Source organism: Bradyrhizobium semiaridum (assembly GCF_020329505.1).
GTDB classification, from domain to species: Bacteria; Pseudomonadota; Alphaproteobacteria; order Rhizobiales; family Xanthobacteraceae; genus Bradyrhizobium; species Bradyrhizobium semiaridum.
The window spans coordinates 1-56,001 of the sequence record NZ_JAGKJJ010000028.1 but is presented as its reverse complement, the minus strand read 5'-3'; the positions used below and the strand labels follow the sequence as shown (position 1 = coordinate 56,001).

Sequence of the window (56,001 nt, the reverse complement as noted above, 5' to 3'; positions counted from 1 at the left end):
TGCACGATGGTCACCGGCGTATTGTCCTTGCCGCTGGTGGCGTCGATCCGCGTCTCGAAGCCGGGCTGGCCGTCGATCCGGATCGGCTCCGACATCGTGATGCGCCCATCGCGCACGCCGGGGATCGTGGTGGCGATCTGCTGGGCGAAACGGCCGCGATCGTCGGGGCTGGCCGGGGCCGAGGCGATGATGCCGAGCAGCATGAACGGCTTGGTTTCGAGGCCGCTCTTCTCGTCGCCGTCGGCCACCAGCAGCGCTGCGCCCGGCGCCAGCATGCGGACGTTCTTGAAATCGCTGAGCTGCGTGACCTTGAACGGCATCATGCCGAGCTGCTCGTCGACCGGGACCTCGGTGCGGATCACGGCGCTGGCGAACATCTGCCGGATAGCGTCATCGGTGTAGATCCTGGAGGCGTTCTCGGGCACCTGCACGGCGACATAGCCGGAGAAGGTTGGACCAGGCAGGATCATGGAGTAGCGCCGGACATTGGTGGTGCCGTCGCGCGCGCTCTCCACGGTGTAATAGGCAAGGCCGGCCGCCGTCTCGAGGCTCTCGGGCTTGATGCCGCCGGTGCCGCCGGGATTGGCCTTGAAGGCGTTCACGACCTCGTTGTAGGCGTCCGCCGGCAGATCGGCGATCAGCACCTTCACGCCCTGGTCCTCGGTCTCGAAGCCGATGAAGGTCTTGGCGCGGTTCAGCCCGACCAGCGGCTTCATGCCGACATGGGCGCCGGGCGGAAACACCGCGTCGGCCGCAAAGGCAGAACAGGTCGCAGCAATCAGCAAGGCAACCGCAGCGAGAACTCGAATTGGCGTCATGGAGGAATCTACCGGGTTTGCTTGGAGGCCCTGCTCGACGGGTCAGGGCGGGGCCGGGCGGGTCTCATCAGTCGGCCCGCTTTTAGCGGTTTTGATGGCCCTGCAACAGGGTCGACGGACCTCTGTTCCTGCCACCGCCTGGATTCGCCGGCATTTCGCGCAGATAGCGCCGCCCTTCCGGGTGTTTCCCGGTATTTCCGGAAGCGGCGCCGTTGGCGCGCGCGGCGCGTGCCAGCGGCCGAACAGCGCGCCTGCCGGCCGATCCGTCACGAAGATTGTAAGTGTTCACTCAACAGCGGGAGCCTTGCCGCGATACCGGACGGCGGCCGGTCCGGCCTCGCGTCATTGCTATTTGTTAACATGTTTAGGGATTGAGCCGGCGCCGGGGGCTGCGCTGACACAATCTTTCAAACGTCAGTCTTTTCAGGCTTCAACGTGTCGTCCAGTCCTTGCGGGCACGACCCTCTCTCCTATATCAGGCTCACCGTCGCAATATCGCGAGTATGTGAACGTCTGGGGGTTCGGTACGGAGCGCCGTCAGGGCCCAACCAACCTGCCGTAGCAAAGAGGATATGAAAACCATGGGTAAGGTCATTGGGATCGACCTCGGCACCACGAATTCGTGCGTCGCCGTTATGGATGGCAAGAACGCCAGGGTGATCGAGAATGCCGAGGGCATGCGGACGACGCCGTCGATCGTTGCCTTCACCGATGATGGCGAGCGCCTCGTCGGCCAGCCGGCGAAGCGCCAGGCGGTGACCAATCCCGAGCGAACGTTCTTCGCGGTGAAGCGCCTGATCGGCCGCCGCTACGACGACCCGATGGTCGAGAAGGACAAGAAGCTCGTTCCCTACAAGATCGTCAAGGCATCGAACGGCGACGCCTGGGTCGAAGCCGACGGCAAGACCTATTCGCCCTCGCAGGTCTCGGCCTTCATCCTGCAGAAGATGAAGGAGACCGCTGAGGCGCATCTCGGCCAGAAGGTCGATCAGGCCGTCATCACGGTTCCCGCCTATTTCAACGACGCACAGCGTCAGGCCACCAAGGACGCCGGCAAGATCGCCGGCCTCGAAGTGCTGCGCATCATCAACGAGCCGACCGCGGCCGCGCTCGCCTATGGTCTCGACAAGACCAAGAGCGGCACGATCGCGGTGTACGACCTCGGCGGCGGCACCTTCGATATCTCGATCCTCGAGATCGGCGATGGCGTGTTCGAGGTGAAGTCGACCAACGGCGACACCTTCCTCGGCGGTGAAGACTTCGACATGCGCCTGGTCGGTTATCTTGCCGACGAGTTCCAGAAGGAGCAGGGCATCAACCTGCGCAACGACAAGCTGGCGTTGCAGCGCCTGAAGGAAGCCGCGGAGAAGGCCAAGATCGAGCTGTCGTCGACCACGCAGACCGAGATCAACCTGCCGTTCATCACGGCCGATCAGACCGGTCCGAAGCATCTGACGATGAAGCTGACCCGCGCCAAGTTCGAGGCGCTGGTGGCTGACCTCGTCGAGAAGACCATCGAGCCGTGCCGCAAGGCGCTGAAGGATGCCGGCCTGACCGCCGGCGAGATCGGCGAAGTGGTGCTGGTCGGCGGCATGACCCGCATGCCGAAGATCCAGGAAGTCGTGAAGCAGTTCTTCGGCAAGGAGCCGCACAAGGGCGTCAACCCCGACGAGGTGGTTGCGATCGGTGCTGCGATCCAGGCCGGCGTGCTGCAGGGCGACGTCAAGGACGTGCTGCTGCTCGACGTGACCCCGCTGTCGCTGGGCATCGAGACGCTGGGCGGCGTGTTCACCCGGATCATCGACCGCAACACCACGATCCCGACCAAGAAGAGCCAGGTGTTCTCGACCGCCGAAGACAATCAGGGCGCGGTCACCATCCGCGTCTTCCAAGGCGAGCGTGAAATGGCGGCCGACAACAAGATGCTCGGCCAGTTCGACCTGATGGGCATTCCGCCGGCGCCGCGCGGCATGCCGCAGATCGAGGTGACCTTCGACATCGACGCCAACGGCATCGTCAACGTCTCGGCCAAGGACAAGGCGACCGGCAAGGAGCAGCAGATCCGGATCCAGGCATCCGGCGGCCTGTCCGAGGCCGACATCGAGAAGATGGTCAAGGACGCCGAGGCCAATGCGGCCGAGGACAAGAAGCGCCGCGAGGCCGTCGACGCGAAGAACCATGCCGACGGCCTGGTCCATTCGACCGAGAAGGCTCTCGCCGAGCACGGCTCGAAGATCGCCGACACCGAGCGCCGAGCGATCGAAGACGCCGTCAGCGACCTCAAGGAGGCGCTGAAGGGCGACGACGCCGAGGCGATCAAGGCCAAGACCAACACGCTGGCGCAGGCTTCGATGAAGCTCGGCGAGGCCATGTACAAGCAGCAGGCCGAGGCCGACGCGGCCAAGGACGCTGCCAAGGATGACGTCGTCGACGCGGAGTTCACTGAGGTCGACGACGACAAGAACAACAAGAAGTCTGCCTGAACGCGGATTGGATCATGGCCCTCACACCAAAGAGCACGCCCGGCGTCTCGATGGAGTGGGGGCCATTTTTCGTTAAGGCGATCGCACCATCTTTTAGACAGGCGCAATTTTCCGCGATCGCGACGAACTTCGGACGGAATTGAAGGATGTCCACCAAGCGCTGCTACTACGAGACCCTCGAAGTCGACCGAAATGCGGACGAGACCAAGCTGAAGGCGGCTTTCCGCAAGCTCGCGATGAAGTGGCATCCGGACAGGAATCCGGGCGACGCCAGCAGCGAGATCCGCTTCAAGGAAATCAACGAAGCCTATGAGGTTCTGAAGGATGGCGAGAAGCGCGCCGCCTATGACCGCTTCGGCCATGCCGCCTTCGAGCAGGGCATGGGCGGCGGCGGGCCCGGCTTCGGTGCCGGCTTCGCCTCGTCCTTCTCCGACATCTTCGAAGACCTGTTCGGCATGGCCGGGCAGCGCCGCAGCGGTGGCCGAGAGCGCGGCGCTGATCTGCGCTACAACATGGAGATCACGCTCGAAGAAGCCTTCCAGGGCAAGACCGCGCAGATCGAGATCCCGGTGTCGGTCACCTGCGAAGCCTGCTCGGGCACCGGCGCCAAGGCCGGCACCAAGCCGAAGACCTGCTCGCATTGCGGCGGCGCCGGCCGCATCCGCCAAGCCCAAGGCTTCTTCACGCTGGAGCGCACCTGCCCCGGCTGCCAGGGCCGCGGCCAGATGATCGAGGATGCCTGCACCTCCTGCGCCGGCTCCGGCCGGGTAACGCGCGACCGCACGCTGTCGGTCAACATCCCCCCCGGCGTCGAGGATGGCACCCGGATCCGTCTCGCCGGCGAAGGCGAGGCCGGTGTCCGCGGCGGTCCGCCCGGCGACCTCTACATCTTCCTGTCGCTGACCACGCACCAGCTGTTCCAGCGCGACGGCGCCGACCTGCATTGCCGCGTGCCGATCTCGATGGTCACGGCCGCGCTCGGCGGCGAATTCGAAGTCCCGACCATCGACAACGGCCACACCAAGGTGAAGGTGCCGGCCGGCACCCAGTCGGGTCGGCGATTCCGCATCGCATCAAAGGGTATGCCGGTGCTCCGCTCGCGCCAGACCGGCGACATGTATGTCCAGGTCATGGTCGAAACGCCGCAGAATCTGACCAAGAAGCAGCAGGAACTGCTGCGGGAGTTCGAAAAGCTGTCGTCCGGCGCAACCCAGCCGGAGGCCGCGGGTTTCTTCTCTAAGGTCAAGGACTTCTTCGGTAACCGCGCCGCCCAGTAATTGTCGTCATGCTTGACCATAGCGGTTTCGACCTATACGTCTTTGTGACTGTTTTCTGACAACCGCTCGGTTGTGCGGTCCCGCCTGGTAGCGACATGCCCTTGCAATCGTCCGTGCGTGCGTCGAAGAAGCCTCTCCGTCTCGACGACGAGGTTCGCTTTCTCCGTTCATGGATCGAAAAGCCGCTGCATATGGGCGCGGTGATGCCGTCCGGCCGGCTGCTTGCGCGCACCATGGCGCAATATGTTGACGTCGACGGCGAAGGGCCGGTCATCGAACTTGGGCCGGGGACCGGGGCGATCACCAACGCGCTGATCGAGCACGGTGTCGATCAGAAGCGGCTCGTCCTGGTTGAATACAATCCCGGCTTCTGCGCGCTGCTGCGCGAGCGCTATCCGCAGGCCAAGGTGGTCCAGGGCGACGCCTACAGGCTGCGCGACACGTTGTGGGAGGTGCTGAAGTCTCCTGCATCGGCCGTGGTCTCCGGCCTGCCTCTCGTCACCAAGCCGATGCTGACGCGTCTGAAGTTGATCCGCGAGGCCTTCCTGGCGCTCGCCCCCGGCGCGCCCTTCGTCCAGTTCACCTATTCGGTGGTGCCGCCGATCCCGAAGTCGTTGCCCGGCGTGTCCACAGAGGCCTCGGAGCGGATCTGGATGAACCTTCCGCCGGCCCGAGTCTGGGTGTATCGCAAGGGCTGAAACGCGCCTTGCGCCGTCGCGCTGGGCGAGTCCCAACCGCGATGTTTTGAATGTCCGCCCTGAAAATCCTCGTCATCCCGGGATCGCTTCGATCCGGCTCGCTCAATGCGAAGCTGGCAGCCGTGCTGGCCGAGGCGCTCGCTCAGCTTGGCGCCGACGTCACCCGGATCTCGCTCGGCGATTTTCCGCTCCCGATCTATGACGGCGACCTGCAGGCCAGATCGGGTGTGCCGCAGCATGCCGTCAATCTGAAGCGGATGATCGGCGTTCATCACGGCGTGCTGATCGTAACGCCCGAATACAATTCCTCGGTCCCGGCGCTGGTGAAGAACACCATCGACTGGATCAGCCGCGTGCAGGATCCGCACGAGGTCAGAGGCCAGGTGTTCCACGACCGCGTGTTCGCGATCGCCGCGGCCTCCGGCAACCGGCTTGGCGGCACCCGAGCGCTGGCGGCGCTGCGGCTGATCCTCACGGCCTGCCGCGCGAGCGTGATCCCGAACCAGCTCGCGCTGTCATTCGCCGAGCAGGCCTATGACGATATGGATCGTCTGAAGCACCAGGCCGACATCGATGCGATGCGGGCGCTGGTGCGGCAGCTGATCGACCATTCCCAACGCATGATGTGAGGTGAGGATGCAGCCTGCCAGGATCGCGCCAAGAGACCGGTTGATTGTGGCGCTCGACCTGCCTTCCGTGGCCGCCGCGGAGACGATGATAGAGACGATCGGCGACAGCGTGAGCTTCTACAAGATCGGCTACCAGCTCGGCTATGCCGGCGGCCTGCCGCTGGCGAAGCAGCTCGCAAGCCGCGGCAAGAAGGTTTTCCTCGATCTCAAGCTGCACGACATCGGCAACACGGTGGCGCGCGGCGTCGAAAGCGTCGCGTCGCTCGGCGCGACCTTCCTCACCGTGCATGCCTATCCGCAGACCATGAAGGCCGCGGTCGAGGCACGCGCCGGCACCTCGCTGAAGATCCTCGCGGTCACCGTGCTGACCTCCTATGACGACAGTGACCTTCACGCCGCAGGCTATCGCCTCAACGTCTCCGATCTCGTCGAAGCCCGCGCCAGGCAGGCGCAGGCGCTCGGCATCGACGGCATCGTCAGCTCGCCCGAAGAGGCGGCGGCGTTGCGCAAGATCGTCGGCGATCAGATCCATCTGGTCACGCCGGGCATCCGTCCCGCAGGATCGGCGACCGGCGACCAGAAGCGCATCATGACGCCGGCGCGTGCGATCGCGGCCGGCGCCGACTATCTGGTGGTTGGACGTCCCGTCGTGGAAGCTGATGATCCAAAGGCCGCCGCAGAGGCCATTCACGCCGAGATCGCTCAAGCACTCGCTGGATAAGCAACAAAGGAGAACAGAAATGGCGAAGGGATACTGGATCGGACGCGTGGACGTGCACAACGAAGAAGGCTACAAGCCCTACATGGCGGCCAACCCGGCGATCTTCCAGAAATTCGGCGGCAAGTTCGTCGTGCGCGGTGGCAAGTTCACCGCTGTCGAGGGCCAGAGCCGCTCGCGCAATGTCGTGATCGAATTCCCCGACTACGAGACCGCGCTCGCCTGCTACAACTCGCCGGAATACCAGGCCAACATCAAAGTGCGGCAGCCGCATTCGATCGCCGATCTGATCATCATCGAGGGTTTCGCGGGAGCCTAGCGCATGATCCGGAACAGTGCGAAGCGGCTTTCCGGACAGATCATGCGCAAATAAAAGGCTAAAGCGCCGGAACGCCCCGTTTGGTTGCCGGAACAGCCATGGCTCGCTATACCGCATGGAGAGGTGAGCCATGGCTGACATGCGTCTGATTGTTGCGGGAGCCGGCGGCCGGATGGGCCGCACGCTGACGCGGGTGATTTCGGAAACGCCGGGAGCGGAGCTGGTCGGCGCGCTGGAGGCGCCGGGTTCGCAGCTGCTCGGCAAGGACGCTGGTGTCCTCGCCGGCCTGCCGGCCAACGGCGTCGTGCTGTCGGCCGATCTGTGGTCGATGTCGGCCAAGGCCGATGGCATCCTGGATTTCACCGTGCCGGCCGCCACCATCGCCAACGTCGCGATCGCGGCCGAGCGCGGCCTCGTCCACGTCATCGGCACCACCGGGATGTCGCCCTCGGACGACGCCGTGATCCGCAGCGTCACCGATCGCGCCATCGTGGTGAAGTCGGGTAATATGAGCCTCGGCGTCAATCTGCTTGCCGCGCTGGTCAAGCGCGTCGCGCAGTCGCTCGACCAGAGCTTTGACATCGAGATTCTCGAGCTGCATCACAAGTCCAAGATCGACGCGCCGTCCGGCACCGCGCTGATGCTCGGCGAGGCTGCCGCCGCCGGCCGCCAGATCGCGCTGGCGCAGCATTCGGCGCGCGGCCGCGACGGTCTCACCGGCGCGCGCCGTCCCGGCGATATCGGCTTTGCCTCGCTGCGCGGCGGCACCGCGGCGGGCGACCACAGCGTGCTGTTCGCCGGCCCGTATGAGCGCCTGACGCTGTCCCACCACGCCGAGGATCGCACGCTGTTCGCGCAGGGCGCGCTGAAGGCGGCGCTGTGGGCGCACGGCAAGAAGCCCGGCATGTACTCGATGGCCGACGTGCTCGGCCTGGGCGGCTGATCAAATCAAGCTAAGCGAAACGGAATCCTGAAATGAGTGATCGTCTTCTTGTGCTCGTTCGTCACGGTCAGAGCGAATGGAATCTGAAGAACCTGTTCACCGGGTGGAAAGACCCTGATCTCACCGAGCAAGGCATTGCCGAGGCGAAGGACGCCGGCCGCAAGCTGAAGGCGCAGGATCTGTCGTTCGATGTCGCCTTCACCTCGGACCTCACGCGCGCCCAGCATACGCTGAAACTGATGCTCGCCGAAATCGGCCAGACCGGCTTGCCGACGACGAAGAACCTTGCGCTCAACGAACGCGATTACGGCGATCTCTCCGGCCTCAACAAGGACGACGCCCGCAAGAAATGGGGCGAGGAGCAGGTGCTGATCTGGCGCCGCTCCTACGACGTGCCGCCGCCCGGCGGCGAAAGCCTGAAGGACACGCTGGCGCGCACGCTGCCTTACTATGTGCAGGAGATCCTGCCCGGCGTGCTGCGCGGCCAGCGCACCCTCATTGCTGCCCATGGCAATTCATTGCGCGCGCTGATCATGGTGCTGGAGAAGCTGACGCCGGAGCAGATCCTCAAGCGCGAACTCGCCACCGGCGCCCCGGTGGTCTACCGGCTCAACGCGGATTCGACGGTGGCATCGAAGGTGGATCTGGCAGCGTAAGCGCAACGCTGTCTACCCGTCATCCTGAGGTGCGAGCTCTTGCGAGCCTCGAAGGATGCACGGCCACCTGCCGGGCCGTCGACCCTTCGAGGGCCGCTGAAGAAGCGGCCACCTCAGGGTGACGGTGAGAGAACTGTAGCGCCGTAGGATGGGTAGAGCGAAAGCGAAACCCATCATGCCTGACGCGGACACCGAGTTGATGGGTTTCGCTTCACTCTACCCATCCTACGATTTGACCTAATGCAACCCCACCTGTCCGGCTTCCCAGCCCAGCATCGCCTGCTTGCGGGTGACGCCCCAGTGGTAGCCGGTCAGCGCGCCGCTCTTGCCGAGGGCACGATGGCAGGGCACCACGAACGACACCGGGTTGCGGCCGATCGCGGCGCCGACGGCGCGCGAGGCCTTCGGATTATCGATCTTGCAGGCGATGTCGGAATAGCTGACCGCGCGGCCCATCGGAATCTTGAGCAGTGTCTCCCAAACCCGGACCTCGAAGTCGGTGCCGATCAGCACCACGCGCAGTGGCTGGTCGGCGCGCCATAGCCGCGTATCGAAGATGCGCTGTGCCAGTCCGGCTGTGCCGTCGGTGTCCTCGACATAGGTTGCGTTCGGCCAGCGCCGCTTCATGTCGGCGAATGCGGCCTGTTCGTCGCCGTGGTCGGCGAAGGCGAGGCCCGCAAGCCCGCGGCCGCTGGCGATCACGATCGCGGTGCCGAACGGCGAGGGGTGGAAGCCATAGCGCAGCACCATGCCGGCGCCGCCGTTCTTCCACTCGCCCGGCGACATCGCCTCATGGGTGACGAACAGATCATGCAGTCGTCCCGGGCCCGACAGGCCGGAGTCGAGCGCCGCGTCGAGCACGCTGGCGGAATCGCGCAATAGGCCCTTGGCGTGATCCAGCGTCAGCGCCTGCATGAAGGCCTTCGGCGTCAGCCCGGCCCAGCGGCGGAACAGATGGTGCAGCTCATCGGGCGTGACGGCGGCGGCATCGGCCATCGCCTCGATGGTCGGCTGCGTGCGCCAGTGCTCGGAGATGAAGGCGATCGCGCGCCGCACCGAGTCATAGTCGCGCAACGCGGCGTTCTGGGGTCCCGGCTTGGCCAGGCGCTGGTCATGTATCGCGAGTGTCATCATAGGGTTTGATTTAGGAGCCATGGTGCGCTGGAACCACCCGATTTCTGACAAGCTCGCTCAAGCGATGGGGTTATAGGTCGGGCCCCGCTTGGCGGTGTTGAGCGCAACCGTCAAGGCTTTGGAAAAGCTCGCCTTTTCATCCGGGCTGAGGAAGCTGCCGACGCTGACCCGGCGGCCCCTTGAGACCAGATAAAGCCGCTCGATGCCGAACTCCTCGTGCGAGATCTGCTCGAACCGCACCCAGAGCGGATTGAGCACCCATTCCGCGACGTGGCCGCGATGGCTGACCCGGCGCACCCGCAGTTCGGACGCCGTCACGGTGATCTCCTCGCTCGCCCTGGCGGTGCGGAAATTGACCTTGAAGGCCCAGTAGATCACCAGCACGTCGAGGCCGAAGAAGCCGAAGATCGGCCAGGCGCCGAGCCACCAGAACACCGCGCCGGCGATGAAGCTGACGACGGTGATGAACGACATCAGCACGATGAAGCCGGTGCGGTTGAGCGAGCGGTGCGGCGTCAGCAACGCCGAGAACAGCGTCGGCTCGGCCTCTGGGGCGGTCGCCTCAAGATCTTTCCCGGGAAAGTCGTTGCCTGCGGTCATGACGTGTCAGTATATCCCGTTCATGGCCAAAATCATCCGCGCTCAGCGCGCCAAATCCCAACGCGCCAAAACATCCAGCGTTCGGTCCGCGCCGAAGACGGCATCGGCGAAAACGGCAAAGTCGCTGCCCAAACTGGCGGCAAAAAAAGCGGCCAAGAAAGCGGCCAAGAAGGCGGTCAAAATCAAGCCCTGGACGGCGGAGGAGGTCTACGAGGCCTTCAGCCGGTTCCGCAAAGCCAATCCGGAGCCCAAGGGCGAGCTCGAACATCTCAATCCCTATACGCTCTTGGTCGCGGTGGTACTGTCGGCGCAGGCGACCGACGCCGGCGTCAACAAGGCGACGCGGGCGCTGTTTGCGGTCGCCGATACGCCGGAGAAGATGATCGCGCTCGGCGAAGAGACCGTGCGCGATTACATCAAGACGATCGGGCTCTATCGCAACAAGGCCAAGAACGTCATCGCGCTGTCGGAGAAGCTGATCGCCGAGTTCGGCGGTGAGGTGCCGCGCACGCGTGCCGAGATCGAGTCGCTGCCCGGCGCCGGCCGCAAGACTGCGAATGTCGTGCTCAACATGGCGTTCGGCGAGCGCACGATGGCGGTCGATACCCATGTGTTTCGCGTCGGCAATCGAACCGGGCTTGCGCCCGGCAGGACGCCGCTCGAGGTCGAGCTGGGGCTGGAGAAGGTGATCCCATCGGAGTTCATGCTGCATGCCCACCATTGGTTGATCCTGCATGGCCGCTATACCTGTCTGGCGCGCGGTCCGCGTTGCGAGGTATGCCTGATCAATGATCTATGCCGGTGGCCGGAGAAGACTGTCTAAGGCATGATCGTCGTCATGTGCCGGTAGCCTCGCCCGGCATTCCGAGTGTGGTCGAGGGAGTTTGTTGTGACAGAGCAGGTTCAAAGCAGTCCGCCAGCCGCCAGCCCGGCGGCTCCTGCTCCAGCGGCAGCGCCGGCTCAGCCGCAACCCGAGGCAAGCGGCTTCTGGGGCCGTTTCGCGATCCCGCTTTTCGCAGTTCTCGCAGCGCTCGTGTTCATCGCGGTCGCGACCACGCGTTGGAACGCCTGGGTCGGCGGCTCGACGATCCAGACCACCGATGATGCCTATGTGCGGGCGGAGTTGACCCAGCTTGCGAGCCGCGTGTCCGGCGAGGTGCTCACCGTTGCGGTGTCGGATTTCCAGCGCGTCAAGGCCGGCGATCTCCTGGTGCAGATCGATCCTGCCGACTATCAGGCGCAGGTCGCGCAGGCCGAGGCCGGTGTCGTCGGCGCGCAGGCAGTGCTCGAGAATCTCAACAACCAGGTCGAGCTGCAGTACGCGACCATCGCGCAGGCCGAAGCCTCGCGGCTATCGGCGGAGGCGCAGGAGACCCTGGCCCGCCAGGAAGAAGAGCGCCAGCAGTCGTTGTCGCAAACCGAGGCCGGCACGCGGCAGCGGCTCGAGCAGGCGACCGCGGCTTTCGCCAAGGCGCAAGCCGACGTGCGCGCCAGCCGTGCGGTGGTCGCCGCGCAACGCCACCAGCTCGACGTCCTGCAAGGCACCAAGAAGCAGCGCGCCGCCGATCTCGACGGCGCCAAGGCGCAGCTCGCGCAGGCCAAGCTCAAGCTCGGCTACACCAGGATCGTCGCGCCGTTTGACGGCGTCACCGGCGAGCGGCAGGTGCAGCCGGGCGACTACGTCAATATCGGCACCAATCTGGTCAACGTCGTACCGCTGCCGAACGTCTATGTGATCGCCAATTACAAGGAAACCCAGCTGACCAACGTCAAGCCGGGTCAGCCGGTCGAGGTAACGGTGGATACATTCTCCGGGCAGAAGCTGCGCGGCGTCGTCGAGCGCATTGCACCGGCGAGCGGCTCGCAATTCGCGCTGCTGCCGCCCGACAATGCCACCGGCAATTTCACCAAGGTGGTGCAGCGCATCCCGGTGCGCATCCAGTTCGACAAGAACCAGCCGTTGCTCGAGCGCCTGCTGCCGGGCATGTCGGTCGTCACGCGGATCAACACCGGCGAGGCGGTCGCCAATGGCGGAAAGTGACGACCGCAACAGCGGCCCGATCTCGCAGGGCGGCGTCGCGCGATATCCGCTGTTCGCGGTCGTCGCCGTCCTGCTCGGGGCCTTCCTGGCGAATTTCGACAGCCGCCTGACCACGGTCGGCCTGCCAGATCTGCGCGGCGCGTTCGGGCTCGGTTTTGACGAGGGCGCCTGGCTGTCGACCGCAGCGATCGGCTCGCAGATCTTCATCGCACCCGCGGTGGCCTGGCTCGCCACCGTGTTCGGTCTGCGGCGCGTGCTCGGGATTCCGAGTCTCGTCTACGCGGTGGTTTCACTCACCATCCCGTTCGTGCGCGATTACACAACGCTGATCGCGCTCAGCATCGCGCACGGCATGCTGCTCGGCACCTTCGTGCCGGCGACGCTGATGATCATTCTGCGCAATCTGCCGATCCGCTGGTGGTTGCCGGCGATCTCGATCTACTCGATCCGCGTCGGCTTCGCGCTGGACTCCTCGAGCTCGCTGGTCGGCTTCTATGTCGAGCATCTCGGCTGGCACTGGCTGTATTGGCAGGGCGCGGTGATCGCGCCGCTGATGGGCCTGATGGTCTATCTCGGCACGCCGAACGAGCCTGTCAATCGCGACCTGCTGCGCCATGCCGACTGGGGTGGCATGCTGCTGCTCGGCGCCGGCGTGTCGATGATCTATGCCGGCCTCGACCAGGGCAACCGGCTGGACTGGCTGGAATCAGGCACCGTGATGGCGCTGCTGATCGGGGGCGGGGTGCTGTTCGCCGGCTTCATGATCAACGAGACCCTGGTGCGCCGGCCCTGGGCGCATTTCAACGTGCTGTTCTCGCGCAATATCGGGCTCGCGCTGGTCGTCATCCTGCTCTACACGCTGACCAGCCTCTCGAACTCCTCGCTGGTGCCGAACTTCCTCGGTACTGTCGCGGCGCTGCGGCCGGAGCAGTCCGGCGTGCTGCTCTTCACCTACGGCGCAATGCCGATGCTCGTGCTGGTGCCGCTGTCGATCTTTCTGCTCCGCCATCTCGATCCGCGCATTGTCGTCGTGCTCGGCTTCTCGGCCTTCGCCGCCGCCAATCTCTGGGGCACGCAGCTGACCCAGGTCTGGGTGCGGGAGGATTTCATCGGCATGGTGCTGCTGATGTCGGTCGGACAGGCGCTCACGCTGCTGCCGATCATCATCATGGCGCTGTCCAATTCCGATCCGTCGCGCTCGACGGCATTCGCGGCCTACATCCAGATCATGCGGCTTGGCGGCGCCGAGATCGGCGTCGCGCTGATGGGCACCTGGCTGCGGGTCCGCGAGCAGATCCATTCCAACTATCTCGGCCAGCATGTCCAGAGCGGTGACGTCGATGTCGTGCGCCTGCTGAAACAGATGGCGGAAGGTTTTTCCGGCCACGGCATGGGAGCGGCGATGGGCCGGGCCGTCGGGATGCTGGCCGCTCGCGTGCAGCGAGAGGCCAACACGCTCGCTTACATCGACGGGTTCTGGCTCTGCTTCTGGATCGCGGTGCTGGCGCTGTTTCTGGTCGCGTTGATCAAGCGCGCGCCGCAGGGGCCGCTGTCGCCCGTGCCGTTTGGCTTCGCGAAGACCCTGCTGCGCAAGCGCGATGCCGCCGCAACCTAAAGCATGATCCGGAAAAGTGCGAAGCTACCGCGCCGAGATTTCCTGACGGCGCCCCGGTTCGATCAGCTCCGGCCGCGGGCCGGACAGCCGCTTGTGCATGTGGACCATGAAGGCCATTCCGAACACCGGCGTCGCCAGGTTGACGACCGGGATCGAGACGAACGCCGCAATGAACAGCCCCGCGGTGAACACGGTCCCCGCATGCTCCTTGCGCATCGCCTTGGCGTCCGCCGGCGAGCGGAAGCGCATCGCCGCGAGTTCGAAATATTCGCGCCCGAGCAGCCACGCGGTGGCGAGGAAGAAAACGATGAAGCCGGCGCCCGCGAACAGCACGAAGGGCAGGGCAACCAGGTAGACCAGGATGGTCAGCAGCGCCGTCTTGATGCCTTCGATCGTCGCGATCGTGACCGGCAGCGCGGTGCCGGGCTGCTCGGCCGGATAGTGCTCGCGCTCGACATGGTCGGCGACGTCGTCGACGAACAGGCTCGCGATCAGCGAGGTGACCGCGGGCATCAAGAAGATGCCGCCGAGTACGACGCCAAGGCCGGCGGCGATAGAGATGATCCACGACAAGACATGAAGCGTGGAATGGAAGTTGGGGCCGAGCATGCCCTCGGCCCAGAGCTCGCCATAGTCGGCAAACCAGCTCAGCAGCCGCTGCAGGCCGATCGCCAGCACGGAGATCAGCACCAGCGCAAGCCCGATCGAGCGCCACAGGATCGAGCGCAGCGGCGGCGACAGGATTTGCGATAGCGCCTTGACGGCGGCGTCCAACATGACCGGGTTACCTCTACGAAAAGTCCTCGCGAGAGGTAGATACCCAATATGGCTTCGGCAAGGGCCGCTTTCGTCGCGGGCCGACCAGAGAAGGACCCTAAGCGTCAAGCGGCTTGCCGCGGACGGCGGGGCCCCAGACGCCGATGGCGACGATCACGATCACCATCGCCGCGGTGATCAGGCCGAACACGCCGCCGACGCCGGCTTCCTTCAGCATGAACGCCACGATGAATCCGGAGAACGTCGCGCTGAGCCGGCTCATCGAATAGACGAGGCCGGCCGCGCGGGCGCGGATCGCGGTCGGGAACACCTCGGTCTGGTAGGCGTGATAGGCGTAGGATAGCGTCATGTTGGCGCCGGTCACCAGCACGCCGCTCGCGATCAGCAGCGCCGGCGCCGTGAACTGCGAGAACCCTATTCCGAACACGGCAATCGCCGCGGCGGCGCCGCAGATGATCCATTTGCGCTCGAAGCGATCGGCGAAGGTCGAGGCCAACAGCGGTGCCAGCGGATAGGCGAAGGCGATGATGAAGGAATATTGCAGGCTCTTGGTAACGTTGATCCCCTTTTCGACCAGCAGCGCCGGAACCCAGTTGGCGAAGCCGTAGACGCCGAACGCCTGGCAGAGATTGAAGATCATGAACAGCACAACGAGCGAGGCATACGGCGGCCGGAACAGATCGGCGTAGCCGGACACTGTCACCGGTGCCCGCGCCGGCGCGATCGCAAGCTTGGCTGACGGCTGCGCGGCAGCCGTGCCCGCGGCGGCTTCGAGCGTTCGCATGATCTGGTCGGCTTCGCGGTCGCGGCCGTGGCGGGCCAACCAGAGCGGGCTTTCCGGCACGTAGAGCCGCAGCACCCAGATCACCATGCTGGCGGCGGCGCCGATCAGCACCACCCAGCGCCAGCCGTCGATGCCGTAGGGCGACAGCGGCACCAGCCACCACGACAGCGCCGCCACGATCGGCACCGCCGACAGCATCACCGCCTGGTTGATCGCAAAGGCGCGGCCGCGGATTCGACTCGGCACCAGTTCGGTGATGTAGGCGTCGATGGTGACGACCTCGATGCCGATCCCGATCCCGGCGATGAAGCGCCACAGCAAGAGGCCGCCCGGCGTGGTCTGGCACGCCATGATCACCGATGCCGCGGTGTAGAACAGCAACGAGTAGGTGAAGATCGCTTTGCGGCCGAAACGGTCGGCGAGGAAGCCGAGGAAGAAGGTGCCGACGAACAGGCCGGCGAAGGTGGCGGCGACGAAGGCGCCGATACCGGAGAAGCCAAAGAACGCCTGCGTCGTCGTGGTCATCAGCCCGCTGCGGGCGAGGCCCGGCGCGATGTAGCCGGTGAAGAACAGATCGTAGATCTCGAAGCAGCCGCCGAGCGAGAGCAGGATCACGAGGCGCCACACGTAGGCGGAGGTCGGCAGCGTCTCCAGCCGCCGCGAAATCTCGTCGGGGCCGCAGGTCGTGCTGGCAAGATCGGCAGCCGAGCCGAGTTCGACGGCGCTCATGGATGGTCCTCCCCGGATGGTGGTCGCCTTTCTTGGGAAGGCGTGCCGGTCCGCGATGTTCGGCGCAGGGGAGGCAGAAATCCAGACGAACATATCGAAGGGATCGTTCGAGATTTTTGATATCAGATCAAAAGGCTCGCCTGCCAGAAGCCGCGGCCGACCTGCTCGGCGACCAGCGCGCGGATCAATCGGCACATCTCCTCCATAACATAGGTCATAGGCCGGTTGCGCAGCCGGCAGAGATAGAGCGTGCGGGTCAGTCTTGGATCGATCACCTCGCGGGCGATCAGCGTCTTTGCCTTCAACTGTTCCTTTACGAACAGATTGGTCGCGATCGTGCAGCCGAGCCCGTCGGTCAGCGCGCCGATCATGCCGGTGATCGAGTTGAGGCGCATGATCGCGTTCGCTTCCAGCCGCTTCAGCAGCACCGGATCGTCGAGCAGCGCGCGCGACGACAATCCGTAGAGCAAGAGGATCAGCGGCAGCCGTGTCACCTCCTCGAAGCTGATCGGCGCTGCGCCCTTGCCGATCAGCTTCCCGGTGCCGACGCAGAACATCTGCTCTTCCAGCACCGGCTCGGCGATCAAGTCCTTTTCCGCCGGCGGATTGTAGACCAGCGCGAGGTCGATCTCGGATCGCATCAGATGCAGCAGCGTCGCGCCCGACAGGCTCTCGGTCAGGGACAATTTCACATTGGGATATTTCGTCAGCACGGTCCGCATCAGCGGCACGCCGATCGCCTTCATCCCGGAATTGGCCATGCCGATCGAGATATCGCCGGCGACGACGCTGCCGCCCTCCTTGATCTCGCGCTCGGCCGCTGCCATCGCGCGCAGGATGATGCGGGCGTGCTCATAGAGCCGCTCGCCCGCCGCGGTCGGTTCCATGCCGCGCGGCTTGCGTTCGAACAGCGGCGTTGCGAATTCCGCCTCGAGGTTGGCGATGTGGTGGCTCAGCGCCGACTGCGCGACATTGGCCTGGTCCGCCGCCCGCGACAGGTTGCGCTGCTCGTAGACCGCGATGAAATAGCGAAGCTGGCGCGAATCCATCAAATTCCAGCGTTCTAGAACCACGAATACATTATTCGACAGATTATATTTTTCAGATAGCGTACGGAAGCCTAGCCTACCGGGGTACCAAAGCGTTTTCGCGCGAAGCGGCACCGGTTCGGGTCAGGAAAACGCGCCAAAACAAGAGCGCAATGAGCACGGAGCAACCGATGACGGGAAGCGGACTGCCGCTGGACGGCGTCAGGGTCATCGAGATGACCCACATGGTGATGGGCCCGACCTGCGGCATGATCCTCGCGCAACTCGGCGCCGAGGTGATCAAGGTCGAGCCTCCCGCAGGCGACAAGACCCGCTCGCTCGGCGGCATGGGCGTCTCATTCTTCCCGCTGTTCAACCGCGGCAAGCGCAGCGTCGTGCTCGACTTCGCCAGGGCCGAAGACCGCGAGACGATGCACCAGTTGCTCGCCGGCGCCGACGTGTTCGTGGAGAATTTTCGCGACGGTCAGCTCGACAAGCAGGGTTTTGGTGCCGAGGAGTTGCGCAGGAAACATCCGCATCTGATCGTCGCCGGCCTCAAGGGCTTTCTGTCCGGCCCTTACGACCATCGCCCGGCGCTGGACGAGGTCGTGCAGATGATGTCCGGGCTTGCCACGATGACCGGCACCCGCGACAAGCCGCAGCGTGTCGGCTCCTCCGCCAACGACATCATGGGCGGCATGTTCGGCGTGATCTCGATCCTCGCCGCGCTCTATCAGAAGCGTGGCGGCAAGCCCGATGGCGCCGACATCCGGATCGGCCTGTTCGAGAACTGCCTGTTCCTGGTCGCTCAGCACATGGTCGAATACGAGATGACCGGCCGCAAACCGCGCTCGATGCCGGAGCGCGAGCACGCCTGGCCGATCTACGACATCTTCGACGCCGCGGGCGGCGATCGCATCTTCATCGGCGTCGTCACCGAAGGCCATTGGCAGAGCTTCTGCCGCGAGTTCGGCCTGCACGAATTCGCCGGCGACCCGACCCTGCGCACCACCACCGACCGCATCATGGCGCGCGACCGGATCATTCCGCGCGTCGCCGAGGTCATCAAGGGATGGAAGGTGGCGGACCTCTCGGCGCGGCTGGATGCGCTCAACATCTGCTTCTCGCCGATTAACCGGCCCGAAGATCTGCTGCAGGACCCGCATGTGCTGCGTCCCGGCGGCCTCGTCAACAATGTCAACGCCGACGGCAAGCCGTTCCGCGTGCCGGCGCTGCCGGTGGAATGGAACGGCAGCCATATCGGCGAAGGATTGACGGTGCCGGTGCTCGGCGCCGATACCGACGCTGTCCGCGCCGAGCTTGAGCATCAGAAACGTTCATCAACCGGCAACGCTGCGTGAGGCTGTCATGACCCGCGTCCATGAGATCTATCCCAACGACAAAGTGACCCTGCGCGAGGTCGGCTTGCGCGACGGCCTGCAACTGGTGAAGACGTTCCCGTCGACATCAGCCAAGCAGCGCTGGGTGCGCGAGGAATACGCCGCCGGCGTCCGGCATTTCGAGGTCGGCTCGTTCCTGCCCGCAAAAACCTTTCCGCAATTCGTCGATGTCCGCGATGTCGTCGCGGCGGTTGCCGCTTTGCCTGGCGCGCACGGCATCGCGCTGGCGCTGAACGAGCGCGGCGTCAATGAGGCGCTGGCCTCCGGCGTCGGAGAGGTTGCCACGGTGGTGTCGGCGACCGAGGAACACAGCCAGGCCAATGCCAACCGTTCGCGCGAGTCCGCGATCGAGAACGTCAAGCGGCTCTGCGAGCTGCGCGACGCCAGCACGCACAGACCGGTGGTCAACGCCGCGATCTCGATGGCGCTAGGCTGCTCGATCGTCGGTGCCGTTGATCCGGCGGAGGTGCTGCGCCTCACCGAGAAGCTGTACGAGGCCGGCGTCGACATGGTCGCGATCGCCGACACCGTCGGCTATGCCGGGCCGAAGCAGGTCGGCGAGCTGACCCGCGGCGCAGTGAAGATCGCCGGCTCCAAGCCGGTCTGCGTCCACCTGCACGACACCCGCGGCATGGGCATCGCGAACGCTTCCGCCGCGCTCGACGAGGGCGCCCGCGTGCTCGACGGCTCGCTCGGCGGTCTCGGCGGCTGTCCGTTCGCGCCGGGCGCGACCGGCAATGTCGTATTCGAGGACCTTGTCTTTCTCTGCGAGAGCAAGGGATTTCCGACCGGGATCGATCTCGACCGTCTGGTCGAGGTGCGCGCGATCCTCAAGGCCGAGATGCCGAACGAGGCGCTCTATGGCGGCCTCGCCCGCGCCGGCCTGCCGCGCGGCATCAAGGCGAAGGCGGCGTAACCGCTGTGTAGTCCGGATGAAGCGCAGCGCAATCCGGGAAAGTCTTGCCGCGGATGGTGCTCTTCTCCCTCGCCCCGCTCTTGCGGGGAGAGGCTCGGGGTGAGGCGCTCTCTCCGCTAGCAAAGTGCTTCGAGGGACCTGTACCCCCTCACCCTGGATTGCATCTGCGATGCAATCCGACCTCTCCCCGCAAGCGGGGCGAGGTAAGAGTTCTCATTCGTGCCTGTGCGCGCGCCTGCGCGGCTTCTTCTCCCCCGCGGTCGGAATCATCACCACGCGGCCGTAGCGTACGCCGCGCTCGGCGATGATGTGATCGGCGAGATGCCGCACCTCGCCGCTGGCGCCCTTCAGCGCCGTCACCTCCATGCAGCTGTCATCGTCGAGATGGACATGCAGCGTTGCCAGCGACAGATCGTGATGGCCGTGGAAATTCTGCACCAGCCGCTTCGACAGGTCGCGCGCGGCGTGATCGTAAACATAGACCAGCGCCGCCACGCAGTGCCCTGAGGGTGTCTCCTCCGCGCTCTGCTGCAGGCCGGCGCGGGCGAGGTCGCGGATGATCTCCGAGCGGTTCTGGTAGCCACGGGCCTCGGCGGCGGCGTCGATCTCCGCGAGCAGGTCGTCCTCGATGGTGATGGTGATGCGTTGCATGGACCTATCCGTGGATTTGGGTTGCAGTATGATATTTATGTTATAATGTCATACTGCGTTCGGCTGACGTGGCTTGCCGGCGTTGGCGGGACCGTGCGGTCGTCATGCGACTGTAGCAGCATTGTGCGGGAGCAGGCGCGTGCGTCGGACTGGATGGCGGATATTTCCGGCGGCGGCGGCCGCAGTCATGTTCGTGCCGGTCGCCAAAGCCGAGACCACTTCCGGTCCGGCCGGCCGGCTGCCGCCGGTGACGGTGATGTCGCCAGACCATGCACTACCGAAGCGCGCCAGGCCATTGCAGCGTCCGCGCGACGCGGCCGGTGGACGGAAACCGGCGGCGCCACAGGTGAACCAACCGGCTGCTGCGGCGGCCGGCGGCATCAGCGCCGGCTCTGCTGCTTCGCAGGCGCCCGGCCTGCAGCCGACCGCGGCCAGCGCGACGCAGATCAGCGGCGTTGAGGTGAATGCGCGTCCATTCTCGCGTCCCGGCGAGGCGCTCGAGGTAGTGCCAGGCCTGATCGTCACCCAGCATTCCGGCGAAGGTAAAGCCAACCAGTATTTTCTGCGCGGCTTCAATCTCGATCACGGCACCGATCTCGCCATCACTGTCGATGGCATGCCGGTCAACATGCCGACCCATGGCCACGGCCAGGGCTATGCCGATATCAATTTCCTGATCCCGGAGCTGATCCGCTCGGTCGATGTTCGCAAGGGCCCATACTATGCCGACAGGGGCGATTTCGCCTCCGCCGGCGCGGTCGATATCAACTATCTCAACGGACTGCCGCGGAACATCGCGGAGCTGACGGTGGGCAGCTTCGGCTATCAGCGCGCGATGGCGGCCGGCTCGACCAAGGCCGGCGACGGGACGCTGCTCGCGGGGTTCGAAGGCAACCGATACAACGGCCCGTGGGACGTGGCCGATGACATCCGTAAACTCAACGGCGTCTTGCGCTACAGCCAGGGCACCGCCACCGACGGTTTCTCGCTGACCGCGATGGCCTATTCCAATGGTTGGAATTCGACCGATCAGGTGGCGCAGCGCGCGATCGATCAAAGCCTGATCGATCGCTATGGCACACTCAATCCGACCGATGGCGGGACCTCGAGCCGCTTCAGCCTGTCCGGTAGTTGGGCGCAGTCGAGCGACTACGGGCAGACCAAGGCCAATGCCTATGTGATCCGCTCCTCGCTGCTGCTCTACAACGACTTTACCTATTTCCTCGACGATCCCGTCAACGGCGATCAGTTCAGCCAGACCGATAGGCGTACGATCTATGGCTTCGACGGCAGTCATGCCTTCGACGTCAAGGTGGCCGGCATCGAGACCCAGACGCGGATCGGCGTGCAGACTCGCTACGACGACATCAATGTCGGCCTGTTCAAGACCGCGGAGCGCCAGGTCCTGTCCACGGTGCGCAACGACCAGGTGCAGGAGGGCAGCGTCGGGCTGTGGGCCGACACCACGGCGCGCTGGACCGACTGGCTGCGCACCACGGTCGGTATCCGCGAGGATTATTTCGCTGGCCATGTATTGAGCAACACGCCGCAGAACTCCGGCAACGCACAGGCGGCGATGACGAGCCCGAAAGCCGGCATCGTGCTCGGACCTTGGTACAAGACCGAGTTCTACGGCAATGCCGGCTTCGGCCTGCACTCCAACGATATCCGCGGCGCGACCATCACGGTCGATCCCAACGACAAGGTGACGCCGCTCGATCGGGTGCCGCTCTTGGTGCGCTCGAAGGGCGCCGAGCTCGGCATCCGCACCCGGGCGATCGACGGGCTCACCTCGTCGCTCGCGGTATTCGTGCTCGATTTCGATTCCGAGCTGCTGTTCGTCGGCGATGCCGGCACCACCGAGCCGAGCCGGCCGAGCCGACGCGTCGGCGTCGAGTGGACCAACCAGTACACGGTCCTGCCGTGGATGCGGCTCGATTTCGATCTCGCCTATACGCACGCGCGCTTCACGGATGTCGATCCCGTCGGCAATTTCATCCCTGGCGCGCCGGCCTGGGTCGCCAGCGGCGGCATCACCTTCGGCCGCGAAAGCGGCTGGTACGGGAGCTTGCGCGCGCGCTATTTCGGTCCGCGCCCGCTGATCGAGGATGATAGCGTCCGCTCGCAATCGTCGTTCATCGTCAACGCGCGCGCCGGCTACAGATTCGACAACGGGATGCGCCTGCAGCTCGACGTCCTCAATCTCTTCAACGCGCAGACCAATCAGATCGAATATTATTACCTGTCGCGGCTGCCGGGCGAACCGATCGACGGCGTCGCCGACCGCCATGTGCATCCGGCCGAGCCGCTCGCCGTCCGTCTGACGCTGGCGGCGACGTTCTAAAGCATGATCCGGAAAAGCGCGAAGCGGTTTTCCGAAGAGATCAAACAGAGAGTCAATGCGCGACGACGATTCAAGCTCATCGCGCTTTAGAATTCACGCCGCGGCAGGCTCTGTGCCGACTACTTCTGCAAGCGCCACCGACGCCGTTTCGTCAGCCGCTTCAGGAACAAGCGGCGGCGATTTGTTTTCTGGAAACACACTGAATTCGCCCGCTACCTCCTGGAGCGGCTTCTGCTTGTCGGCCCAGTGCAGGGCCGTGTAATCGAATCCCTGCACAATGGTAGGTTTGACGATTTCGAAATAGGGCGAGATGTCGAAATCGCGCGGCATGTAGAGCGAGGAATCGCGGATATGCAGGATCTCGCGCCGCGCCTTGCGGCTGGCGGCGCGCGTGATCTTGGGGAGGATCGGATAGCGCACGGCATCGAACGCCTGCGCGATCAGCGCCGAACAGATGATCTTGGTCGGATCGCCGGAGCCGAACGCGATCATGCGGCGGCGAAGGCGCTGCGGGACCGGCAGCGGGAACAGATAGCGCGCGAGGTCGACGATGTTCTTGGTGTCGTAGCCGAAGCCGATTCGGTTGATCGCGTAGCGGCACACCGTGGTGCGGTCCTCGTACGACAGTCCGACCGGGCGGCACATGCGGGTGTGGTAGGCGAAGTATTTCGACAGCGGCGCCGAGGTCACGCCCTCGCCGATATTGGCCTCGATCAGCGTATGCTGCTCGCCGTCCGGCTCGAACGCGCCGTCGATCGGTCCGACATAAAGCGCCGCGTGCGACCAGGTCGACTGCGTGAGGTATTTGATGATGCCGGAGATCCGGTTGTTGCCCTCGACCAGCAGTACGTCGCCCGGCTGGATGATACCGCGCAGATGGTCCGGATCACTCGGCGTGAACGGTTCGTAACCGGGGACCTCCTTCTGAAGGTAGCCCGCGATCCATTGGCCGACGGTATCGAGCATTACGCCCATGGATTCCCCCCAGCGGTTCTACGACCGCTTGTTGTCACCTAATGGTCGTCGCAAGCCGTTGCAATTTAGTTCATGCATGTCGCTGATCAATCATGATTGATTTACCCTGATGGTTGCTGCGATCAGTGAGATGCGGCACAGTTCGCCAAGCGTTCTCTTTCCCTGCAAGTCCCCGGAAACCATGCCAGAAAAAACGCCATGACGATCACCCGCCGCGACTTCCTGTCGGCGTCCGCAGGTCTGGCGCTGGCGCCTGCGCTGGGCGACCGGGTGGTTGCCGCGCCATTGCCGCGCGAGGCCGATATCGTCGTGATCGGCGCCGGTGCCGCGGGCATTGCTGCGGCGCGGCGGGTCGCGGCCGCGAATCGCAAGGTGATCGTGGTGGAGGCGACCGGGCAGGTCGGCGGCCGCTGCCAGACCGATACGTCCAGCTTCGATGCGCCGTTCGATCGCGGCGCGCGCTGGATGCACAATCCCGAGACCAATCCGATGGTCCGGCTGGCCCGCGCGGCCGGGCTCGACATCGTCACGGCGCCCGCCGGCCAGAAGATCCGCATCGGCCGGCGCTATGCTCGTCCCGGCGAAACCGAGGAGTTTCTCGCCGCCCTGGTGCGTACCAACCGCGCTATCGACGAGGCCTCGCGCAAGGCCGATATCGCCTGTGCCGCGGCGCTGCCGAAGGACCTCGGCGATTGGGCCGGCACCGCGGAATTCCTGCTCGGCGCCAGCTTCAGCGGCAAGGATCTCAAGGATGTCTCCGCCGTCGACAAGGCCCGCGCGCAGGACCGCAACGCCGCGATCGGATGTCGGCAGGGGCTCGGCACGCTGATCGCAAAGCTCGGTGAGCAGTTGCCGCTGGCGCTGTCTACGCCGGCGCAGCGCATCCTGTGGAGCAACCGCGAGGTGATGGTCGAGACGCAAGCCGGCAAGATCGCCGCGCGTGCCGCCATCATCACCGTGTCGAGCAACGTGCTCGCGAGCGGCAACATCCGCTTCGCGCCGGAGCTACCGAAGCGCGCGCTCGATGCCGCCGCGAAGCTCGGCCTCGGCAGCTACGACCGCATCGCGCTGCAGATCGCCGGCAATCCACTCGGGCTGTCGCGCGACGACGTCATCATCGAGCAGAGCAGTTCGCCCAGGACCGCATTGCTCTACGGCAATATCGGCGGCTCGTCGCTGTGCACGATCGACGTCGCGGGCAGCTTCGGCCGAGAACTCTCCGCGCAGGGCGAGAAGGCGATGGCGGCCTTCGCGGTCGAGTGGCTGACCAAACTCTACGGCAGCGAGGTCGGCGCCGCCGTGAAGAAGACCAGCGCCACCCGCTGGAACGCATCGCCCTTCGTGCTCGGCGCGATGTCGGCCGCCGCGCCGGGCGCGCAGCTCTCGCGCCGGGTATTATCCGAACCGATCGGCTGCATGTATCTCGCAGGCGAAGCCACGCACGAGACGCTGTGGGGCACCATCGACGGCGCCTGGGAGAGCGGCGAGCGCGCCGCCGACGCCGCGCTGCGGAGAATTGGCGCGATCCGGGACGGCACGCCGGAGCCCACCGTCCCCGCCGCAAAGCCGCGCCGCCGCAGGACGGCGCATTGATCTTGCGGCCGGATCCTCGTGCTGCCTCACGACCGGTGTCGTCCCTCGCTTTCGCAGCGACGACAGCGAGTTAGGATTCACACAACAGGCCAACAACGCCGTGTCATCACCCGCGCATGCGGGCGATCCAATGTTCCAGAGACGGCGATGACGGAGCCGATGGGCCGCGGCGTACTGGATCGCCCGGTCCATGTGCGCAATTGCGCACAGGCCGGGGCGATGACCGTTGTGAATGGGGGTGGCTTCGCCTTCTCGCGACTGAAATGACGGGAGGAAAGAGCCAGCGGCCGCTCACACCGGCAGCCGCAGCTCCATCAGATCCTTTGCCACCACGATCTTTCCAGAAAAGTTCTTCTTCACATCCCTTGTCCAGTCGTCATCGGTGACCTGCGGATCGTCGCCGGGGACGAAGTGGCTCAGCACCAGCATCTTCATGCCAGCGGCGGCAGCTATGCGGCCGACGTCTTCGGTCGAGGTGTGGCTGTCGAGCAGGTGCTTCTCCAGCGTGGCGCCGTTCTTGGTCGTCGCCACCAGCCGGTCGACCGCCGGCACGTAAAGGCATTCATGCACCAGCACGTCGGCGCCCTTGGCGAATTCGGCGAGCTTCGGATTGTAGGCGGTGTCGCTGGAGAACACGATGACGCCGTCGGGCGTCTCGAACTTGTAGGCGAAATTGTCGACAATGGGCGGATGCGGGGTGCGAAACGCGGTGACGGTGACGTCAGGTGTCTTCAGCACGACGCCGTCGCCAGCGATGTCCTTCGCGATCAGGAGCGGACGCGGATCGGGGCGGCCTTCGTCCTCGATCCGGGTCTCGACGTCGAACTTGTTGAGCTCCCAATACGCCCTGGTCATCGCCTCGATGCCTTTGGGGCCGAACGAATGGATCGGCGTTTTCAGGCCGGCGGCCCAGGCGTTGTAGAACAGATTGCCGTATTCGAGATTGTGATCGGAATGGTGGTGGCTGATGAAGATGTACTTCACGGAGGGGATCGGCACGCCCGCGCGCACCAGCTGCCGGCTGACGCCCATGCCGCAATCGATCACGAACGGGGTGTCGCCGACCATGACGAGATTGGCGGGATTGGAGGCGCCGGTGCCGACCCGCGGGCCGCCCTTGGTGCCGAGGAATACGATGCGCGTGCGCGGCTTGGCGTCCTGCGCCCGCGAGGCCGGGGCCGCGAGCATGGCGGCGCTGCCGAGCGCCAGTTTCAATGCGTTGCGGCGATCGATCATGGGCTCCTCCGGCACTTTCTTCGATTGAGCGGCGACCCTAGCCGCCGCGCAGGATGCCATCAAGCGCCGGCAGGCCGACGATGACGGCGGCGGCGATCAGCGCGTAGCACATCGCGCGGAACACCTTTTCGCTGGCTTTGCCGAACAGCGCGGCGCCGAACCAGACGCCGATGCCGTAGACCGGACCCACGATCAGCGAGAACTTGACCGAATCCGCCGTGATCAAGCCAGTGAAGAGGTAACTGGCCAGCGAGAAGAAGTCGGAGGCGCCGAAGAACAGCACGATGTTGGCGCGCGAGATCACCGACGGGATCGGCCGTCCGAGCCAATAGGCGACGATCGGCGGGCCTCCGGTTTGCGCGAGGCCGCTGCAGAAGCCGGAAAGGCCGCCGACCCCGACTGACAGTGCCGCGTGATCCCCGCCGTGATAGCGCCAGCCCGACAGCAGCAGCGCGAGCAGCGCCGCGACGAAGCAGGAGATGATCCAGCGCGTGGTGACGGGTTCGAGCACGGTGAGGAAATAGGTGCCGATGGGCACGCCGACCAGCGCGCCGGCCACCATCACCGCGGTCGCCTTGCGGTCAGCGTGTCGCCAGGCGTTCGGCAGCAGCGGCGTTGCCGCGACGAAGTCGATGATCAGCAGCAGCGCCGCCACCAGCCGCGGCGCCGCGACGCTGCTGGCGAGCGGCATGAAGATCAGCGCCGAGCCGAAGCCGGAGAACCCGCGCGCGGTGCCGGACACGAACGCGATCGCGCAGATCGCGAGCGCGATGTGGGTCGAGATGTCGGCGGGGAGGAGGGTGAGGGAGGTCATGCGAACGGTCGGGAGTTGACGCTCAATCTGCGAACTGCGCGCTCACTTCGAAATTCAAATGCGACCGCAATTCTATCAAACCCGTCATCCTGAGGTGCTCGCCCGGCGGCGGCCCTGTGCCGCTGGGCGAGCCTCGAAGGATGAATCGGCCCCAGTCGGGCCGTCGACCCTTCGAGGGCCGCTGAAGAAGCGGCCACCTCAGGGTGACGGTGAGAGGTTCGTGACGGTGATAGGTGCCTCTGCCCTGCGAGCACCTCACCCATCACCCCCGCAGGGTGCCGCCGGTCTTCTTCGTCACCTCGGCAACGACCTTGGCTGCGACCGCGTCGATCTCCTGGTCGGTCATCGTCTTCTCGCGCGGCTGGATCGTCACCGCGATCGCGATCGACTTCTTGTCGGGATCGATGCCCTTGCCTTCATAGACGTCGAACACGGTGACGCCTGAGATCAGCTTCTTGTCGACGCCCTGCGCGGCGCGGACGATGTCGCCCGCCTTGACGCCGCGGTCGACGATGAAGGCGAAGTCGCGCGACACCGGCTGGAACGCGGAGAGGTCGAGCAGCGGCTTGGCGCGGGTCGCCTTCTGCTTGCCTTCCGGGATGCGCTCGAGGATCACCTCGAACACGATCATCGGGCCGTCGGCGCCAAGCGCCTCGGCCGCGCGCGGATGCAGCTCGCCGAAATAGCCGAGCACGTTCTGCGGCCCGATCTGGATGGTGCCGGAGCGGCCCGGATGCAGCCAGGCGGGGCCGCCAGGCACGATCTGCAGCGCCTGCATCGGCGCGCCGGCGGCGGCCAGCACCGCGAAAGCGTCGGCCTTGGCATCCATCGCGTCCGCCATCGACGTGCCGGTCCAGTGCCGGCCGAGCCCCCTCGCGGAAGCATAGCCGTGCCGCACGCCGCCGGCCGCGACGAGCTGGTCTTGCGGCCGGTCCCCGCGGAACACCTGGCCGACCTCGAACAGCGCGACATCAGAATAGCCGCGGTTGATGTTGGCCTGCACCGCCGCGACGAGGCCGGGCAGCAGGCTCGGCCGCATGTCGGAGAGATCGGCCGCGATCGGGTTGGCGAGCATGAGCTCAGCCTGGCCGCCGCCGAACAGCTTTGCCGCGTCACTGGTGATGAACGACCAGGTCACGGCTTCCACCATGCCGCGGGCGCCGAGCGCGCGCTTGGCGCGGCGGGTGCGCAGTTGTAGCGGAGTCAATACCGGCTTGCGCGGCTCCTCGCCGCGATCGAACGGCGTCAGCGGCACCTTGTCGACGCCGACGATGCGCACGATCTCCTCGACGATATCGGCCTTGCCCTGCACGTCGGTGCGCCAGGACGGGATCGCGATCTTCACCACAGGGCCGGTGCCGGCCAGCATGAAGCCGAGCCGGGTGAGGATCAGCTTGACCTCGACCAACGGCACCTCGATGCCGGCGAGCCGCTTGACCTCGCCGAGCGGGAAGTCGATGACGCGATCCTCGCCGAACTGCTTGCCGACCACGACGTTCTCGGACGGCGTGCCGCCGCACAGCTCCAGCACCATTTTGGTCGCGAGCTCGAGCCCGGGCACCATGAAGGCCGGATCGACGCCGCGCTCGAAGCGATAGCGCGCATCGGAGTTGATGCCGAGCTTGCGGCCGGTCTGGGCGATGTTGATCTCGTTCCACAGCGCCGATTCGATCAGCACGTCGGTGGTGGTCTCATCGCAGCCCGAGGCTTCGCCGCCCATGATGCCGGCGAGCGATTCGACACCGTGCTCGTCGGCGATCACGCAGATGTTGCCGTCGAGCGTGTAGGTGCGGCCGTCGAGCGCGAGCAGGCTCTCGCCGTCCTTGGCGCGGCGGACGGTGAGGTTGCCCGTCACCTTCTTGGCGTCGAACACGTGCAGCGGGCGCGAGCGGTCGTAGGTCATGAAGTTGGTGATGTCGACCAGCGCGTTGATCGGGCGCAACCCGATCGCGGTGAGACGCTTTTGCAGCCATTCCGGCGACGGGCCGTTCTTCACCCCGCGCACCAGGCGCAGCGCGAAGCCCGGGCACAGCGTCGGGTCTTCCACCTTCACCTGCACCGGGCAGGGGAATTCGCCCTTGATCGGCCGGATCGCGGGATCCTTCAGCTTGCCCATGTCGGCGGCGGAGAGGTCGCGCGCGATGCCATGCACGCCGGCGCAGTCCTGCCGGTTCGGCGTCAGGTTGATCTCGATGACGGGATCGCCGAGCGCGGCCCATTCGGCATAGCCCTTGCCGACCGGCGCATCGGCCGGCAGCTCCATGATGCCGTCATGATCCTCGGAGATCTGCAGCTCGGCCGCCGAGCACAGCATGCCGCGGCTCTCGACGCCTCTGATGGTGCCGACACCGAGCGTGATGTTCTTGCCGGGAATATAAGTACCGGGCGGCGAGAACACGCTGATCAGCCCGGCCCGCGCGTTCGGCGCACCGCACACCACCTGCACCGGCGCTCCGCCGTCGCCGGTGTCGACCATGCAGACGCGCAGGCGATCGGCGTTCGGGTGCTGCTCAGCCGAGATCACCCGCGCAATGGTGAATGGCGCAAGCTGCTTGGCCTTGTCCTCGATGTTCTCGACCTCGAGCCCGATCATGGTCAGCTTGTCGGCAAGCTTTTCCAGCGGCTCGTCGGTGTCGAGATGGTCCTTCAGCCAGGAGAGGGTGAACTTCATGACGATGGCTTCTCCAGTCCCCTCTCCCGCTTGCGGGGGAGGGTTAGGGTGGGGGCTCTCTCCGCGATGGCGGCGGCAATTGTTTCAAGGACGCCTGTGCGATTCGTCAGGACGTCGAGGTTGCTGAAGCGAAGGACCTTGAAGCCCTTCGCCTCGATGATAGCTGAGCGCGCAGCGTCCGTGCGCTCGCCCTGGTCTGAAAAATGCTGGCCGCCGTCGAGTTCGATCACTAGCTTCGGCGAATGGCAGATGAAGTCGGCGATGTAGTTGTCGACCGGGACCTGACGACGAAAGCTTGCACCACTGAGCGTGTTACCGCGCAGCTCCGACCAAAGGGCACGCTCCACATCGGTCGAGTTTCTGCGAAGCGCGCGCGCGTTCGCGCGCAGTTTCTGTGAGACTTTCCAGTCCGGGTGTTCTGGATCCACCATCGGCAACCCCATTGCGGACAGACCCCCACCCCAGCCCTCCCCCGCAAGCGGGAGAGGGAGTTTGACCATTGGCGGGGAGGGAGTTTTCGTACCCACACGAGTGAGCCCTCTCCATTCCCGCTCCCGTTTGCGGGGGTGGGGCGGGGTGCGGGCTATTTCAATGGAGGGGAGGCTCCCCGCGCCGGTGCGGCTAAGGCCCAAGTTCACGCGCTCAATCCCCCGGCGATGGTCGGGAGCTCGAGCGGCTTGAAGCCGTAGTGGTCGAGCCAGCGGACGTCGTTTTCGAACAGCTGGCGCAGGTCGGCGATGCCATATTTCAGCATCGCGATGCGGTCCATGCCCATGCCCCAGGCAAAACCCTGGTAGACGTCGGGATCGATGTTGCAGGCGCGCAGCACGTTCGGGTGCACCATGCCGCAGCCGAGGATCTCAAGCCAGTCCTCGCCCTCGCCGAAGCGGATCTCGCCCTTGTCGCGGCGGCACTGGATATCGACCTCGAGCGACGGCTCGGTGAACGGGAAGAACGAGGGACGGAATCGCATGTTGATGTGGTCGACCTCGAAGAACGCCTTGCAGAACTCGTGCAGAATCCATTTGAGGTGGCCGAGATGCGAGTGCTTGTCGATCACGAGCCCTTCGACCTGGTGGAATTGCGGCGTGTGCGTCGCGTCCGAGTCGATGCGATAGGTGCGGCCTGGGCAGATAATGCGGATCGGCGGCTTTTGGCTGAGCATGGTGCGCACCTGCACCGGCGAGGTGTGGGTGCGCAGCAGCATGCGCGAGCCATCCTCCTTCGGATTGAAGAAGAAGGTATCATGCATCTCGCGCGCCGGATGGCCGACCGGGAAGTTCAGCTTGGTGAAATTGTAGTCGTCGGTCTCGATGTCGGGACCTTCGGCGATCGCAAAGCCCATGTCGGCGAAGATGGTGCTGACTTCCTCGAACACCTGGCTCAGCGGGTGGATGCGGCCGGCCTCGGCCGCCGCATCGCGCAGCGGCAGCGTGACGTCGATGGTCTCGGCGGCGAGCCGCGCGTCGAGCGCCGCGGATTTCAGCACGTCGCGCCGGGCGGACAGCGCCTGCGTCACCGCATCCTTGGCGAGGTTGATCTTGGCGCCTTCGGTCTTGCGCTCGTCCGGCGACATCTTGCCGAGGGTCGCAAGCAGGGCGGAGATCGAGCCCTTCTTGCCGAGAGCGGCGACGCGCACCGCCTCGAGGGCGGCTTCGTCAGACGCCGCGGCGATCTGGTCGAGAATGGATTTTTCGAGGGTTGCGAGGTCGGACACGGTCAATTCCCTGGTGCCAATTTGGGCTGGGTTGTCGCCGCCCGAAGGCCGTAACGTCAAGCAAAAAGCCGGTCATTTCGGGCGGTTGAGCGGCCGGATTGAACCCCTCGCGGAGCCATGGGACCAAGGGGAAACGGAGATTTGCGATGCTGTTGCGATCCTGCCTGGTTGGCCTTGTCGTTGTCCTGTCGCTTGCTGCGTCTCCGGCGCGATCGGCGGTCTGCATGGAGAAATCGATGACGCCGGACGAGATCGTCGCGGCGATCAACGCCACGACGGGATGCGCGCCGGCGATGAAGCTGTTCACGGATTGCGCGTTCGGCGCCAGTGGCGACGTTCAGCTCGGCGAGGCCGTCGAGAAGAAGTGCGAGGCGGACTTCCTGTCCGGCCTGAAGGCAACGCAGAAAAAGGCCTATTCCGCCCAGCTCGGCCGCTGTGATCGCAAATACCGCAACGAGAGCGGCACCATGTACCGCTCGTTCACGGCATTCTGCCGGGCCGAGGTGTCGCAGCGCTATTCGCAGAAAGCGCTGAAAGCGGGCCCGAAAGCCCGCTAGGAGCAGAGGCCCCCTGATCGCGCACGGCTCAGGCCGCGAGCGCGGCCTTGGCCTTCTCGGCGATCGCCTGGAACGCGGCGGGCTCGTGGATCGCAAGATCCGACAGCACCTTACGGTCGACGGTGATGCCCGACTTGGACAGGCCGTTGATAAACACGCTGTAGGTCATGCCGAACGGACGAACGGCGGCGTTGAGGCGCTGGATCCAGAGCGCGCGGAAGGTGCGCTTCTTGCGCTTGCGGTCGCGGAAGGCGTACTGGCCGGCTTTTTCGACCGCCTGCTTGGCGATGCGGATCGTGTTCTTGCGGCGGCCGTGATAGCCCTTGGCAGCCTTGTAGACTTTCTTGTGCTTGGCGTGAGCGGTCACACCGCGTTTGACGCGAGACATGACGGAAATCCTTGAGATCTATGAAGTGGGACGGGGCCTTGCGCGGACGCGGGCCGGTTCAAGCGGATGCGATCAGGCGTTCGGCAAGAAGTACTTCTTGACGTTGTCGCCGTCGGTCTTGAACAGCACGCGGGTGCCGCGCAGCTGGCGGATCTGCTTCTTGGTCCGCTTGATCATGCCGTGGCGCTTGCCGCGCTGGGCGTGCATCACTTTGCCGGTGGCCGTCACCTTGAAGCGCTTTTTAGCGCCCGACTTGGTCTTCAACTTGGGCATTTGGCTCTCCTGTGGCACAGCACGAAAATCGCCCCGAGAGGCGTTCGGCCGGCTAAAATGCTCGTTAGAGCGTTGATAGTGCTAGGTTTTTCCCGAATTGGATAAACCTGCGCTGAACGTCGCCACGGCAGCCCTTGATCAGCCGGGCGGCGAAGGCCCGGCTTATGACAGAGGATCGGGCTTTTTGCAACGCTGGAAGCGGTGGAACCGGTACCTGTAGCCCGGACGCAGCGAAGCGCAATCCGTGGAAGGTCCATTCGCGGGCGCACCGCCCCGGATCGCGCTTTGCTGCATCCGGGCTACGAAAAAGAAACAGCCCGCCGATTTGGCGGGCCGCTTCATTCAAACCGACAAATTCGAACTCAGCGCGGCGCCAGCACCATCACGACCTGGCGGCCCTCGAACTTCGCGTCCTGCTCGACCTTGGCGAATTCGGCGACATCCGCCTTCACCTTGTCCAAGAGCTTGGTGCCGATCTCCTGGTGCGCCATCTCACGGCCGCGGTAGCGCAAGGTGATCTTGACCTTGTCGCCTTCCTCGAAGAAGCGCTGCATCGCACGCATCTTCACGTCATAGTCGTGATCGTCGATCATCGGACGGAGCTTGATCTCCTTGATCTCGACGACCTTCTGCTTCTTGCGAGCTTCGGCGGCCTTCTTCTGCGCGGAATATTTGTACTTGCCGTAGTCCATGATCTTGCAGACCGGCGGACTGGTGTTCGGCGAAATCTCGACGAGATCCATGCCGGCTTCCATGGCCATCTTGATGGCCACCACCGTTTCGACGGTGCCTTTGTTGACACCATCCTGATCGATCAGCTGGATCTGCGCGTTGCGAATGTCGTCATTGGTGCGCGGCCCATCCTTGGCGACTGTGGGCGGGGCTCTATTGGGACGGCGAATGGGTAGCTCTCCAAAGTTGTGAAAGGGAAGGCGGATATTTTGAAGCAAGACGCTGCAACGGGCAAGCGAACTCGCTGATTACGCGGCAAAACCGTCAAATGAGCGGCATTTTCGCCACGCCCGGCACATATAGCCGAAGCATCGGCTCCGCAAGGCGGCGTTGACCGATGCCGTCGGACAATCGAAAACCAGATCTCTGACACGCGAGTGACCGAACCATGAGCCAAACCGCCGCATCCGCCCAGGAACCCGTTTTCATCGAGGTCGGCGAAGGCGATGGAAGGCGCCGGATCGCGGTCCGGGCCCGCGCGGGGCGCGGTCCGGGACTGTTTTGGCTCGGCGGTTTCAAGTCCGACATGCAGGGCACCAAGGCGATTGCGCTGGATGCGTGGGCCGCCGAGCACGGCCGCGCCTCGGTCCGGTTCGACTATTCCGGCCATGGCGAATCCTCCGGCGATTTTGCCGGCGGCACGATTGGCCGCTGGCTCGAGGAGAGCGTCGCGGTGTTCTCAGAATTCTGCAGCGGGCCGCAGGTGCTGATCGGTTCCTCGATGGGAGGCTGGATGGCGCTGCTGCTGGCGCGCGAGATCGCGCGGCGGGGCAATGGCGGCGCGTCGCTCGCCGGCCTCGTGCTGATCGCGCCCGCGCCCGATTTCACCGAGGAACTGATGTGGAAGAACTTCTCGCCCGAGATCCGGGCCGAGATCGAGACCAAGGGCGTCTGGCTGCGGCCCTCCGACTATGGCGACGGCTCGCCCTATCCGATCACCCGCGCCTTGATCGAGGAGGGCCGCAACCACCTGCTGCTCGGCGGCAAGATCGATGTCGGCTGCCCGGTGCGCATCCTGCAGGGCGCGCAGGACCCGGACGTGCCGTGGAAACATGCCTTCGCGCTGGTGCACCGGCTGCCGGCCGAGGACGTCGTGCTGACCATGATCCAGGACGGCGACCACCGCCTGTCGCGTCCGCAGGACATCGCGCGGATCATCGCCGCGGTGGCGGAGATCGGCTAGGTTTCCGTTCCAGGGAGAAACGCGGATGGAAACGACAAAGATGCTGCGCGCGTTCTGCGATGCTGTCGAACAGCGCGACGGCAAGAGCTTTGCAAAACTCTTCACCGAGGATGGTGTCTACCACGACGTGTTCTATGGCGCGTTCAAGGGGCACGACAAAATCGCCGAGATGATCGACGACTGGTTCTATCGGACCGCGACTGATTTCCGCTGGGACATGCACGATCCCGTCACGGACGGCACGACGCTCTACGCGCGCTACACGTTCAGCTACCGCTCGACCTTGCCGGAGGCGAAAGGTGCGCGTGCGATGTTCGAGGGCGTTGCGATCATGCGGCTGCGCGACGGGAAAATCACCTGTTATCACGAGGTCGCCAACACCGCGCCGGCATTCGTCGACCTGAACTTTGCGCCGGAGCGGATCGCCAAGATCGTCGGCAGGCAGGGCGCGGCGCTGAAGGCGCGGCCGGAGATGCAGCGGCATCTGGCCTGATCTCGTCATTCCGGGGCGCGCGCAGCGCGAGCCCGGAATCCATCGGGCCGCAGTGTTGGTGGGTGAATGGATTCCGGGCTCATCGCTGCGCTATGCCCCGGAATGACGGCGGTTGGGTGCCTTACGGCGGCGGCGGATTGGTCATCGGCCGGCGCTGCGCCAGCGCGGCGACCGTGGAGGTGCCGATCGGGCCCTGCTCGTCGTAGAGCCAGCATTCGCCGATCGCGACGCCGTCAGTGGCGTGATGGTTCACCACCTCGAAGCCGATCCAGCGCGTCACCGGCAGGCGGTGCAGATAGATCGTGACGTCGCTGTTGATGTAGCCGAGCCCCTGGTCGCCGGCATTGGCGAACGGGCTGGCGAAGTCGGCGCCGGTCGCGACATGGACGAACGGCGTCATCGGCACGCTCTCGACCAGTTCGCGCACCTCGCTCATCCAGAGCCGGCGCGGGCCGAGCGAGCCCATATGGCCGACAATCGGCCGCGTCTCCCATTTGCCGTTCATGCCGAGCCTTGGATCGGTCGGCTTCGGAATGTCGGCGGGTGCTGGCACCTCCCAATTCGGCGGCGACCAGACATTGCCGGGCGCATTTTCCGTCCGGCGCAACAGCTGGCACGAGGCGCGCGCCATGCTGGTGCCGCCGGAGATGAATTCCGCCTCGATCAGCTTGATGCGCAGGCCGTCGCGCACCAGCTTCGTCGTCACCTCGATGGGCGTCGTGATGTTGGGCAGGCGGAACATGTCGACCGTCAGCCGCGCCGGAACGAACTCGTCGGCGCCGTGGCGCTCCTCGATGACGAAGGCGAGCAGGCCGATCACGACGCGGCCGTGCAGGGACTCCGGACTCCACGGTCCGTTGGCAACTGATGTCGGCATGAAGCCGTCGCCGTGCCGGGTGAAGAAGGGCTGGTTTGTCATGGCCCGCGACCATGACGGGAATGCGTTGTTGAAATCAAGAGGCCGCCGCGCGCCACTCCTGCTGCACGGTGACGTCGTCCTCGCCGCCGGCCCTTGATGCCAGCGCGGCGAACTCGTCGCGCGCCATCAGTTGCGCCAGCGCCCACACCGCGGCACCCCGCACCAGCGGGCTGGCATCGCCAAGCAGGCGCCGTGCTTCGCTCACAAGCCTCGCATCACAGGAATTGCCGATCGCGATCAGCACATTGCGGATGAAGCGGTCACGCCCGATGCGTTTCACCGGCGACTTCGTGAACAGCGCGCGGAAAGATGCGTCGTCGAGCCGGGCGAGCTCGGCAAGCGCGGGCGCGCGCAGTGCCTCGCGCGCGGCGAGCTTTTGCTCGCGGCCTTGCTGCGCGAACTTGTTCCACGGACAGACCGCGAGGCAATCGTCGCAACCATAGATGCGGTTGCCGATGCTCTTGCGGAATTCGTGCGGGATCGGGCCCTTGTTCTCGATCGTCAGATACGAGATGCAGCGCCGCGCATCGAGCTTGTAAGGCGCCGGAAACGCCGCGGTGGGACAGATGTCCTGGCAGGCGCGGCAACTGCCGCAATGATCGGCCTCGGCATCATCGCGCGGCAGCTCGGTGGCGGAATAGATCGCGCCGAGAAACAGCCACGAGCCGAATTCGCGCGAGACGAGGTTGGTATGCTTGCCCTGCCAGCCGATGCCGGCGGCGTGCGCCAGCGGCTTCTCCATCACGGCCGCGGTGTCGACGAACACCTTCACCTCGTCACCAGTCGTGGCGGCGAGCCAGCGCGCCAGCACCTTTAGCCGCTTCTTGATGACATCGTGATAGTCGTCGCCCTGCGCATAGACCGAGATCGCCGCACGGCTGCGACGTGCGAGGATATCGAGCGGGTCCTCGTCGGGTCCGTAATTGACGCCGAGCATGATGATCGAGCGGACGCCACTCCACAGCGCGCGCGGATCGGTGCGGCGCTCGGGGTTAGACGCGAGCCAGTCCATGTCGCCATGGCCGCCGCTGCCGAGGAATTGTAGGAAATAATTTCCGGCCTCGCGCGTCGAGTCGGGCGAGGTGATGCCGATGCTGTCGAAGCCGAGTGCGCGCGCCTCGCGGATCAGCGCGGCCTTGAGATCGGGGGGAGAGAGCTTGGCCGCCGCGCTCAGAAGTCGAGGTCCACATAGGTGCGTGACGCCGGCACCCCCGCCAGCCATTCGCTGAGCAGCGGGCGGAACGACGGGCGGGACTTCACCCGCGCGTACCACGCCTTTGCCGCGTCGTCCTCGCCCCATGGCACATCGCCCAGATAGTCGATCGCCGAGAGATGCGCCGCGGCGGCGAGATCCGCGTAGGTCAGGCGGTCGCCGGCGAGATAGTTCCGCGTCTTCGCCAGCCAGCCGATATAGCTCAGATGATAGCGCACATTGACCTTGGCCGCGCGCATCACGTCCGGGGCCGGCGGGCCGCCGCCATTGTCCTCGCTCATGAAGCGCTTGTAGATCCGCTCGGTCACCAGCGGATTGGAGGCCTCCTCGAAGAATTTTTCGTTGAACCACGCCATCAGGCGGCGCACCTCGACGCGCTCGGCGCTCGAGGTCGGCAGCAGCCGGCGCTCGCCGGCATCGAGGCCGTGCGCCTCGTCGAGATATTCGGCGATGATGGCGGCCTGTGGGACCGGCGGAAATCCTTCGGCGATCAGCACCGGCGTGGTGGCCGCCGGATTGAGCGCCAGATAGGCCTCGCGCCGATCCCAGACCCGCTCCTCCACAAGGCGAAGATCGAGACCATACTCGCCGAGCACGAGGCGGATGAATCGCGAATGCGGACAGAACGGATGGTGATACAGCGTGTACATGAATCCCTTGGTAGTTTCGCGCGCTTAAGAAACCATCAACCTGTGCGAGGCCTGAACCTGGGGCAGCGAGCCCGATCGTCTCTATGTCGCGTCATCGCGCGAACCGGTAGCCGTCCGCACGCAGGGTGCGGGTCACAAAAACGCTATAGCGCAGCAAATCGGTGAGGCAACCACCTCTTTGCCGTTTTTTTGCGATTGCAGCAGATGGCCGGATAGGTCAGAAGGACCGCGGTTTCCACACAGGGGCAGGCCACATGATGACGGATATGCTGCGGGCGGTGATTCTCGGCATCGTCGAAGGCGTCACCGAGTTCCTGCCGGTGTCTTCGACGGGCCACCTGCTGCTTGCGGAGCGCTTCTTCAATCTCGGCGAAGGCAACTTCTGGAAGAGTTTTGCAATCCTGATTCAGCTCGGCGCGATCCTCGCCATCCTCGCGCTCTATTTCGTCAAATTGTGGCGCGTCGCGCTCGGCATGTTCACCAATCCCGACGACCGCCGCTTCGTGATCGGCGTGCTGGTGGCATTCCTGCCCGCCGTCATCATCGGCCTGATCGCCGGCAAATATATCAAGGAATTCCTGTTCAATCCGTGGGTGGTCTGCTTCACGCTGATCGTCGGCGGCGCCGTCCTCTTGTGGGTCGATCAGCTCCAGCTCAAGGTTTATGAGGACGATGCGACCCGGTTCCCACTTCTGATGTATCTGTGGATCGGCGTCGCGCAGTGCCTGGCGATGATCCCGGGCGTGTCGCGCTCCGGCGCCAGCATCGTCGCGGCGATGCTGCTCGGTGCCGACAAGCGCTCGGCGGCGGAGTTCTCGTTCTTCCTCGCGATCCCGACCATGGTCGGCGCGTTCGCCTATGATTTCTACAAGAATCGCGCCGACTTCACGACCGACAATCTCAGCGTCATCGCGGTCGGCTTCGTGGTGTCGTTCATCACCGCAATGATCGTGGTGCGTGCCTTCCTCAACTTCGTCACCCGCCGCGGCTTCACGTTCTTCGCGTGGTGGCGCGTGATTGTCGGCACCCTCGGCCTGATCGCGCTGGCGATGGGCCGGTAAGAGCGCGGCAGCGCCCTTGCCTCGCCCGCTTGCGGGGAGAGGCCGGAGCGCATGCAGCGAAGCGGAATGCGATCCGGGTGAGGGAGACTCACCACGCATTGCTATGCATCGAGTTTGCGGAGGCAGCCCCTCACTCCAACTCTCTCCCCGTAAGAACGGGGCGAGGGAGCGCAGCGCCTTCGTGGCGGCCTACGCGCTCTTCCTCTGGAACTGGCCCGCGGCGCGGTAGCGCCAGAGATATTGCGGGACGATGGCTTCCATCGAGTCCGGGGTGATGCCGAGGCCTGCGAATGTCAGGCCGGCGGCCGTCGCGGCTTCGGACACCACATTGTTCGTGCGCAGCATCTCGACCTGGTCCGGCGTCAGCTTGAACACGCCCGGCGCGAATTGCAGGAAATAGGACTGGAGCCTGGCGAGGCCGAACGGCAGCGGCGCCAGCACGCGGTCGCGCTCGGTGATTTTGAGGATGATTTCCATCACCTCGCGCATGGTCAGCACTTCCGGCCCGCCGAGCTCGTAAGCCGCACCGGCCTTGGTGTTGCCGTCGACGGCGTCGGCCACGACGCGTGCGACGTCGCCGACATAGGCCGGCTGCACCGTGTTGACCCCGCCGCCGACCAGCGGCAGCACCGGCGAGAAGCGGGCCAGCGCGGCAAAGCGGTTGGTGAACTGGTCCTCCGGACCGAACATCAGCGACGGCCGGATGATCGTGGCCTCGGGCGTTGCCGCCAGCACCGCCTGCTCGCCGGCGGCCTTGGCGCGGAAATAGGCGGACGACGAATTGGCGTCGGCGCCAATCGCCGAAACATGGACCATCCGGGCGCCGGAGCTGGCCGCCGCTTTGGCGATCGTCTCGGCGCCCTTCACCTGCACGGCGTCGAAGGTCTGCCCGCCGCCCTGGGCCAGGATGCCCACCAGATTGATGGCGACCCGCGAATCGCGCAGCGCCGCCTCGACCGAGGCCGGGTAGCGCACATTGGCCTGGACGGCATGGATCTGGCCGACCCGGCCGAGCGGTTGCAAATGGAAGGCCAGCTCAGGCCGCCGCACCGCGACTCGGACGCGGTAATCGCGCTTGCACAGCGCCCGGACCACGTTCCGCCCCAGGAAACCCGATCCGCCGAAGACCGTGACTGTGGTGTCCAGGTTCGATGCCATGGCGTCCATTCCTGCCGAAATCGAGAGTTATTAACGGGAGTTAGCCGTCTGGCGATACGCCATCGGACTTATCCTGTACAGGGTATTTGATTTCTCAATCGCGAATTTGACAAGCGCGTCACCGATCCTTACAGAGCGCTTCCACGTGCCCAGGTGGCGGAATTGGTAGACGCGCTGGCTTCAGGTGCCAGTGGCTTCACGGCCGTGAAGGTTCGAGTCCTTTCCTGGGCACCACTCCCTTTCAAGCGATTGAAATTGCTCAGCCTTCGTAGGGGCGGCGACGCCGTGGCCCGCCGCCGGCGCGGCGGGAATGCCGAATCCAGATCTCAGCTCTGAACCTCCGGTTCGTCGGGTCGACCTATTTCCTGAGCAGTTCCGGCTCCACGACGACTTCACATGTCTTCCGCGTGCGCCACCGAACAACCGGGAGGAAGCGATGAGCAGGATTCTCATTTGCGGTGGTGGCGTGATCGGGTTGTGTGCGGCGGCGATGCTAGGCCGTGACGGTCACAGCGTCACCGTTCTGGAAGCCGATCATGCCGACCGACCCGCAGCCTCGGTCGAGGGGTGGGACGTCTGGGAACGACCCGGCGTTGCCCAGTTCAGGCAGCCCCACAATCTCGTTTCGCTCTTCCGGATGATCAGCGATCGGGAACTACCGGGATTGACCGATGGCCTGCTTCGGGCCGGCTGTGTCTGGGTGGACTATCTCGACAACTTGCCTCCCGGCATAACGGATCGGGCGCCACGCCCGACCGACGAGGCGTTACGGTGCGTCACCGGCCGGAGGCCAATCATTGAGTGGGCCGTCGCGAGCATGGCGCAAGCGGCACCCAATGTGACCATCCGTCGGGGGACCAAGGTCCGCGAATTGATCACGGGCGCGTCGGCCGTCGCCGGGGTGCCGCACGTTTCAGGCGTGCGCACGACGGCCGGCGAGGAGATTCGCGGCGATCTCGTCATCGACGCGATGGGGCGGCGCAGTCCCGCCTGCGAATGGATCGCTGGTGCGGGAGGCCGCCGCCCGATCGAGGAAGCGGAGGACAGCAACTTCGTCTACTTCACGCGCTATTTTTCGGGGCAGCAGCGGCCGCGCAGGATCGGGCGCGCGCTGACTCCGATGGGTCTGTTCTCGATCCTGACGCTGGATGGCGACAACGACACATGGTCGGTCACCCTGTACACCTCGTCGAAAAACAAGGCGATGCGGGGCTTGCGTGACACGGCGGCGTTCCATCGCGTCGTCTCGGCATGCGCGCGGCAGGCGCACTGGCTCGACGGAGAGCCGATCACTCCCGTCCTCCTGCTGACCGGAGTTCTCGACCGCTATCGGCGGCTCATGGTCGATGGCCAGCCGGTCATCACCGGCTTTGCTGTCGTAGGTGATGCATGGGCGTGTACCAACCCGTCCGCGGGGCGTGGCTTGAGCGTCGGTCTGCTGCAGGCCCAGGTGCTCCGCGACGTTGCGCGTCGGCACATCAACGATCCGCAAGCGTTCGCGCGGGAGTACGACGCGGAGACCGAACGCCAGGTCGCTCCGTTCTATCGAAACCAGATCGCCGCCGACCGCGCGCGCATCGCCGAGATGAATGCGCTGGAGCAGGGACTTCCGATGCCGGCGCCGAATCCGGTGACGGCCAGGTTGCTCGCCGCCGCGGGCGAAGACGCCGACGTGCTCCGCGGGGTGATCGAGATCGCAATGTGCCTTGCGCTTCCGCAGGACGTCATTGCCAGACCACGCGTCGCCGCGAAGCTGGCCGAACTCGATGGCCAGACATTGCCGCCGGATCCCAACATCATCGATCGCGATCGGATGGCGGCGCTGCTGAACGGCTGATCGATTCTAATACCTCCAGTGCGGCCGGCGGGTCAGACGATGCGCCTCCCGCTCCGTCGTGCGACCTGCCTCTGCACGAAGTACATCGCGGTAACTGAAATGATCGAGGTCGCCACCACGACGTAGCCGATCCAGTCGAAATGCAGCAGCGAGCCGTCCGGATTCTCCGCGACGATCGCGGCCGCCACCACCGAGCCGAGGCCGCCGGAGAGCTGCTGCACGGACGATGACACCGCGTTGAACGCGCCGCGCTGGCTGGCGTCGGGAATCGCCGTCATGAGCGCCTGCGACGGGATCATGCGCGAGAAGATGCCGACGAACATCAGCACATTGACCACGATCGCGGTGACGAGCGAGACGTGGCCGAGATGGGTGTAGATCAGCACCATGATGACCGACACCGCGCTGCCGAACACGAAGGTCGGATATTTGCCGAACGCGTCGCTGGCGCGCCCGACCAGCGGTCCGAGCGCGATGGCGAACAGGCCGGTGACCAGATAGATCGTCGGCAAATGCACGATGTCGATGCCGAGATTGTGCACGGTGAAGGCGCTGCCGAACGGCATCAGCATGAAGCCGCCGGTCGCCAGCAGCGTCGTCACCATGAAGGCCAGCGTGTAGCGCGGCTGGGTGACGGTCGAGATCAGGTGCTGGAACGGATTGCTGTCGTGCTGCAGCTTCAGATGCGCGTCGACCGGCTGCATCACCAGCGCGATGGCCGACATCACCGCGATCGAGAGGCCGACGATGGCCACGAAGCAGATGTGCCAATTCCAGTGGTTGGCGAGAAACAGGCCGGCGGGAACGCCAAGCACCTGGCTCGCGGCGAACGCGGTCTGCACGAAGCCCATGACGCGGCCGCGCAGATGCAGCGGGAACAGATCGGCGACGATCGCGAGCACGACGGATCCGATCACGCCGGCGAACAGCCCGGTCACGATCCTCCCGAGCAGGAGCACGTGGAAATCCTGCGCCAGCGCGCATAGTCCGGTGCCGATCGTGAAGCCGACGTAGAAGAACAGCAGCAGCCGCTTGCGGTCGAAACGGTCGGCAAAGCCGGCGGCAAGGATGCCGGAAATCCCGGCCGCGAACGCATAGGCCGACACCGCGACGCCGAACTGCCCGGCCGTGATGTTGAGCGCCGGCATCAGGATGGCGCCGAGCGGCGACATGATGATGAAGTCGATGATCAGCGTAAACTGGGTGAGCGCAAGCAGCGCCACCAGGAACGACTGGTAGCGCGAGAAGCCGCGCTCTTCCGGGTCGGCGATCGGCGCGGCGATGGTCTGCTCGGACATGAGACTCTTGTTTCGCGGATGAGGGGCGTGGGGCTGCCGCCATCACATAAGGCGGCCTGTGCCGGATGTCATCGGCCGTGGGGTGCAAAAACGCGTATCGATGCGCAACTCTCGTCTGAAAATCGCCGGATTCGCGCCGATTGCCGTTGTGCCTCGACGCGGGTGACAGGGCCGCGAAAACCCGGTTCTCGGCCCGAAAATACGCCTATCCGCTCGCATCGGGGGCATTTGAAGGCTAGTGTCTCGCGTCGAATCGACCAAGACCCGAGGCCGTACTTCATGACCATCCGCCTGCATCGCGGCGACCTGCCCGACCTGTCCCGCTACTCCGATTCGGTTGCGATCGATACCGAGACCATGGGGCTCAATCCGCATCGCGACCGGCTCTGCGTGGTGCAGATGTCGAATGGCGACGGCACCGCCGATGTGATCCAGATTCCGCAGGGCCACACCGACGCGCCGAACCTGAAGGCGCTGCTGGCCAATCCCAAGGTCACCAAGATCTTCCATTACGCCCGCTTCGACGTCGCAGTGCTCTACAACACCTTCGGCGTGATGACGACGCCGGTCTATTGCACCAAGATCGCCTCGCGGCTGTCGCGCACCTATACCGACCGCCACGGGCTGAAGGACCTGGTGCGCGAGGTCCTGAACATCGAGCTCTCCAAGCAGCAGCAGTCGAGCGACTGGGGCTCATCGGGCCTCAGCGAGGCCCAGCTCGCCTACGCCGCCTCCGACGTGCTGCATCTGCATGCGCTGCGCGAGCGGCTCGACGCCATGCTGGTGCGCGAGGGCCGGACGGAGCTGGCGAAGGCCTGCTTCGACTTCCTGCCCACCCGCGCCAGGCTGGATCTCGGCGGCTGGGAGGCCGAGGACATCTTCGCCCATTCATGACATCGGGTTCGTGACCTTGGGGCGATTTCGGTCGCGGGAGGGCATTTTCGCCCCGTTTCGGCCAAACTGTTCACGCGTGGTCGCGCCCGAGGTCCTTTGGGGGGACGCATGGGGCGCGACGCGAGGTCCGGGCTGCACATTTGGACAGCTCCGGGTAGAATAGGCGCCGATTTCGCGCCTCTGGAGCACGTGTGAGTTCGGTTCAGAATCCAGCCTATGTCGCAGGCCTCGAGGCGCGCTTTGCCGCCGCCGCGCGCCACAGCCGCATGGTGCGGATCTTGCGCATTGCGGTGCCGGCGGCCGTCGTGCTGTCGCTGGCCGCAATCGTGTTCGTCTCGGTGGTCAACCCGTTCCGTGCCCTGATGCCCAACGTGCCGCTGGAGATGGACAATCTCGTGGTGTCGGGCACCAAGATCACGATGGAATCGCCACACCTCGCCGGCTTCTCCAACGACGGGCGACCCTACGAGATGTGGGCCAAGGCCGCGATCCAGGACGTCACCGATCCTGATCATGTCGAGCTGAAGACGATCCGCGCCAAGGTGGCGATGGAGGACCAGTCGACGGTGATGATGGATGCGCGCACCGGCTTCTTCGACAACAAGAAGCAATTGCTCGATTTGCGCCAGGACATCTTCCTGCAGTCGTCGACCGGCTATGAAGCCAAGATGACCCAGGCGTTCGTCGACATCAACAAGGGCAACGTGTCGTCGGACGAGCATGTCGACGTCAAGCTGCTCGACGGCACGCTGACCGCCGACAAGCTCAGGATCTTCAACAGCGGCGAGCTGGTGCGCTTCGAAGGCAATGTGGTGATGAACCTGGACAAGCTCGGCGACACCCCGATCAGCCATCCGGCCGAGCCCGCGCCACCTCCGCCGCCGCAAAAGGCGCGCAAATCCGCCAACCCGAGATGATTTTTTTCATGAGACGTTTTCCCTGCATCGCAATCGCTGCCTTCATGCTCGCGCTGTTCGGCGCAAGCGCTGCGTCCGCGCAGAGCAAGATGAGCGGCGTTCCCAACGCCATGCAGGGTTTTTCGCAGAATCGCGACCAGCCGATCCAGATCGAGGCCGCCACGCTCGAGATGCGTGACAAGAAGAAGGAGGCGACCTTCGCCGGCAACGTGAAGGTCGTGCAAGGCGACACCACGATGACCTCGAAGTCGCTCGACGTGTTCTACGAAGACAAATCCTCTCAGCCGGCGGTGCCCGCGAAGGGTGCAAAGGGCGCGAAGGGCGCCCCGATGCAGTCGGCGAAGCCCGGTCCGGGCGGCGCGTCCTCGATCAAGCGGCTGGAGGCGAAGGGCAACGTCGTCGTCACCCAGAAGGATCAGGTCGTCACCGGCGAGACCGCGATCTTCGACACCAAGACCAACCTGATCACGATGATCGGCGGTGGCGGCGCGCAGGTGGTGCTGACGCAGTGCCAGAACGTGCTGCGCGGCGACCGTCTGCTGGTCGACATGACCACGGGCGTCTCGCGCGTCGAGTCCGACAACGGCAAGGTGCAGGGTCTGTTCATCCAGACCGACAAGAGCGGACAAGGCGGCAGCGGTGGCTGCGGAACGGCGGCCGCGCCAGGCGGAAGCCCGGCGCTTCCCTCGCTGATTCCGGGTGCGGGCAAGCCGAAGTAACGACGGCGGTTCAACTGTGGCGGCGTAACATGATCAGACGACGGACAATGACGATGCTGCTGTCGCGGGCTTGCGCGATCGCCGCCGTCGTGTTCGCGCCGATCACCTTCGAGCAGGTCTATGGACAGAGCGCAGGGTCGGTGCCCAACGCGATGCAGGGCTTTGTTCAGAACCGCGACCAGCCGGTCCGGATCGAAGCCGCCGTTCTCGAAATGCGCGACAAGAAGAAGGAGGCCACCTTCTCCGGCAATGTGAAGGTGGTGCAGGGCGACACCACGATGACCTCCAAGGTCCTGGTGGTGTTCTACGAGGATAAGGACAAGTCTGCGCAACCGTCCGCACCGGCCGGCAGCAACAAGCAAGCCAAGGGACCAGTGGGTGCGCCGACACAAGCGGCTCCGACGCAATCCGGTCCGACACAAGCGGCCCCGCCCGGCCCGGGCGGCGCGTCTTCGATCAAGCGGCTGGAAGCCAAGGGCAGCGTCGTCGTCACCCAGAGGGACCAGACCGTCACCGGCGAGATCGCGATCTTCGACGCCAAGGCCAATCTGATCACGGTGCTCGGCGGCGGTGGCGTTCAGGTGGTGCTGACGCAGTGCAACAGTGTGCTGCGCGGCGACCGCCTGCGGGTCGACATGACCACCGGCGTTTCGCGCGTGGACTCCGAGAGCGGGACGGGCAAGGTGACGGCGACGACAGGCGGTGGCGGACAGGATTGCGGCCCGTCGGCCAGCGCAGCGCCTTTGCCGGCCCAGGGAAAGTCAAGGTAACTCTCAATAAATCAATATGTTAGACAATAACATGCGACCGCGAGGTTGAAGCGCGCAGGGTGAGACTGTATCTACAGCAACGGTCCGGGACGGACCCGAGGGGGATCGTGACGCTGGCCGGGCCGGGGCATCCACTCATTTCAAGGCGCGGTCATCGCGCCTTGCGTCATTGTTTGAGCATGGTTTCTTGCGCAAACGCGCTTCGCGCTGGTCGCGCAGAAGGCCGTGAGAGGTTGAAGCGAAGCAGGGATGGTGGATTTTCTCGGCATGTTCCGACGGCGCCCTGCGAAACGCGGTCACGGCTTTGCACGCGCGCATGACGACATCACCGCGCTCGACGATTCGTTCGGCGATATGCTGGCAAGCCCGGTGCGGGATGCGCCGCCGATGGCGCGCGCCGCTGCCCCGGTTGCCGGCGTCGAGCTGCGGCCGCAACCGGCGCCCGCCCCGGCGCCGGCGCGCCCGAGACGGGCGAAGGGCAACGGTGCTGCCGCCCCGCAGCTGATCGGGCGGCCGGGCTATCTGGCTGTGCATAGCGTGGAAAAGAGTTTTGGCAGCCGCCAAGTGGTGCGCGGCGTCAGCATCTATGTCCGCCGCGGCGAGGCGGTCGGCCTGCTGGGGCCGAACGGTGCCGGCAAGACCACCGTGTTCTACATGATCACCGGCCTGATCAAGGCCGATCGCGGTGCGATCGAGCTTGACGGCCACGACGTCACCCGGCTGCCGATGTACCAGCGCGCGCGCCTCGGTATCGGCTATTTGCCGCAGGAAGCGTCGATCTTCCGCGGCCTGTCCGTCGAGCAGAATATCCGCGCGGTGCTCGAGGTCGTCGAGCCCTCGAAGAAGAAGCGCGAGCATGAGCTCGATTCGCTGCTCGACGAGTTCAATATCACGCGCCTGCGCAAGAGCCCTTCGATCGCGCTCTCAGGCGGCGAGCGCCGTCGCGTCGAAATCGCCCGGGCGCTGGCGACGCGCCCGAATTACATGCTGCTCGACGAGCCGTTCGCCGGCATCGACCCGATTGCGGTGGGTGACATCCAGGATCTGGTTCGCCATCTCACCAATCGCGGCATCGGCGTGCTGATCACCGACCACAACGTTCGCGAGACGCTCGGCCTCACCGACCGTGCGTATATCGTCTATGCCGGCGAGATCTTGACGGAAGGCAGTCCGGAGGAGATCGTCAACGATCCGGACGTGCGGCGTCTTTACCTTGGCGAAGAGTTCCGCCTCTAGCGCAACTTTCTGTTCCGTCAAGCCATATACAACTGTGCTGGACTAGGATAAGCAAGAATCGAGCCAACTTTTAGGGTCGATCTTGCCTCCATGGCGCTGACGCAGAGACTAGAGTTCCGCCAGTCGCAATCGCTGGTCATGACGCCGCAGCTGATGCAGGCGATCAAGCTGCTGCAGCTGTCGAACCTTGATCTGTCGACCTTTGTCGAGGAGGAACTCGAGCGCAATCCGCTGCTGGAGCGGGCCGCCGACGGCCCGGAACCGCCCGTGGCAGGCGAGCACGTCGCGGAGCGGGCGGATTACGCGGAGTCTGATGGATCGGGCGGCGATGGCGACGACCATGGCGACATGGCCGGCGGTTCCACGGGCGATAGCGGGTTCGAGCCGGGCCAGGAGGAGTGGCTGAACCGCGACCTCGGCAGCCGTGCCGAGATCGAGCAGACGCTCGACACTCGCCTCGACAACGTCTTCACCGAGGAGCCGGCTGAGGCGGCCGCGCATGCCGCGCAGGACGCGCCGCCTTCCGTCTACACCGAATGGGGCGGCGGCGCTTCCAGCGACGACGAGTACAATCTCGAGGCCTTCGTCGCCGCCGAGGTGACGCTGGCTGATCACCTCGCCGAGCAGCTCGCGGTGGCGTTCTCTGCGCCGGCGCAGCGCATGATCGGCCAATATCTGATCGACCTGGTCGATGACGCCGGCTACCTGCCGGCCGATCTCGGCCAGGCCGCCGAGCGGCTCGGCGCGTCGCAGGCCGCTGTCGACGAGGTCGTCGCGATGCTGCAGAAATTCGATCCGCCCGGCGTCTGCGCGCGTAACCTCAGCGAGTGCCTGGCGATCCAGCTGCGCGAGCTCGACCGCTACGATCCCGCGATGCAGGCGCTGGTCGAGCATCTCGACCTGCTCGCCAAGCGCGACATCGCGGGCTTGCGAAAGCTCTGCGGCGTCGACGACGAAGACATCACCGACATGATCGCGGAGATCCGCAGGCTCGATCCGAAGCCGGGGTTGAAGTTCAGCACCGCGCGCGCCCAGACCATGGTGCCCGACGTCTATGTGCGGCCCGGTCCGGACGGCGGCTGGCATGTCGAGCTGAACAGCGACACTCTGCCGCGCGTCCTGGTGAACCAGACCTACTACACCGAACTGTCGAAGACGATCCGCAAGGACGGCGACAAGTCGTACTTCACCGACTGCCTGCAGAACGCGACCTGGCTGGTGCGCGCGCTCGATCAGCGCGCCCGCACCATCCTCAAAGTTGCAACCGAGATCGTGCGCCAGCAGGACGGCTTCTTCACCCATGGCGTCGCGCATTTGCGGCCGCTCAATCTGAAGGCGGTGGCGGACGCCATCCAGATGCACGAATCGACGGTGTCGCGCGTGACCGCGAACAAATACATGGCGACCAACCGCGGCAGTTTTGAATTGAAGTATTTCTTCACCGCCTCGATCGCCTCGGCCGATGGCGGCGAGGCGCATTCGGCCGAAGCGGTGCGTCACCACATCAAGCAGCTGATCGATGCCGAGGCGCCGACCGCGATCCTGTCCGACGACACGATCGTGGAACGTTTGCGCGCGTCCGGCATTGATATTGCCCGCCGCACCGTCGCGAAGTACCGCGAGGCGATGCGGATCCCGTCTTCGGTGCAGCGCCGCCGCGACAAACAGAGCATGCTCGGCAATGCCCTTTCGTCCCCTGCCTCTTCATCCGACCGGTCCCGCGACACCGCCGCAGTTTAAGTACCCCCTTGAGGATGATCCTGCCGACATCCCGGCAGGATCAGGCTGTCGTTGCGTTCGCCTCAAATCGCGATAGTCTCAATCTTCGCCTTGTGCAGCATGACCCGGAAAGGAAGGTTGGCGGAAATTCAGAAACCATCATGCTCCGGCAAGAGAGTGATCGAGGTATCCAGCAATCGAGGCATCAAATGACCCTTCGAATCTCGGGAAAGAGCATCAGCATCGGCGAGGCGCTTCGGGCGCGCGTCAGCGAGCGCACCGACGAGGTCCTGCGAAAGTATTTTGATGGCAACTATTCCGGTCACATCACGCTGAGCAAGGATGGCTTCGGCTTCCGGACCGATTGCGCGCTGCATCTGGATTCCGGCATCACGCTGGAAGCCGAGTCCAATGCGACCGATGCCTATGCCAGCGCCGATGCGGCGCTGCTGATGATCGAGAAGCGTCTGCGCCGCTACAAGAGCCGGCTGAAGGACCGCTCGGCCCGCAAGGCCTATGCAGCGACCGCCGCGCTTGCCGAGCTCAACGGTGTCGGGCTCGATGCGCCAAGCTACGTCATCGAGGCGCCCGAGAACGAGGACGAAGTTACCGAATACAGCCCGGTGATCATTGCCGAGGCAACCACGGCGCTGAAGCGGCTGTCGGTCAGCGAGGCCGTCATGGAGCTGGATTTGAGCGGCGCTTCCTGCCTGGTGTTCCAGCATGGCGGCAGCGGCCGGGTGAACATCATTTACCGCCGTACGGACGGCAATGTGGGCTGGGTCGACCCCCCATCGGTGACCCCCTGAGGATATATGGCGGATGGCATTGACGTCGGAAGCCAGCCCTGCTTATGGTCCGCCGCCCCAAGCAATAAGGGGCGGAACAGGGTCTTGCCGGTGTTGGCACCGCCGATGCGTTGGAGTAGAAGCCCTGCCAGATGGACCCGGGCTAAGCCCGCATCCCGCCTCATCTTCTTGACGCCGCCGCTGTAAAGCCTATTTCGCAACCTGACGGTCTCATTCACCTCGGAACGTCCCAATGCCGATTACCGATTTGGTCGCACCCGAGGCGATTCTCCCGGCTTTGAAGGTCATCAGCAAGAAGCAGGCGCTGCAGGAACTTGCCGCGCGTGCCTCGGCGCTGACCGGCCAGAACGAGCGCGCGGTGTTCGAGGTGCTGCTGCAGCGCGAGAAGCTCGGCACCACGGCGGTCGGCTACGGCGTCGCCATTCCGCACGGCAAGCTGCCCAAGCTGGAGAAGTTGTTCGGCCTGTTCGCCCGTCTCGATCGACCGATCGATTTCGAGGCGATGGACGGCCAGCCGGTCGACCTGATCTTCCTGTTGCTGGCGCCCGAGGGCGCCGGCGCCGACCACCTCAAGGCGCTGGCGCGCATCGCCCGCCTGCTGCGCGACCAGGACGTCGCCAAGAAGCTGCGCGCCTCCCGCGACGCACAGGCGATCTACTCGGTGCTGGCGCTGCCGCCGGCGAGCGCGGCGTAAGCTTTCATTCGCCCGTCTGTCATCAGCGTATAGCCCGCTCGTCACGAGCCGGTGCACGGCGACGCGTTGTCCGATAGCCTCACTTCGGAGCCGGGATGGAGCGAAAGCGTAATCCGGGGAGGTCTTGCAGCTGGCGCGAATCCCGGATTGCGCTGCGCTTCATCCGGGCTACGATGTCTTCGTTGTCGATCGAAATCGTTCAGCAGATCGTCGGCAGCAGCCGGCGGACTTCGTCGAGCAGGTCGGGGATCGCCTTCTCGTCGTCGGCGAGATGCCTGAGCAGTGCGCTTTGGAACAGGCCGTCGAACAGCGCGTACAGCGCGGCCGGTGACGATGCCGGGCGCTTGTTGCCGAGCTCGGCGTAGCGCGAGGCGATGCGCCAGATCATGGCTTCGAGACTCTTGTCGATCTCAAGCACATCTTTGCGGAAGGCGGCCTCGAACATCGCCTGCGAGCGCAGGTCGTACCAGAGCCGGTGCATGTGCGCTTCGGTCTTGAGCGTCGCGGCAAGCTTGGCGAGGAAGCCTTCCATCAACTGCTCACGGTCCTGCGCAGACGCCACCACCTCGTCGTAGCGTGTCACGCATTTCGCCTTGTAGTGGCGCACGCAGCAGCAGATCAGGTCGAGCTTGTCGCTGAAGTAGTAGTGAAACACGCCGTGCGTGAACGCGGAATTCTGCGCGATCTCGCGCAGGCTGGTGCGCGCGAAGCCGAGCTCGCCGAGGGTCTCGAGCGCGGCTTCCGCAAGTTCGATCCGCCGCGCGTTGAATTTCTCGTCGCGCAGCGTTTCGGCCGCCGCGGCCACTCGGGCCGCTCCTGTCGCTTGCCGCGCCATCTCGTGCCTTCCCTCCGTCCGTCGCCGCATCGACTTATAGCGCGCCGGTCGCGGCGCGCTCCATCCTTCACAACCACCCTCTTTGACACTTGTCAAATTTTGGCTTGACAAGTGTCAAGTTCCTGGACGAGGCTCGGCTCAAGAAATTTGGACAACCGTCAAGACGGCTGACCAATCTATCAGCCAGGGAGGAGACGTGATCGCTGGGGCGCCGATGCTGCGCTCCGCCGCTGCCGAATTCGGTTGCCTGGCGGCAAGAGCGCGGCAGCCCGCCGGCACCTGCTGCCCCATCGCCAGCACCAGCCAAACACCAGCAAAGGGAGGATGACGTCATGCGTGGGAAGAGCCTTGAAGGCAGGAAAGCCCTGGTCACCGGCGGCGCCCGGGGAATTGGCGCGGCGATCGCCCAGGCGCTGGCGCAATCCGGCGCCGCGATCATGATCGGCGACATCCTCGACGATGCCGGCAAGACCACCGCTGCCGAGATCGCGAAGGCCGGCGTCAAGACCGGTTTTGCAAAGCTCGACGTCACCGACGACGCGCAGTGGGAACGGGCCGTCGCCGCGACGGTCGAAACGCTCGGCGGCTATGACATCCTGATCAACAATGCCGGCATCGAGATCACCTCGCTGGTCAGCGAGATCAAGGCCGAGGACGCGCGGCGGATGTGCGACGTCAATATCGTCGGCACCGTGCTCGGCATGAAGCACGCCTTCCGCGCGATGCGGCCGGGCGGGCCGGCAGGCAAGGGCGGCGCGATCGTCAACATCGCCTCGGTCGCAGCAACCATCGCCTTCCCGAGCATCGCCGTTTACTCCGGCACCAAATCCGCGGTCGACCGCATGACGCGGGTCGCGGCGATGGAAGCCGGCAAGCTCGGCTACGGCGTGCGCGTCAACTGCATCTATCCCGGGCTGATTCCGACCGACATGGGCATGCAGCTCGCCAATGACATCGTGAAGATCGGTCTCGCGCCCGACGTCAATGCCGCCGTCGGCTCGGTGGTGGAGCAGACGCCGCTCGGCAAGCTCGCCGAGGTCGGCGACATCGCCGATGCCGCAGTGTTCCTGTGCTCGAACGATGCCCGCTTCATCACCGGCATCGGCCTGCCGGTCGACGGCGGTATGGGCATGTAGCAGCGCGCACCAGGAATCGATTTCGGAGGATTGCAATGAGCGAGAAGAAGCCCGTCATCGTCTATGGCGCGTCCGGCTACACCGGCCGGCTGGTCTGCGAATATCTGCGCGAGTACAACGTCCCCTTCATCGCCGCCGGCCGCAGCGCCGAGAAGCTCAACGCCGCGATGAAGTCGAACGTGGCCGGCATCGAGACCGCCGACTACGAGGTGGTGGCAGTGCCGCACACCGTGGCCGCGCTGACCGAATTGTTCAAGGGTGCCTCGGTGGTGCTCAACACCGTCGGCCCCTTCGCCAGGTTCGGCGGCGAGGTGGTGCAGGCCTGCCTGGCTGCCAGGTGCCATTACACCGACACGACCGGCGAGCAGGACTGGCTGATCACGCTCGACCAGGAATTTGGCGCGAGGTTCGCCAATGCCGGCCTGTTGCTGGCGCCGGGGATCGCGCAGATGTACACCACCGGCGAGATCGCGGCGCAGCTGTGCCTGGAGACGCCCGGCCTCGACACGCTTGACATCGCCGTGTTCTGGGGCGGCAGCCCGACCATCGCCTCGACGCAGACCATCCTGGTCAATGCCGCGATGGCCAAGGCGTACTATTTGGAGCAGAACAAGTACGTCGAGCATCAGCCCGATGCCGGCCTCTACAACCTCGCCATCCCCGGCCAGCACGAGCTGGCGCTGGCGCTGCCCTGGGGCGGCACCTCGCACCCGGTGTGGTTCAAGCACGATCCGCGCGTGGCCAACGTCAAGGTGCTGGGCGGCGTGTTCAATCGCGCGCTGATGCTCGGCGTGCCGCAGATCGTCGCCGCTGCGCTGGAGGCGACCAAGGACATGAACCCGGACGATCGCTACGCCGCGCTGGCGCAGACCGCCGCCGGCGTGATGAACACCATGCCGCCGCGCGAGAACCCGCGCGTCAACAAGTCGATGGATTCGGTACATGCCTCCGGTCCGCTGGGCCGCGCGCACTGCGTCATTTACGGCAACAGCAATTACAAGCAGACCGGCATGCTGCAGGCCTATGCCGCGGTCGCCCTGCTGCAACAGCCGCCGAAGCGCGTGGGCTTTGCGTCCGGCTGCCAGGCGTTCGGCCACCGCGAGCTGCTCGGGCAGTTGCGCAGTTTCGGCCTCGTCGGCAAGCCGATCCTGACAGTGCACGACTGAGCTCGAGTGAAGATGAAATCGAAGTCAAAGATTTTCGTTTGAGGCGTTTTCGTCACGCGATCCGGTATCGACTTCGCTCGAAAACGCTTCGCTGCGGGTGACGCGCTAGCCCCCGTCACCCGCAGTCTAGTCTGGTGCCGACCATGCGTTTCATCGATTATCCGACAAGAACGCGGAAGCAGATCGACGTCTGGAACGATCTGCCGCGCTCCAAGGTCGGCAAGGTGCCGAAGCCGGACATCCGCGCGCAGCTGGCTTGAACGTGTGTTGACAACCGGCCGGCGACGCCAGAAGAGGGGTATGCGCAACATTGCGCGTGCGAACCAGGGATCACGGATGTTCCGCGATTTTCGTCTCGATCGCGTTCCCGTCGACGTTCTCGCCTATGAGCTCGTCGAAGAGAGAGCCTCTGCGCTCGGACGCATGGGGCGCGCGCTGGAACAAGCTCTTGCTAGACTGCGCGAGTTCGATGCCGCCCATCCGCACGGAGAAGCACCGGCGCCGACACAACAGGCTCGGCGCCTGCTGGTCAAGGAAGCCGGCCACGCGCTCTGGATGTTCGTGGTGCAGCGGGAAGCGTGCGGGCTCCGCAACAACCGCATGCTGATGCGCGACTACAATGTGCCCGCCGAGGTTCAGCTCAGCATGGGGCCGAAGCTGACATCGGCTTCACCGCAATAAGGACGTCATCGCATTAAAAATGCGCGGGCCGCCTCGTCGAGGCATGCCCGCGCATTTGAACTCGTGGATGCTGAATTCAGCCGGCGTCTAATGGACGCTGACGGCCTGCAACTCGTTGCTCCAGGCGTTCGCGATCGCGGCCTCGCGGCTGTCGGTCAGCATGATCGGCGTGCCGTCGGCGGCGTGCAGCGCGAACAGCTTCAGGCCCGGCGCAAGGTTCGGGGCTTGCGGGAAGAGATCCGGCACATCCTCGGAACGGACCTGCTTCACATAGGCGATATGGCCCTCGCCCAAATGCGCCAGCGCTTCCGGCGTGACGCTGTCGGATTGGAACATGACGTTTGCTTCACTCATGGTCTCGACTCCTCAGTCAGACAAGCGGTCGAGTCCGCTCCAGGTTTCTATTATTCGTGTTCATTGATAGCGATTGTCTTAATGACCCGTTCAGGTTCCGGCCTGGCCAGGTCGATCGACAACAGCCCGTTCTTCAGGTCCGCGCCCAGCACCTGCATCCCCTCCGCCAGCACGAAGGTGCGCTGGAAGTGGCGCGCGGCAATGCCGCGATGGATGTACTGCCGAGCCTTATCGTCCTGCTGACGGCCGCGGATGACGAGCTGATTTTCCTCAATGGTCACATCGAGTTGGTCACGGGTAAAACCTGCTACCGCCAGCGTGATGCGCAGCCGCTCGGGCTGGCCGTTGGACCGGTCGAACCGCTCGATGTTGTAGGGAGGATAGCCGTCGGCGCCCTTCACGACCCGATCGAGCGCACGCTCGATTTCGTCGAATCCCAGAAGGAACGGACTGGACAACGATGGAACACGAGACATTACAAAGTCCTCTCGAAGCGACTTTGAGGGGCCCTTGCGGCGCCCCATGCAACCGGCGGGCCGTCTTGGCCCGCCGGTCAGTGAGCAATATGGGGTGTTCTGGATAGCGTTCAAGCCGCCCCGAAACCAGCCTAAACGCCTGCAACATGAGGCTAAATTCTTCCCGATCGGTTATTTCCCGACGCGCTTGCGGCCATCCGCCGTAAAAAGATGCAGCTTGTCGCGGGGGGCGACCACCCGGATCCGCTCCCCAATCGCCGGGCCGCC

At 65.0% G+C, this 56,001-nt stretch carries 55 protein-coding genes and 1 tRNA gene (1 of these 56 only partly in view); 32 read left to right on the top strand and 24 right to left on the bottom strand.

Annotated features, from left to right (window positions below):
* Nucleotides 1-818: the 5' portion of a hypothetical protein gene (locus J6500_RS26020; protein ID WP_225715546.1), read on the bottom strand. 121 nt of this gene lie to the left of the window's left edge; the window shows 818 of its 939 coding nt (coding positions 1-818); it begins with the start codon at nt 816-818; its stop codon lies beyond the left edge, outside the window.
* Nucleotides 819-1,399: 581 nt separating this feature from the next.
* On the opposite strand from J6500_RS26020, the gene dnaK reads away from it, so the two are divergent.
* The 8 genes from dnaK (at nt 1,400) to J6500_RS25980 (ending at nt 8,541) form a co-directional block, all read left to right on the top strand.
* Nucleotides 1,400-3,301, top strand: a complete 1,902-nt coding sequence (gene dnaK / locus J6500_RS26015) for a molecular chaperone DnaK (RefSeq protein ID WP_225715545.1) — start codon at nt 1,400-1,402, stop codon at nt 3,299-3,301.
* Nucleotides 3,302-3,447: 146 nt separating this feature from the next.
* A complete protein-coding gene (dnaJ, locus tag J6500_RS26010; protein WP_225715544.1) occupies nt 3,448-4,578 on the top strand; it encodes a molecular chaperone DnaJ in 1,131 nt (376 codons plus the stop codon).
* A 95-nt stretch (nt 4,579-4,673) separates the two neighbouring features.
* On the top strand, nt 4,674-5,276 hold the full coding sequence (locus tag J6500_RS26005; RefSeq protein WP_225715543.1) for a class I SAM-dependent methyltransferase: 603 nt from the start codon (nt 4,674-4,676) through the stop codon (nt 5,274-5,276).
* 50 nt (nt 5,277-5,326) lie between these two features.
* On the top strand, nt 5,327-5,905 hold the full coding sequence (locus tag J6500_RS26000) for an NADPH-dependent FMN reductase (RefSeq protein WP_225715542.1): 579 nt from the start codon (nt 5,327-5,329) through the stop codon (nt 5,903-5,905).
* 7 nt (nt 5,906-5,912) lie between these two features.
* Complete coding sequence (pyrF, locus tag J6500_RS25995; RefSeq protein WP_225715541.1) at nt 5,913-6,626, top strand: orotidine-5'-phosphate decarboxylase; 714 nt, start codon at nt 5,913-5,915, stop codon at nt 6,624-6,626.
* 19 nt (nt 6,627-6,645) lie between these two features.
* Entirely contained in the window at nt 6,646-6,942 is a 297-nt protein-coding gene (locus J6500_RS25990) for a DUF1330 domain-containing protein (protein ID WP_139856937.1), read from the top strand.
* Nucleotides 6,943-7,072: 130 nt separating this feature from the next.
* Complete coding sequence (gene dapB, locus J6500_RS25985; RefSeq protein WP_225715540.1) at nt 7,073-7,885, top strand: 4-hydroxy-tetrahydrodipicolinate reductase; 813 nt, start codon at nt 7,073-7,075, stop codon at nt 7,883-7,885.
* Nucleotides 7,886-7,917: 32 nt separating this feature from the next.
* Complete coding sequence (locus J6500_RS25980; RefSeq protein ID WP_225715539.1) at nt 7,918-8,541, top strand: 2,3-bisphosphoglycerate-dependent phosphoglycerate mutase; 624 nt, start codon at nt 7,918-7,920, stop codon at nt 8,539-8,541.
* A 237-nt stretch (nt 8,542-8,778) separates the two neighbouring features.
* Here the strand turns inward: J6500_RS25980 and J6500_RS25975 are convergent, their stop codons facing one another.
* Both J6500_RS25975 and J6500_RS25970 read right to left on the bottom strand, forming a co-directional pair.
* On the bottom strand, nt 8,779-9,675 hold the full coding sequence (locus J6500_RS25975; RefSeq protein ID WP_225715538.1) for a methylated-DNA--[protein]-cysteine S-methyltransferase: 897 nt from the start codon (nt 9,673-9,675) through the stop codon (nt 8,779-8,781).
* 57 nt (nt 9,676-9,732) lie between these two features.
* Complete coding sequence (locus J6500_RS25970; protein WP_225715537.1) at nt 9,733-10,275, bottom strand: DUF2244 domain-containing protein; 543 nt, start codon at nt 10,273-10,275, stop codon at nt 9,733-9,735.
* Between the two features lie 22 nt (nt 10,276-10,297).
* Between J6500_RS25970 and nth the strand changes: the two genes are divergently transcribed.
* From nth to J6500_RS25955, 3 genes are all read left to right on the top strand, one after another.
* Nucleotides 10,298-11,098 (top strand): endonuclease III, encoded by an 801-nt coding sequence (nth, locus tag J6500_RS25965; protein WP_225715536.1) that lies wholly within the window; start codon nt 10,298-10,300, stop codon nt 11,096-11,098.
* Between the two features lie 66 nt (nt 11,099-11,164).
* Nucleotides 11,165-12,316, top strand: coding sequence for an HlyD family secretion protein (locus J6500_RS25960; RefSeq protein ID WP_225715535.1), 1,152 nt, complete (start codon nt 11,165-11,167; stop codon nt 12,314-12,316).
* Nucleotides 12,303-13,931, top strand: a complete 1,629-nt coding sequence (locus J6500_RS25955) for an MFS transporter (protein WP_225715534.1) — start codon at nt 12,303-12,305, stop codon at nt 13,929-13,931. The genes J6500_RS25960 and J6500_RS25955 overlap by 14 nt, the downstream gene beginning before the upstream one ends.
* Nucleotides 13,932-13,955: 24 nt before the next feature.
* Here the strand turns inward: J6500_RS25955 and J6500_RS25950 are convergent, their stop codons facing one another.
* The 3 genes from J6500_RS25950 to J6500_RS25940 all read right to left on the bottom strand — a co-directional run bounded on the left by J6500_RS25950 (nt 13,956) and on the right by J6500_RS25940 (nt 17,270).
* Nucleotides 13,956-14,708 (bottom strand): sulfate transporter family protein, encoded by a 753-nt coding sequence (locus J6500_RS25950; RefSeq protein WP_225715533.1) that lies wholly within the window; start codon nt 14,706-14,708, stop codon nt 13,956-13,958.
* Nucleotides 14,709-14,805: 97 nt separating this feature from the next.
* Nucleotides 14,806-16,221, bottom strand: a complete 1,416-nt coding sequence (locus J6500_RS25945; RefSeq protein ID WP_225715532.1) for an MFS transporter — start codon at nt 16,219-16,221, stop codon at nt 14,806-14,808.
* Between the two features lie 122 nt (nt 16,222-16,343).
* On the bottom strand, nt 16,344-17,270 hold the full coding sequence (locus J6500_RS25940) for a LysR family transcriptional regulator (RefSeq protein ID WP_225715531.1): 927 nt from the start codon (nt 17,268-17,270) through the stop codon (nt 16,344-16,346).
* Between the two features lie 170 nt (nt 17,271-17,440).
* Between J6500_RS25940 and J6500_RS25935 the strand changes: the two genes are divergently transcribed.
* Together J6500_RS25935 and J6500_RS25930 are read left to right on the top strand one after the other, a co-directional pair.
* Entirely contained in the window at nt 17,441-18,610 is a 1,170-nt protein-coding gene (locus J6500_RS25935) for a CaiB/BaiF CoA transferase family protein (protein WP_225715530.1), read from the top strand.
* Nucleotides 18,611-18,617: 7 nt separating this feature from the next.
* Nucleotides 18,618-19,565, top strand: coding sequence for a hydroxymethylglutaryl-CoA lyase-like TIM-barrel protein (locus J6500_RS25930; RefSeq protein ID WP_225715529.1), 948 nt, complete (start codon nt 18,618-18,620; stop codon nt 19,563-19,565).
* A 213-nt stretch (nt 19,566-19,778) separates the two neighbouring features.
* On the opposite strand, the gene nikR is transcribed toward J6500_RS25930, so the two are convergent.
* Nucleotides 19,779-20,216, bottom strand: a complete 438-nt coding sequence (nikR, locus tag J6500_RS25925; RefSeq protein WP_225715528.1) for a nickel-responsive transcriptional regulator NikR — start codon at nt 20,214-20,216, stop codon at nt 19,779-19,781.
* A gap of 187 nt (nt 20,217-20,403) precedes the next feature.
* Between nikR and J6500_RS25920 the strand changes: the two genes are divergently transcribed.
* On the top strand, nt 20,404-22,560 hold the full coding sequence (locus J6500_RS25920; protein WP_225715585.1) for a TonB-dependent receptor: 2,157 nt from the start codon (nt 20,404-20,406) through the stop codon (nt 22,558-22,560).
* A 93-nt stretch (nt 22,561-22,653) separates the two neighbouring features.
* On the opposite strand, the gene J6500_RS25915 is transcribed toward J6500_RS25920, so the two are convergent.
* The gene (locus J6500_RS25915) at nt 22,654-23,535 is read right to left on the bottom strand and encodes a YiiX/YebB-like N1pC/P60 family cysteine hydrolase (protein WP_225715527.1); all 882 of its coding nucleotides are present in this window, start codon (nt 23,533-23,535) and stop codon (nt 22,654-22,656) included.
* 198 nt (nt 23,536-23,733) lie between these two features.
* On the opposite strand from J6500_RS25915, the gene J6500_RS25910 reads away from it, so the two are divergent.
* A complete protein-coding gene (locus tag J6500_RS25910; protein WP_225715526.1) occupies nt 23,734-25,128 on the top strand; it encodes a flavin monoamine oxidase family protein in 1,395 nt (464 codons plus the stop codon).
* A 291-nt stretch (nt 25,129-25,419) separates the two neighbouring features.
* On the opposite strand, the gene J6500_RS25905 is transcribed toward J6500_RS25910, so the two are convergent.
* From J6500_RS25905 to pheS, 5 genes are all read right to left on the bottom strand, one after another.
* Nucleotides 25,420-26,364: an MBL fold metallo-hydrolase gene (locus J6500_RS25905; protein WP_225715525.1), complete on the bottom strand. Its 945-nt coding sequence runs from the start codon at nt 26,362-26,364 to the stop codon at nt 25,420-25,422.
* Nucleotides 26,365-26,401: 37 nt separating this feature from the next.
* A complete protein-coding gene (locus tag J6500_RS25900; protein WP_225715524.1) occupies nt 26,402-27,178 on the bottom strand; it encodes a sulfite exporter TauE/SafE family protein in 777 nt (258 codons plus the stop codon).
* Between the two features lie 262 nt (nt 27,179-27,440).
* Complete coding sequence (gene pheT / locus J6500_RS25895) at nt 27,441-29,849, bottom strand: phenylalanine--tRNA ligase subunit beta (RefSeq protein ID WP_225715523.1); 2,409 nt, start codon at nt 29,847-29,849, stop codon at nt 27,441-27,443.
* Nucleotides 29,846-30,280 carry an endonuclease domain-containing protein gene (locus tag J6500_RS25890; RefSeq protein ID WP_225715522.1) on the bottom strand — a complete coding sequence of 145 codons (435 nt, stop codon included), beginning with the start codon at nt 30,278-30,280 and terminating at the stop codon, nt 29,846-29,848. The genes pheT and J6500_RS25890 overlap by 4 nt, the downstream gene beginning before the upstream one ends.
* A gap of 203 nt (nt 30,281-30,483) precedes the next feature.
* Nucleotides 30,484-31,566: a phenylalanine--tRNA ligase subunit alpha gene (gene pheS, locus J6500_RS25885; protein WP_225715521.1), complete on the bottom strand. Its 1,083-nt coding sequence runs from the start codon at nt 31,564-31,566 to the stop codon at nt 30,484-30,486.
* Nucleotides 31,567-31,712: 146 nt separating this feature from the next.
* Between pheS and J6500_RS25880 the strand changes: the two genes are divergently transcribed.
* Entirely contained in the window at nt 31,713-32,123 is a 411-nt protein-coding gene (locus J6500_RS25880) for a hypothetical protein (RefSeq protein WP_225715520.1), read from the top strand.
* 28 nt (nt 32,124-32,151) lie between these two features.
* On the opposite strand, the gene rplT is transcribed toward J6500_RS25880, so the two are convergent.
* The 3 genes from rplT to infC all read right to left on the bottom strand — a co-directional run bounded on the left by rplT (nt 32,152) and on the right by infC (nt 33,686).
* The gene (rplT, locus tag J6500_RS25875; protein ID WP_225715519.1) at nt 32,152-32,511 is read right to left on the bottom strand and encodes a 50S ribosomal protein L20; all 360 of its coding nucleotides are present in this window, start codon (nt 32,509-32,511) and stop codon (nt 32,152-32,154) included.
* 72 nt (nt 32,512-32,583) lie between these two features.
* Nucleotides 32,584-32,784: a 50S ribosomal protein L35 gene (gene rpmI / locus J6500_RS25870; protein ID WP_008539890.1), complete on the bottom strand. Its 201-nt coding sequence runs from the start codon at nt 32,782-32,784 to the stop codon at nt 32,584-32,586.
* A 362-nt stretch (nt 32,785-33,146) separates the two neighbouring features.
* Nucleotides 33,147-33,686 carry a translation initiation factor IF-3 gene (gene infC / locus J6500_RS25865; protein ID WP_225715584.1) on the bottom strand — a complete coding sequence of 180 codons (540 nt, stop codon included), beginning with the start codon at nt 33,684-33,686 and terminating at the stop codon, nt 33,147-33,149.
* 218 nt (nt 33,687-33,904) lie between these two features.
* On the opposite strand from infC, the gene J6500_RS25860 reads away from it, so the two are divergent.
* The gene (locus J6500_RS25860; protein WP_225715518.1) at nt 33,905-34,699 is read left to right on the top strand and encodes an alpha/beta hydrolase; all 795 of its coding nucleotides are present in this window, start codon (nt 33,905-33,907) and stop codon (nt 34,697-34,699) included.
* 25 nt (nt 34,700-34,724) lie between these two features.
* Nucleotides 34,725-35,192 (top strand): nuclear transport factor 2 family protein, encoded by a 468-nt coding sequence (locus J6500_RS25855; protein WP_225715517.1) that lies wholly within the window; start codon nt 34,725-34,727, stop codon nt 35,190-35,192.
* 121 nt (nt 35,193-35,313) lie between these two features.
* On the opposite strand, the gene J6500_RS25850 is transcribed toward J6500_RS25855, so the two are convergent.
* From J6500_RS25850 to J6500_RS25840, 3 genes are read right to left on the bottom strand one after another with little or no spacing between them, the layout of a single operon-like run.
* A complete protein-coding gene (locus tag J6500_RS25850; RefSeq protein WP_225715516.1) occupies nt 35,314-36,111 on the bottom strand; it encodes an acyl-CoA thioesterase domain-containing protein in 798 nt (265 codons plus the stop codon).
* A gap of 34 nt (nt 36,112-36,145) precedes the next feature.
* On the bottom strand, nt 36,146-37,333 hold the full coding sequence (gene queG / locus J6500_RS25845; RefSeq protein ID WP_225715515.1) for a tRNA epoxyqueuosine(34) reductase QueG: 1,188 nt from the start codon (nt 37,331-37,333) through the stop codon (nt 36,146-36,148).
* The gene (locus J6500_RS25840; protein ID WP_225715514.1) at nt 37,282-37,974 is read right to left on the bottom strand and encodes a glutathione S-transferase family protein; all 693 of its coding nucleotides are present in this window, start codon (nt 37,972-37,974) and stop codon (nt 37,282-37,284) included. The genes queG and J6500_RS25840 overlap by 52 nt, the downstream gene beginning before the upstream one ends.
* A 254-nt stretch (nt 37,975-38,228) precedes the next feature.
* Here J6500_RS25840 and J6500_RS25835 point away from each other — a divergent pair, with 254 nt between their 5' ends.
* The gene (locus J6500_RS25835; protein WP_225715513.1) at nt 38,229-39,035 is read left to right on the top strand and encodes an undecaprenyl-diphosphate phosphatase; all 807 of its coding nucleotides are present in this window, start codon (nt 38,229-38,231) and stop codon (nt 39,033-39,035) included.
* Between the two features lie 189 nt (nt 39,036-39,224).
* Here J6500_RS25835 and J6500_RS25830 read toward each other — a convergent pair whose 3' ends face one another.
* Nucleotides 39,225-40,193 (bottom strand): complex I NDUFA9 subunit family protein, encoded by a 969-nt coding sequence (locus tag J6500_RS25830; RefSeq protein WP_225715512.1) that lies wholly within the window; start codon nt 40,191-40,193, stop codon nt 39,225-39,227.
* Between the two features lie 147 nt (nt 40,194-40,340).
* Here J6500_RS25830 and J6500_RS25825 point away from each other — a divergent pair.
* Nucleotides 40,341-40,427, top strand: a tRNA-Leu gene (locus J6500_RS25825).
* Nucleotides 40,428-40,629: 202 nt separating this feature from the next.
* Nucleotides 40,630-42,030 carry an FAD-dependent oxidoreductase gene (locus J6500_RS25820; RefSeq protein ID WP_225715511.1) on the top strand — a complete coding sequence of 467 codons (1,401 nt, stop codon included), beginning with the start codon at nt 40,630-40,632 and terminating at the stop codon, nt 42,028-42,030.
* 32 nt (nt 42,031-42,062) lie between these two features.
* On the opposite strand, the gene J6500_RS25815 is transcribed toward J6500_RS25820, so the two are convergent.
* Nucleotides 42,063-43,328, bottom strand: a complete 1,266-nt coding sequence (locus J6500_RS25815; protein ID WP_225715510.1) for an MFS transporter — start codon at nt 43,326-43,328, stop codon at nt 42,063-42,065.
* A gap of 279 nt (nt 43,329-43,607) precedes the next feature.
* Here J6500_RS25815 and J6500_RS25810 point away from each other — a divergent pair, with 279 nt between their 5' ends.
* The 8 genes from J6500_RS25810 (at nt 43,608) to ptsN (ending at nt 51,086) form a co-directional block, all read left to right on the top strand.
* Entirely contained in the window at nt 43,608-44,222 is a 615-nt protein-coding gene (locus tag J6500_RS25810; protein WP_225715509.1) for a ribonuclease H-like domain-containing protein, read from the top strand.
* Nucleotides 44,223-44,413: 191 nt separating this feature from the next.
* Nucleotides 44,414-45,139 carry an LPS export ABC transporter periplasmic protein LptC gene (gene lptC / locus J6500_RS25805; protein WP_225715508.1) on the top strand — a complete coding sequence of 242 codons (726 nt, stop codon included), beginning with the start codon at nt 44,414-44,416 and terminating at the stop codon, nt 45,137-45,139.
* 8 nt (nt 45,140-45,147) lie between these two features.
* Nucleotides 45,148-45,858 (top strand): LptA/OstA family protein, encoded by a 711-nt coding sequence (locus tag J6500_RS25800; protein ID WP_225715507.1) that lies wholly within the window; start codon nt 45,148-45,150, stop codon nt 45,856-45,858.
* Nucleotides 45,859-45,887: 29 nt separating this feature from the next.
* On the top strand, nt 45,888-46,628 hold the full coding sequence (locus tag J6500_RS25795) for an LptA/OstA family protein (RefSeq protein WP_225715506.1): 741 nt from the start codon (nt 45,888-45,890) through the stop codon (nt 46,626-46,628).
* 249 nt (nt 46,629-46,877) lie between these two features.
* A complete protein-coding gene (gene lptB, locus J6500_RS25790; protein WP_225715505.1) occupies nt 46,878-47,864 on the top strand; it encodes an LPS export ABC transporter ATP-binding protein in 987 nt (328 codons plus the stop codon).
* 90 nt (nt 47,865-47,954) lie between these two features.
* Nucleotides 47,955-49,604 (top strand): RNA polymerase factor sigma-54, encoded by a 1,650-nt coding sequence (gene rpoN, locus J6500_RS25785; protein WP_225715504.1) that lies wholly within the window; start codon nt 47,955-47,957, stop codon nt 49,602-49,604.
* 188 nt (nt 49,605-49,792) lie between these two features.
* Nucleotides 49,793-50,392, top strand: a complete 600-nt coding sequence (hpf, locus tag J6500_RS25780; protein ID WP_225715583.1) for a ribosome hibernation-promoting factor, HPF/YfiA family — start codon at nt 49,793-49,795, stop codon at nt 50,390-50,392.
* Between the two features lie 232 nt (nt 50,393-50,624).
* Nucleotides 50,625-51,086: a PTS IIA-like nitrogen regulatory protein PtsN gene (ptsN, locus tag J6500_RS25775; protein ID WP_211985748.1), complete on the top strand. Its 462-nt coding sequence runs from the start codon at nt 50,625-50,627 to the stop codon at nt 51,084-51,086.
* Nucleotides 51,087-51,285: 199 nt separating this feature from the next.
* Here ptsN and J6500_RS25770 read toward each other — a convergent pair whose 3' ends face one another.
* Nucleotides 51,286-51,891, bottom strand: coding sequence for a TetR/AcrR family transcriptional regulator (locus J6500_RS25770; protein ID WP_225715503.1), 606 nt, complete (start codon nt 51,889-51,891; stop codon nt 51,286-51,288).
* A gap of 362 nt (nt 51,892-52,253) precedes the next feature.
* Between J6500_RS25770 and J6500_RS25765 the strand changes: the two genes are divergently transcribed.
* The 3 genes from J6500_RS25765 to J6500_RS25755 all read left to right on the top strand — a co-directional run bounded on the left by J6500_RS25765 (nt 52,254) and on the right by J6500_RS25755 (nt 54,904).
* A complete protein-coding gene (locus J6500_RS25765) occupies nt 52,254-53,057 on the top strand; it encodes an SDR family NAD(P)-dependent oxidoreductase (protein WP_225715502.1) in 804 nt (267 codons plus the stop codon).
* A 35-nt stretch (nt 53,058-53,092) separates the two neighbouring features.
* Complete coding sequence (locus J6500_RS25760) at nt 53,093-54,223, top strand: DUF5938 domain-containing protein (RefSeq protein WP_225715501.1); 1,131 nt, start codon at nt 53,093-53,095, stop codon at nt 54,221-54,223.
* Between the two features lie 336 nt (nt 54,224-54,559).
* Entirely contained in the window at nt 54,560-54,904 is a 345-nt protein-coding gene (locus J6500_RS25755; RefSeq protein WP_225715582.1) for a DUF6665 family protein, read from the top strand.
* Between the two features lie 87 nt (nt 54,905-54,991).
* Here the strand turns inward: J6500_RS25755 and J6500_RS25750 are convergent, their stop codons facing one another.
* Together J6500_RS25750 and J6500_RS25745 are read right to left on the bottom strand one after the other, a co-directional pair.
* A complete protein-coding gene (locus J6500_RS25750) occupies nt 54,992-55,258 on the bottom strand; it encodes a BQ00720 family protein (protein WP_225715500.1) in 267 nt (88 codons plus the stop codon).
* A 50-nt stretch (nt 55,259-55,308) separates the two neighbouring features.
* A complete protein-coding gene (locus J6500_RS25745) occupies nt 55,309-55,734 on the bottom strand; it encodes an Hsp20 family protein (RefSeq protein ID WP_139479436.1) in 426 nt (141 codons plus the stop codon).
* Nucleotides 55,735-56,001 lie beyond the last annotated feature (267 nt).

Coding starts and splice junctions, on each gene's coding strand:
- dnaK (WP_225715545.1), top strand. CDS start 1,400: ATGGGTAAGGTCATTGGGATCGACCTCGGCACCACGAATTCGTGCGTC.
- dnaJ (WP_225715544.1), top strand. CDS start 3,448: ATGTCCACCAAGCGCTGCTACTACGAGACCCTCGAAGTCGACCGAAAT.
- J6500_RS26005 (WP_225715543.1), top strand. CDS start 4,674: ATGCCCTTGCAATCGTCCGTGCGTGCGTCGAAGAAGCCTCTCCGTCTC.
- J6500_RS26000 (WP_225715542.1), top strand. CDS start 5,327: ATGTCCGCCCTGAAAATCCTCGTCATCCCGGGATCGCTTCGATCCGGC.
- pyrF (WP_225715541.1), top strand. CDS start 5,913: ATGCAGCCTGCCAGGATCGCGCCAAGAGACCGGTTGATTGTGGCGCTC.
- J6500_RS25990 (WP_139856937.1), top strand. CDS start 6,646: ATGGCGAAGGGATACTGGATCGGACGCGTGGACGTGCACAACGAAGAA.
- dapB (WP_225715540.1), top strand. CDS start 7,073: ATGGCTGACATGCGTCTGATTGTTGCGGGAGCCGGCGGCCGGATGGGC.
- J6500_RS25980 (WP_225715539.1), top strand. CDS start 7,918: ATGAGTGATCGTCTTCTTGTGCTCGTTCGTCACGGTCAGAGCGAATGG.
- J6500_RS25975 (WP_225715538.1), bottom strand. CDS start 9,675: ATGATGACACTCGCGATACATGACCAGCGCCTGGCCAAGCCGGGACCC.
- J6500_RS25970 (WP_225715537.1), bottom strand. CDS start 10,275: ATGACCGCAGGCAACGACTTTCCCGGGAAAGATCTTGAGGCGACCGCC.
- nth (WP_225715536.1), top strand. CDS start 10,298: ATGGCCAAAATCATCCGCGCTCAGCGCGCCAAATCCCAACGCGCCAAA.
- J6500_RS25955 (WP_225715534.1), top strand. CDS start 12,303: ATGGCGGAAAGTGACGACCGCAACAGCGGCCCGATCTCGCAGGGCGGC.
- J6500_RS25950 (WP_225715533.1), bottom strand. CDS start 14,708: ATGTTGGACGCCGCCGTCAAGGCGCTATCGCAAATCCTGTCGCCGCCG.
- J6500_RS25945 (WP_225715532.1), bottom strand. CDS start 16,221: ATGAGCGCCGTCGAACTCGGCTCGGCTGCCGATCTTGCCAGCACGACC.
- J6500_RS25940 (WP_225715531.1), bottom strand. CDS start 17,270: ATGGATTCGCGCCAGCTTCGCTATTTCATCGCGGTCTACGAGCAGCGC.
- J6500_RS25935 (WP_225715530.1), top strand. CDS start 17,441: ATGACGGGAAGCGGACTGCCGCTGGACGGCGTCAGGGTCATCGAGATG.
- J6500_RS25930 (WP_225715529.1), top strand. CDS start 18,618: ATGACCCGCGTCCATGAGATCTATCCCAACGACAAAGTGACCCTGCGC.
- nikR (WP_225715528.1), bottom strand. CDS start 20,216: ATGCAACGCATCACCATCACCATCGAGGACGACCTGCTCGCGGAGATC.
- J6500_RS25920 (WP_225715585.1), top strand. CDS start 20,404: ATGTTCGTGCCGGTCGCCAAAGCCGAGACCACTTCCGGTCCGGCCGGC.
- J6500_RS25915 (WP_225715527.1), bottom strand. CDS start 23,535: ATGGGCGTAATGCTCGATACCGTCGGCCAATGGATCGCGGGCTACCTT.
- J6500_RS25910 (WP_225715526.1), top strand. CDS start 23,734: ATGACGATCACCCGCCGCGACTTCCTGTCGGCGTCCGCAGGTCTGGCG.
- J6500_RS25905 (WP_225715525.1), bottom strand. CDS start 26,364: ATGATCGATCGCCGCAACGCATTGAAACTGGCGCTCGGCAGCGCCGCC.
- J6500_RS25900 (WP_225715524.1), bottom strand. CDS start 27,178: ATGACCTCCCTCACCCTCCTCCCCGCCGACATCTCGACCCACATCGCG.
- pheT (WP_225715523.1), bottom strand. CDS start 29,849: ATGAAGTTCACCCTCTCCTGGCTGAAGGACCATCTCGACACCGACGAG.
- J6500_RS25890 (WP_225715522.1), bottom strand. CDS start 30,280: ATGGTGGATCCAGAACACCCGGACTGGAAAGTCTCACAGAAACTGCGC.
- J6500_RS25880 (WP_225715520.1), top strand. CDS start 31,713: ATGCTGTTGCGATCCTGCCTGGTTGGCCTTGTCGTTGTCCTGTCGCTT.
- rplT (WP_225715519.1), bottom strand. CDS start 32,511: ATGTCTCGCGTCAAACGCGGTGTGACCGCTCACGCCAAGCACAAGAAA.
- rpmI (WP_008539890.1), bottom strand. CDS start 32,784: ATGCCCAAGTTGAAGACCAAGTCGGGCGCTAAAAAGCGCTTCAAGGTG.
- J6500_RS25860 (WP_225715518.1), top strand. CDS start 33,905: ATGAGCCAAACCGCCGCATCCGCCCAGGAACCCGTTTTCATCGAGGTC.
- J6500_RS25855 (WP_225715517.1), top strand. CDS start 34,725: ATGGAAACGACAAAGATGCTGCGCGCGTTCTGCGATGCTGTCGAACAG.
- J6500_RS25850 (WP_225715516.1), bottom strand. CDS start 36,111: ATGACAAACCAGCCCTTCTTCACCCGGCACGGCGACGGCTTCATGCCG.
- queG (WP_225715515.1), bottom strand. CDS start 37,333: ATGGCTGGCGGGGGTGCCGGCGTCACGCACCTATGTGGACCTCGACTT.
- J6500_RS25840 (WP_225715514.1), bottom strand. CDS start 37,974: ATGTACACGCTGTATCACCATCCGTTCTGTCCGCATTCGCGATTCATC.
- J6500_RS25835 (WP_225715513.1), top strand. CDS start 38,229: ATGATGACGGATATGCTGCGGGCGGTGATTCTCGGCATCGTCGAAGGC.
- J6500_RS25830 (WP_225715512.1), bottom strand. CDS start 40,193: ATGGCATCGAACCTGGACACCACAGTCACGGTCTTCGGCGGATCGGGT.
- J6500_RS25820 (WP_225715511.1), top strand. CDS start 40,630: ATGAGCAGGATTCTCATTTGCGGTGGTGGCGTGATCGGGTTGTGTGCG.
- J6500_RS25815 (WP_225715510.1), bottom strand. CDS start 43,328: ATGTCCGAGCAGACCATCGCCGCGCCGATCGCCGACCCGGAAGAGCGC.
- J6500_RS25810 (WP_225715509.1), top strand. CDS start 43,608: ATGACCATCCGCCTGCATCGCGGCGACCTGCCCGACCTGTCCCGCTAC.
- J6500_RS25800 (WP_225715507.1), top strand. CDS start 45,148: ATGAGACGTTTTCCCTGCATCGCAATCGCTGCCTTCATGCTCGCGCTG.
- J6500_RS25795 (WP_225715506.1), top strand. CDS start 45,888: ATGATCAGACGACGGACAATGACGATGCTGCTGTCGCGGGCTTGCGCG.
- lptB (WP_225715505.1), top strand. CDS start 46,878: ATGGTGGATTTTCTCGGCATGTTCCGACGGCGCCCTGCGAAACGCGGT.
- rpoN (WP_225715504.1), top strand. CDS start 47,955: ATGGCGCTGACGCAGAGACTAGAGTTCCGCCAGTCGCAATCGCTGGTC.
- hpf (WP_225715583.1), top strand. CDS start 49,793: ATGACCCTTCGAATCTCGGGAAAGAGCATCAGCATCGGCGAGGCGCTT.
- ptsN (WP_211985748.1), top strand. CDS start 50,625: ATGCCGATTACCGATTTGGTCGCACCCGAGGCGATTCTCCCGGCTTTG.
- J6500_RS25765 (WP_225715502.1), top strand. CDS start 52,254: ATGCGTGGGAAGAGCCTTGAAGGCAGGAAAGCCCTGGTCACCGGCGGC.
- J6500_RS25760 (WP_225715501.1), top strand. CDS start 53,093: ATGAGCGAGAAGAAGCCCGTCATCGTCTATGGCGCGTCCGGCTACACC.
- J6500_RS25755 (WP_225715582.1), top strand. CDS start 54,560: ATGTTCCGCGATTTTCGTCTCGATCGCGTTCCCGTCGACGTTCTCGCC.
- J6500_RS25750 (WP_225715500.1), bottom strand. CDS start 55,258: ATGAGTGAAGCAAACGTCATGTTCCAATCCGACAGCGTCACGCCGGAA.
- J6500_RS25745 (WP_139479436.1), bottom strand. CDS start 55,734: ATGTCTCGTGTTCCATCGTTGTCCAGTCCGTTCCTTCTGGGATTCGAC.